Annotated in this window: 52 protein-coding genes, 1 tRNA gene and 1 pseudogene (1 of these 54 running past the window's edge); 25 read left to right on the top strand and 29 right to left on the bottom strand. The window is 61.4% G+C overall.

Annotated elements, in window-relative coordinates; genetic code table 11:
- The 5 genes from HX811_RS14450 to HX811_RS14430 form a co-directional block, all read right to left on the bottom strand.
- A protein-coding gene (locus tag HX811_RS14450; protein WP_177046336.1) for a GNAT family N-acetyltransferase crosses the window boundary here: on the bottom strand, positions 1-756 show its 5' portion. The gene continues 258 nt to the left of window position 1, outside the view; 756 of the gene's 1,014 nt are visible here — the first part of the coding sequence; its start codon is at positions 754-756; the stop codon falls past the left edge of the window.
- 14 nt (positions 757-770) lie between these two features.
- Positions 771-1,604, bottom strand: a complete 834-nt coding sequence (tauD, locus tag HX811_RS14445) for a taurine dioxygenase (protein ID WP_177046333.1) — start codon at positions 1,602-1,604, stop codon at positions 771-773.
- A gap of 2 nt (positions 1,605-1,606) precedes the next feature.
- Positions 1,607-2,593, bottom strand: a complete 987-nt coding sequence (gene tauA / locus HX811_RS14440) for a taurine ABC transporter substrate-binding protein (protein WP_177046331.1) — start codon at positions 2,591-2,593, stop codon at positions 1,607-1,609.
- Positions 2,594-2,758: 165 nt separating this feature from the next.
- Complete coding sequence (locus HX811_RS14435; protein WP_003208921.1) at positions 2,759-3,628, bottom strand: oxaloacetate decarboxylase; 870 nt, start codon at positions 3,626-3,628, stop codon at positions 2,759-2,761.
- 142 nt (positions 3,629-3,770) lie between these two features.
- Complete coding sequence (locus HX811_RS14430) at positions 3,771-4,895, bottom strand: alpha/beta hydrolase (protein ID WP_177046329.1); 1,125 nt, start codon at positions 4,893-4,895, stop codon at positions 3,771-3,773.
- A gap of 163 nt (positions 4,896-5,058) precedes the next feature.
- On the opposite strand from HX811_RS14430, the gene HX811_RS14425 reads away from it, so the two are divergent.
- Both HX811_RS14425 and HX811_RS14420 read left to right on the top strand, forming a co-directional pair.
- A complete protein-coding gene (locus HX811_RS14425) occupies positions 5,059-5,898 on the top strand; it encodes an EcsC family protein (RefSeq protein WP_003208925.1) in 840 nt (279 codons plus the stop codon).
- Positions 5,899-6,114: 216 nt separating this feature from the next.
- Positions 6,115-7,875, top strand: coding sequence for an EAL domain-containing protein (locus HX811_RS14420; protein WP_177046327.1), 1,761 nt, complete (start codon positions 6,115-6,117; stop codon positions 7,873-7,875).
- Between the two features lie 44 nt (positions 7,876-7,919).
- On the opposite strand, the gene katG is transcribed toward HX811_RS14420, so the two are convergent.
- Positions 7,920-10,190 carry a catalase/peroxidase HPI gene (gene katG / locus HX811_RS14415; RefSeq protein ID WP_177046324.1) on the bottom strand — a complete coding sequence of 757 codons (2,271 nt, stop codon included), beginning with the start codon at positions 10,188-10,190 and terminating at the stop codon, positions 7,920-7,922.
- Positions 10,191-10,468: 278 nt separating this feature from the next.
- Here katG and HX811_RS14410 point away from each other — a divergent pair, with 278 nt between their 5' ends.
- Genes HX811_RS14410 through HX811_RS14380 form a run of 7 tightly spaced genes read left to right on the top strand, consistent with a single transcriptional unit; the run spans position 10,469 to position 15,654 of the window.
- Positions 10,469-11,059 (top strand): amino acid synthesis family protein, encoded by a 591-nt coding sequence (locus HX811_RS14410; RefSeq protein WP_087694298.1) that lies wholly within the window; start codon positions 10,469-10,471, stop codon positions 11,057-11,059.
- Between the two features lie 42 nt (positions 11,060-11,101).
- Entirely contained in the window at positions 11,102-11,935 is an 834-nt protein-coding gene (locus HX811_RS14405) for an alpha/beta fold hydrolase (RefSeq protein ID WP_102368700.1), read from the top strand.
- Positions 11,932-13,413 carry an aldehyde dehydrogenase gene (locus HX811_RS14400; RefSeq protein WP_087694300.1) on the top strand — a complete coding sequence of 494 codons (1,482 nt, stop codon included), beginning with the start codon at positions 11,932-11,934 and terminating at the stop codon, positions 13,411-13,413. Before HX811_RS14405 ends, HX811_RS14400 begins: the two co-directional genes overlap by 4 nt.
- Positions 13,414-13,425: 12 nt before the next feature.
- Complete coding sequence (locus HX811_RS14395) at positions 13,426-13,911, top strand: flavin reductase family protein (RefSeq protein ID WP_010567340.1); 486 nt, start codon at positions 13,426-13,428, stop codon at positions 13,909-13,911.
- Between the two features lie 11 nt (positions 13,912-13,922).
- A complete protein-coding gene (locus HX811_RS14390) occupies positions 13,923-14,312 on the top strand; it encodes a carboxymuconolactone decarboxylase family protein (protein WP_177046323.1) in 390 nt (129 codons plus the stop codon).
- Between the two features lie 23 nt (positions 14,313-14,335).
- A complete protein-coding gene (locus HX811_RS14385; protein ID WP_087694302.1) occupies positions 14,336-15,088 on the top strand; it encodes a GntR family transcriptional regulator in 753 nt (250 codons plus the stop codon).
- A 2-nt stretch (positions 15,089-15,090) separates the two neighbouring features.
- The gene (locus HX811_RS14380; RefSeq protein WP_087694303.1) at positions 15,091-15,654 is read left to right on the top strand and encodes an NUDIX hydrolase; all 564 of its coding nucleotides are present in this window, start codon (positions 15,091-15,093) and stop codon (positions 15,652-15,654) included.
- Positions 15,655-15,701: 47 nt separating this feature from the next.
- Here the strand turns inward: HX811_RS14380 and HX811_RS14375 are convergent, their stop codons facing one another.
- A complete protein-coding gene (locus HX811_RS14375; protein WP_087694313.1) occupies positions 15,702-15,995 on the bottom strand; it encodes a DUF1330 domain-containing protein in 294 nt (97 codons plus the stop codon).
- A gap of 68 nt (positions 15,996-16,063) precedes the next feature.
- Here HX811_RS14375 and ribBA point away from each other — a divergent pair, with 68 nt between their 5' ends.
- The 5 genes from ribBA (at position 16,064) to HX811_RS14350 (ending at position 21,329) form a co-directional block, all read left to right on the top strand.
- The gene (gene ribBA, locus HX811_RS14370; protein ID WP_087694304.1) at positions 16,064-17,173 is read left to right on the top strand and encodes a bifunctional 3,4-dihydroxy-2-butanone-4-phosphate synthase/GTP cyclohydrolase II; all 1,110 of its coding nucleotides are present in this window, start codon (positions 16,064-16,066) and stop codon (positions 17,171-17,173) included.
- A 228-nt stretch (positions 17,174-17,401) separates the two neighbouring features.
- Positions 17,402-18,427, top strand: a complete 1,026-nt coding sequence (locus tag HX811_RS14365) for an ABC transporter substrate-binding protein (RefSeq protein WP_087694314.1) — start codon at positions 17,402-17,404, stop codon at positions 18,425-18,427.
- Positions 18,424-19,341, top strand: coding sequence for an ABC transporter permease (locus HX811_RS14360; RefSeq protein ID WP_177046321.1), 918 nt, complete (start codon positions 18,424-18,426; stop codon positions 19,339-19,341). The genes HX811_RS14365 and HX811_RS14360 overlap by 4 nt, the downstream gene beginning before the upstream one ends.
- A gap of 6 nt (positions 19,342-19,347) precedes the next feature.
- Complete coding sequence (locus HX811_RS14355) at positions 19,348-20,157, top strand: ABC transporter permease (RefSeq protein ID WP_087694306.1); 810 nt, start codon at positions 19,348-19,350, stop codon at positions 20,155-20,157.
- Positions 20,158-20,174: 17 nt separating this feature from the next.
- Positions 20,175-21,329, top strand: coding sequence for an ABC transporter ATP-binding protein (locus HX811_RS14350; RefSeq protein ID WP_177046319.1), 1,155 nt, complete (start codon positions 20,175-20,177; stop codon positions 21,327-21,329).
- 184 nt (positions 21,330-21,513) lie between these two features.
- On the opposite strand, the gene HX811_RS14345 is transcribed toward HX811_RS14350, so the two are convergent.
- Positions 21,514-22,920, bottom strand: a complete 1,407-nt coding sequence (locus HX811_RS14345) for a cytosine permease (protein ID WP_177046317.1) — start codon at positions 22,918-22,920, stop codon at positions 21,514-21,516.
- 321 nt (positions 22,921-23,241) lie between these two features.
- Between HX811_RS14345 and HX811_RS14340 the strand changes: the two genes are divergently transcribed.
- A complete protein-coding gene (locus HX811_RS14340; protein WP_087694309.1) occupies positions 23,242-23,727 on the top strand; it encodes a flavin reductase family protein in 486 nt (161 codons plus the stop codon).
- Between the two features lie 42 nt (positions 23,728-23,769).
- Here the strand turns inward: HX811_RS14340 and HX811_RS32245 are convergent, their stop codons facing one another.
- Together HX811_RS32245 and HX811_RS32240 are read right to left on the bottom strand one after the other, a co-directional pair.
- Positions 23,770-24,498 (bottom strand): methyl-accepting chemotaxis protein, encoded by a 729-nt coding sequence (locus HX811_RS32245; protein ID WP_371132431.1) that lies wholly within the window; start codon positions 24,496-24,498, stop codon positions 23,770-23,772.
- Positions 24,499-24,627: 129 nt separating this feature from the next.
- Positions 24,628-25,560 (bottom strand): annotated as a pseudogene (locus tag HX811_RS32240) (cache domain-containing protein); the annotation flags it as partial.
- A gap of 344 nt (positions 25,561-25,904) precedes the next feature.
- Between HX811_RS32240 and HX811_RS14330 the strand changes: the two are divergent.
- Positions 25,905-26,948, top strand: a complete 1,044-nt coding sequence (locus HX811_RS14330; RefSeq protein ID WP_102368697.1) for an LLM class flavin-dependent oxidoreductase — start codon at positions 25,905-25,907, stop codon at positions 26,946-26,948.
- Positions 26,949-27,245: 297 nt separating this feature from the next.
- Here HX811_RS14330 and HX811_RS14325 read toward each other — a convergent pair.
- From HX811_RS14325 to HX811_RS14305, 5 genes are all read right to left on the bottom strand, one after another.
- Positions 27,246-27,321: transfer RNA gene (locus HX811_RS14325), tRNA-Gly, on the bottom strand.
- Between the two features lie 63 nt (positions 27,322-27,384).
- Positions 27,385-27,945, bottom strand: coding sequence for a CDP-diacylglycerol--glycerol-3-phosphate 3-phosphatidyltransferase (gene pgsA, locus HX811_RS14320; RefSeq protein ID WP_003208929.1), 561 nt, complete (start codon positions 27,943-27,945; stop codon positions 27,385-27,387).
- Between the two features lie 32 nt (positions 27,946-27,977).
- The gene (gene uvrC / locus HX811_RS14315) at positions 27,978-29,816 is read right to left on the bottom strand and encodes an excinuclease ABC subunit UvrC (RefSeq protein ID WP_023658726.1); all 1,839 of its coding nucleotides are present in this window, start codon (positions 29,814-29,816) and stop codon (positions 27,978-27,980) included.
- Position 29,817: 1 nt separating this feature from the next.
- Positions 29,818-30,459 carry a UvrY/SirA/GacA family response regulator transcription factor gene (gene uvrY, locus HX811_RS14310; protein WP_008436066.1) on the bottom strand — a complete coding sequence of 214 codons (642 nt, stop codon included), beginning with the start codon at positions 30,457-30,459 and terminating at the stop codon, positions 29,818-29,820.
- A gap of 151 nt (positions 30,460-30,610) precedes the next feature.
- Positions 30,611-30,976 carry a helix-turn-helix domain-containing protein gene (locus tag HX811_RS14305; protein ID WP_177046315.1) on the bottom strand — a complete coding sequence of 122 codons (366 nt, stop codon included), beginning with the start codon at positions 30,974-30,976 and terminating at the stop codon, positions 30,611-30,613.
- 82 nt (positions 30,977-31,058) lie between these two features.
- Between HX811_RS14305 and HX811_RS14300 the strand changes: the two genes are divergently transcribed.
- Complete coding sequence (locus HX811_RS14300; RefSeq protein ID WP_008436063.1) at positions 31,059-31,298, top strand: DNA-binding protein; 240 nt, start codon at positions 31,059-31,061, stop codon at positions 31,296-31,298.
- A gap of 64 nt (positions 31,299-31,362) precedes the next feature.
- Here the strand turns inward: HX811_RS14300 and HX811_RS14295 are convergent, their stop codons facing one another.
- Positions 31,363-31,797, bottom strand: coding sequence for a GNAT family N-acetyltransferase (locus HX811_RS14295; protein WP_177020179.1), 435 nt, complete (start codon positions 31,795-31,797; stop codon positions 31,363-31,365).
- Positions 31,798-31,810: 13 nt separating this feature from the next.
- Positions 31,811-32,563 (bottom strand): carbon-nitrogen hydrolase family protein, encoded by a 753-nt coding sequence (locus tag HX811_RS14290; protein ID WP_177046312.1) that lies wholly within the window; start codon positions 32,561-32,563, stop codon positions 31,811-31,813.
- A gap of 618 nt (positions 32,564-33,181) precedes the next feature.
- Here HX811_RS14290 and HX811_RS14285 point away from each other — a divergent pair.
- The gene (locus HX811_RS14285) at positions 33,182-34,258 is read left to right on the top strand and encodes a 3-deoxy-7-phosphoheptulonate synthase (RefSeq protein ID WP_177046310.1); all 1,077 of its coding nucleotides are present in this window, start codon (positions 33,182-33,184) and stop codon (positions 34,256-34,258) included.
- A 124-nt stretch (positions 34,259-34,382) separates the two neighbouring features.
- On the opposite strand, the gene HX811_RS14280 is transcribed toward HX811_RS14285, so the two are convergent.
- The 11 genes from HX811_RS14280 to HX811_RS14230 form a co-directional block, all read right to left on the bottom strand.
- On the bottom strand, positions 34,383-35,081 hold the full coding sequence (locus tag HX811_RS14280) for an NAD(P)H-dependent oxidoreductase (protein ID WP_177046308.1): 699 nt from the start codon (positions 35,079-35,081) through the stop codon (positions 34,383-34,385).
- A 9-nt stretch (positions 35,082-35,090) separates the two neighbouring features.
- Positions 35,091-36,710 (bottom strand): ABC transporter ATP-binding protein, encoded by a 1,620-nt coding sequence (locus HX811_RS14275; RefSeq protein ID WP_177020176.1) that lies wholly within the window; start codon positions 36,708-36,710, stop codon positions 35,091-35,093.
- A 2-nt stretch (positions 36,711-36,712) separates the two neighbouring features.
- The gene (locus HX811_RS14270; RefSeq protein ID WP_087694880.1) at positions 36,713-37,540 is read right to left on the bottom strand and encodes an ABC transporter permease; all 828 of its coding nucleotides are present in this window, start codon (positions 37,538-37,540) and stop codon (positions 36,713-36,715) included.
- A 3-nt stretch (positions 37,541-37,543) separates the two neighbouring features.
- Entirely contained in the window at positions 37,544-38,503 is a 960-nt protein-coding gene (locus HX811_RS14265) for an ABC transporter permease (protein WP_003208950.1), read from the bottom strand.
- 165 nt (positions 38,504-38,668) lie between these two features.
- Positions 38,669-40,255 carry an ABC transporter substrate-binding protein gene (locus HX811_RS14260; protein ID WP_177046306.1) on the bottom strand — a complete coding sequence of 529 codons (1,587 nt, stop codon included), beginning with the start codon at positions 40,253-40,255 and terminating at the stop codon, positions 38,669-38,671.
- 12 nt (positions 40,256-40,267) lie between these two features.
- Positions 40,268-41,878: a 5-guanidino-2-oxopentanoate decarboxylase gene (locus tag HX811_RS14255; RefSeq protein ID WP_177046304.1), complete on the bottom strand. Its 1,611-nt coding sequence runs from the start codon at positions 41,876-41,878 to the stop codon at positions 40,268-40,270.
- Positions 41,879-41,889: 11 nt separating this feature from the next.
- Positions 41,890-43,989 carry an acetate--CoA ligase family protein gene (locus tag HX811_RS14250; protein ID WP_177046302.1) on the bottom strand — a complete coding sequence of 700 codons (2,100 nt, stop codon included), beginning with the start codon at positions 43,987-43,989 and terminating at the stop codon, positions 41,890-41,892.
- 18 nt (positions 43,990-44,007) lie between these two features.
- Complete coding sequence (locus tag HX811_RS14245; RefSeq protein ID WP_008436052.1) at positions 44,008-45,168, bottom strand: acyl-CoA dehydrogenase family protein; 1,161 nt, start codon at positions 45,166-45,168, stop codon at positions 44,008-44,010.
- Between the two features lie 41 nt (positions 45,169-45,209).
- Positions 45,210-46,001: an enoyl-CoA hydratase/isomerase family protein gene (locus HX811_RS14240; RefSeq protein WP_023658721.1), complete on the bottom strand. Its 792-nt coding sequence runs from the start codon at positions 45,999-46,001 to the stop codon at positions 45,210-45,212.
- 154 nt (positions 46,002-46,155) lie between these two features.
- Complete coding sequence (locus tag HX811_RS14235; RefSeq protein ID WP_003208961.1) at positions 46,156-46,794, bottom strand: TetR family transcriptional regulator C-terminal domain-containing protein; 639 nt, start codon at positions 46,792-46,794, stop codon at positions 46,156-46,158.
- A gap of 41 nt (positions 46,795-46,835) precedes the next feature.
- Positions 46,836-47,594: a class II aldolase/adducin family protein gene (locus tag HX811_RS14230; RefSeq protein WP_134326238.1), complete on the bottom strand. Its 759-nt coding sequence runs from the start codon at positions 47,592-47,594 to the stop codon at positions 46,836-46,838.
- 131 nt (positions 47,595-47,725) lie between these two features.
- On the opposite strand from HX811_RS14230, the gene HX811_RS14225 reads away from it, so the two are divergent.
- The 7 genes from HX811_RS14225 to HX811_RS14195 all read left to right on the top strand — a co-directional run bounded on the left by HX811_RS14225 (position 47,726) and on the right by HX811_RS14195 (position 55,815).
- The gene (locus HX811_RS14225) at positions 47,726-49,681 is read left to right on the top strand and encodes an FAD-dependent oxidoreductase (RefSeq protein ID WP_177046300.1); all 1,956 of its coding nucleotides are present in this window, start codon (positions 47,726-47,728) and stop codon (positions 49,679-49,681) included.
- Positions 49,669-50,247, top strand: coding sequence for a helix-turn-helix domain-containing protein (locus HX811_RS14220; RefSeq protein ID WP_258344897.1), 579 nt, complete (start codon positions 49,669-49,671; stop codon positions 50,245-50,247). The genes HX811_RS14225 and HX811_RS14220 overlap by 13 nt, the downstream gene beginning before the upstream one ends.
- Positions 50,248-50,368: 121 nt before the next feature.
- On the top strand, positions 50,369-50,575 hold the full coding sequence (locus tag HX811_RS14215) for a hypothetical protein (RefSeq protein WP_063028939.1): 207 nt from the start codon (positions 50,369-50,371) through the stop codon (positions 50,573-50,575).
- The gene (locus tag HX811_RS14210) at positions 50,563-51,369 is read left to right on the top strand and encodes a hypothetical protein (protein WP_177020172.1); all 807 of its coding nucleotides are present in this window, start codon (positions 50,563-50,565) and stop codon (positions 51,367-51,369) included. The genes HX811_RS14215 and HX811_RS14210 overlap by 13 nt, the downstream gene beginning before the upstream one ends.
- Positions 51,370-51,530: 161 nt before the next feature.
- Positions 51,531-52,919 carry an amidase gene (locus HX811_RS14205; protein WP_008436038.1) on the top strand — a complete coding sequence of 463 codons (1,389 nt, stop codon included), beginning with the start codon at positions 51,531-51,533 and terminating at the stop codon, positions 52,917-52,919.
- A gap of 95 nt (positions 52,920-53,014) precedes the next feature.
- On the top strand, positions 53,015-54,367 hold the full coding sequence (locus tag HX811_RS14200) for a citrate-proton symporter (protein ID WP_008436037.1): 1,353 nt from the start codon (positions 53,015-53,017) through the stop codon (positions 54,365-54,367).
- A gap of 101 nt (positions 54,368-54,468) precedes the next feature.
- Positions 54,469-55,815: an OprD family outer membrane porin gene (locus HX811_RS14195; RefSeq protein WP_177046299.1), complete on the top strand. Its 1,347-nt coding sequence runs from the start codon at positions 54,469-54,471 to the stop codon at positions 55,813-55,815.
- 9 nt (positions 55,816-55,824) lie between these two features.
- On the opposite strand, the gene HX811_RS14190 is transcribed toward HX811_RS14195, so the two are convergent.
- The gene (locus HX811_RS14190) at positions 55,825-56,727 is read right to left on the bottom strand and encodes a LysR family transcriptional regulator (RefSeq protein ID WP_003208975.1); all 903 of its coding nucleotides are present in this window, start codon (positions 56,725-56,727) and stop codon (positions 55,825-55,827) included.
- Between the last annotated feature and the right edge of the window lie 362 nt (positions 56,728-57,089).

Genomic DNA, 57,089 nt, shown 5'->3' with positions numbered 1-57,089 from the left:
ATCGGCCAGCGGCAGCAGGCCGATACAGCCCACCAATGCCTGGGGATCGTCGCGAGATAACAGGAAATACCGTTTCTCCCCGACAGGCGCATCGAAGTCTTTTGCCGCGCGCTGCAGGCTTTCCTGCGTGTCCTCCCGCGTCCAGTGCGGCTTGCTCCATACGAGAAACCGGCGGTGCAGTGCGTAGCTGGCGTTCAAGGCATCGGCGAGTTTTTCAGCGAGCGCCACGTCGGGCGCAACCAGGGTCATCCGGTCAGTTTGCAGGGTTGTGGGCAGCGGCGCCTGCTGTTCAATGGTTTGCACCCACACGAATCCTTCGTCTTCACTGGGTGGCTCGAGCATGCTGAACACGCTTTTCAGCGCGTCCTCCGGCACCTTTTTGTCGGCATTGCGTTGGGCATTTCGCGACAACGCCAGCTCCAGCGGTGCGCTCACCAGGATGCCGATCACCGGGACTGCATATTCCCTCGCGATGGACAGCAGCTCCTGCCGATGACGCCGCGCCGGCAAAGCAGCATCGAAGACGATTGCGCCGTGCCCCAATCGCTCAAGGTTTTCCGCCACCCAGCGAGACTTGCCCGCCCCCTGCACGCCCATGACCACGTACACGTGAGTGCCCTTTGCCGCCTGTGACAGCTCGTGCCTCAACCGCGCATACGCGAGCTGCCATGCCTGTCGATTTCGTTCAGGCGTGAATTCCCTGCCGAACTCGGTTTCCAGATAGTCGTCAGGGTTGATCACCAAGGGCAAATCCATCGACCGATCCTCCATCAAAAAGGCACGTCGCCCAACATCGTCGCGCGGTGCATCACCCGCCTTTGCGGTCGGTAATCATCAATCGCGTAATGCTGGGTAATGCGGTTATCCCAGAACGCTACATCATTCGCCTTCCATCGCCAACGCACGGTGAATTCCGGACGGCTCACGTGGCTGAACAATAACCGCAACAACGCATCACTTTCCGCCGCCTCAAGCTCATTGATCCGCGTGGTAAAGCCTTCATTCACAAACAACGCCTTGCGCCCGGTGGCAGGATGCGTCCTGACCACCGGGTGTGACAGCGGCGGGTGATCCTTCCGGGCTTTTTCGTAGCGCGCCAATGCTTCGGGCGTGCTGCCGAAGCGCTCGGTGGGAAATGATTTGGTCAATTCGTGGGTGGCGGTCAGGCCGTCGAGCAGTTGCCTGACGGGGGCCGATAACCCTTCAAACGCAGCCACGCCATTGGCCCACAACGTATCCCCGCCGAACGCAGGCACTTGCCTGGCCGCCAACACAGAGCCCATCGCCGGTGCGGCGAGGAAGGTCACATCGGTGTGCCAGATGGCGTTGTCGCGGAGATCGGTCACGGCGGTGTCGATCAGCAGCAGTTCCGGGTGCCGGTCAACGTGCGGGTAAATCGGATGCCGGTGCAAATCACCAAACCGCGCGGCAAATGCCACGTGCTGCCCGGGGGTAATGGCCTGGTTACGGAAGAACAACACCTGGTGCTGCAGCAGTGCTTGCTCCACCCAGTCGTGTTGTTGATCCGTCAGAGGCAGGGCCATATCCAGCCCCTCAACCTCGGCGCCGATGGTAGGGCCAAGGGGATGAAGCGTCAGGCCCATGATTATTCTCCGATGAACTTGTCGCTGACGAAGGCGGAATAGTCAGGCAGGACCTTTTCGATTTTTCCCTGCTCTTTCAGAAATTCGGCGGTCTTGCCGATTTCCCTGGCGGTGCCACCGGCGAGGTATTGCGCGCTTTTTTGTTCGGCGGCCGTCGGGAACGACGAGCCTTCGAGCAGCTCGGGAATGTCCGCAGCGTTGGCGCCTGTGAGCCGGGCGATGCTCTTCACGGAGGCAGAATCAGCGGTCCAGTCTTTTTTATGCGCGGCGTAATCGGCAATCGCCGCCAGGCTGACCCTGGCAAAATCGGCAACGACCTTCGGATTCTTTTCAGCGAAATCCTTGCGCGCTACCCACACCTCAAAGGTCGGGGCGCCCCAGTTGGAAACTTCGGCAGCATCCGTGAGGATCTTGCCGGTCTTGCGGATTTCACCCAGGGCAGGCGACCAGGTAAACGCCCCGTCGATATCGCCGCGGGCCCAGGCGGCGGTGATTTGTGCCGGTGTCAGGTTGACGATGTTGACTTTGCGCGGGTCCAGGTTCCAGTGCTTCAGCGCGCCCAGCAGGCTGTAATGGGAGGTCGACACAAAGGGCACGGCGATGGTTTTGCCGATCAGGTCATCAGGGGTCTTGATCCCGCTGCCGTCGCGAACCACCAGGGCCTCGGAACTGCGAATCTGCGCGCTGACAATGAACGCCACCAGCGGCATGTTTCGCGAAGCCGCCGCGGCCAACGGGCTGGAACCCAGGTTGCCGATCTGCACATCACCGGAAGCCATGGCGGCCAGGACGGCCGGGCCCGCGTCGAATCTGCGCCAATCGATCTTCTGGCCGATACCTTTTTCATATTCGCCATCGGCGATGGCGCGTTTGATCGGGTCGATGCCGTTGATGTAGCCGATGGTGAGGTCAGCGGATTGAGCGCTTAGGGAGAGGACAGCGAGGCCCACGGCCGAGAGGAGGTTGCGGGCCAGTTTCAGCGTGTTCATTTTTATAGATTCCTGAGCGGATAAGACTTGAACAGCGCGGACTCCGGCTCTCCAAGGGTCAACTCAGTTAGATGATATTGATCTATAAAAAATAAAATAAATAATTTTATGGAATTAGCTTAGAGCTTCTGCAGGAGCGATCAAGCTCGCTCCTGCAGGGTCATGTCACTCTTGAACATCCATGAACTCTTTGGCCCAGCTCACGTAGGTGTCGGGGAACGTGTAGGTGTGGGTCAGTTCGCTGGCGGTCAGGTTTGACGTGCTGCGCGTCAGGTTGCGCTGTTCGCGAAGGCTGTCGTAGGTGGCCTTGATCGAGGCGAAGTACGCGCCGTGGCCGGCAACCACAATCCGCACACCCAGTTTGGCCAGGCGTTCGTTGTCATTGAGATGCGGGTTGGCGTAGGTCACCAGCATCAACGGCACCGTCAGGCCTTCGGCGATCTGTTCAAGGTGGTCGAAGTCACGGACACCCACCATGCAGATGCCGTCTGCGCCAGCCTCTTGATACGCCTTGGTGCGATGGATAACGTCTTCCACCGGCAATACGGCGGCGTTGGTCCGGGCGATGATCGAAAGCTGCGGATCGACCCGGGCCTCCAGGGCTGCCTTGACCTTGCCCACGCCCTCTTCGGTGCTGATGAGATCGGTGGATTTGCGCCCGAACTGCGCGGGCAGCAGGGTATCTTCAATGGTCAGCGCCGAGACGCCAGCACGCTCCAGTTCCTGGACGGTGCGCATCACGTTCAGTGCATTTCCGTAGCCGTGGTCGGCGTCGGCGATCACCGGAAGCTGCGCCACCCGGCCGATGCGGGTGGCCTGCTCGACGAACTCACTCAGGGTAATCAGCGCGAAGTCCGGTGCAGCCAGGACCTGTAATGACGCCACCGAGCCTCCCAGGATGCCGACTTCGAAGCCCAGGTCTGCAGCGATCCTGGCGGACATCGGGTCGAACACCGAGGCGGTGTGAAAGCAGTGTTGGGAGGCCAGCAGCTCGCGAAACGAGCGCCGTAGATCCTGGTGGGAAATTTTCGACATGTTCACTCCTCACTGTCGCCGTATACGCGGGAACGACCAGTGCCAATTCAAAAGTAAGGCTAGCGTATCACGCCGGAAAAAGATGGTTGATGACGTTTGAGAAACTAATACATCACGCTTGGCGGGGGGAAGCCCGCCGCCATTATTTCAACCGTCCCGCCTCACCCAGCCAGGTTGACGCGCCCTGTTGCAACCATTCGGTGGCGGCGGGATTGTGTTTGACCCGGCTATCCAGGAACGCCACACCCATGGCCTGAATCGCGGCCACCTGCTTGGGGTCCGGCGCCGGTTCGCCCGCCATCGGGCCGCCGCCAGGTTTGGCGCCGTGCTTGTGCCCTCGACCCTTGGGCGCGTCGCCAGACGAAGCACTGCCGTTGTCGGCCCTTTTCGCCGGCCGGCTGAACAGCTCGCTGCCGGACAAGGTCTTGTGCGTCGCACTGTTCAACTCCAGCTGAACACTGCCCGCCGCTGTCACCGACTCGCCCAACACCTCTCGCTGACGGTAAGAGCTGACCCAGTTGAACGGGTCTTCATCCTGCTGGCCGGTCATCGACAGCACGGGCGCCGTTATCCGGGCAAACACGTCCGGCCGGGCATCGGCGTCCACATAAGGGCTGAGCAGCAACACCGCCTTGGGTTGAATCCCGACGCCCGGGGTGGCCCCGGGCTCCAGCGCCCCGGCGAGTGCCTCAGCGGTCTGCGCGCCAAAATCAAAGCCGGCCACCACCACCTGGTTCCAGTCGATGGCCGCCAGTTGCGCGTCGCCTTTGGCGGCCCGTGCCCGAACTTCGCGCAGGACTTTCTGCAAGGTCGACAGCCTGTCACGCAGGGCGGCGGCGGAGTAATGACTGCTCGCCATCCCGCGAAAGTCACCATATACCGCCTGCTGCGAGGCAAAGATCGACTGATCATGGGCGGGCTCCTGAACCGACAACACCGCATAACCGGCCTGCGCCCAAGCCTTGCGCCACGCCACCCCGCCCGAGGCCGGCTCACCCAACCCCGGCAAGTAGATAATCAGCGGCAGGCGCTCATGGGTCACCGGTGCCAGCCACGCAACGTTCACCGATTGCTTGTCGAGCTGCCAGGTCGCGCCCCAGCCGGACGTTTCATAATGGGACGGTTGATACGCGGTGCTCAGTTCCTTGTTGACCCGCTCGCTGAATTCGGCCCGCGGGTTGGGCGGATCGCCCGCACACCCCGCAATCAATCCCAGGCTGCCCACCAGGGCGCTCACCACCAGCCAGTACCGAGGTTGAAGGTTCATTCGATTCACACCGCCGTTCAGTTCAAGGTAACTGGCAGCCTAACCGACCCGCCGGCGAACGCAGCACCCGCGCAGGTAAAGAATGGGTAAAGCGTGACGGCACGATGGCCCTCTTCGCGGGTCTTTGTTTTATCAAAGCCGGAAAAATTTCAAGGAGACGCCTGTGAGCATCAGAGACAATCCCGAGGACTATCAGGATCTCAAGCGGGCCGTCGGTTTGCTGGAGTCACCCTCCCTGACGGCCAGGCTGTCCGGCATGATCGGCTCCCCGATTGAAAGCGCGGTAAAGGCATTGCCGGGGGTGGTTTCCAAACGGATCAATGGCGCGGTGGCGGCAGCGCTGCATTCATCCGCTGGCGCGGCGCTGAAAAGCCTGGACAACAGTCCGAGAAAACCGGCCTCGACCCGGCTGCACAAGGCTTTTGCGGCCACCTCGGGCGCCATCGGCGGGGCCTTCGGTTTCGCGGCGCTGTTTATCGAGCTGCCGATCTCCACCACCATCATGATGCGCGCGGTCGCCGACGTGGCGCGCAGCGAGGGTTTCGACCTGGGCGACTTTTCGACCAAACAAGCCTGCATCGAGGTGTTTGCCATGGGTGGCACCAGCCAGGCCGACGATGCAACGGAGACCGGTTACTACATGACCCGCAGCTTCACCACCCAGGCCATGCAACAACTGTCCAAGGAACTGGCGGGGATCGCCGCCAAGCAGGGCTCCAAGGCCATCAGCAGCTTGTCCCCGGGCCAAGCCGGGAAATGGCTGGCGATCCTCATCGATAAAGTCGCGACACGTTTTGGCTTTACCATTTCCAGCAAGTTCGCAGCCCAGGCCGTTCCGGTGATGGGCGCCTTTACCGGGGCGACGATCAATACGCTGTTCACCCACTTCTACCAGGACATGGCGCGGGGGCACTTCATCGTGAAACGGCTGGAAGAGAAATATGGTTTTGAGCCCATCAAGGATGCGTACATGGCCATCAAGGCGGCGCCCCGGGTGAACTAGAAGTGCGGAAATGCCGGAAAAATTTTTAATGCCGTGCATCCACTTCGCTGCCCCGCGCGTACATTCATCCGCAGGGCGCAAGAATTAGGGAGATACGCAGGAAGAGATCACCCGGACGCCATACCCTTGAGCTATCTGATGAATAGAAAAACAACATCATAATGATGGCACTGTCTGATACCTTGTTGTACGAACATAACCACTTTGAGGATTGTCATGGGCGAAGGCGCTCCTATTCCGCCGAATGAAATTGAACGGCTAAAAGAGGTCGCGAAATTTTGTCCAACCGACAGCGATAGTGATGATGTATTTGAAAAGATCGTCGAGATGGCGTCTGCCTATTACAACGCCCCCATCGCACTGATTTCAATTGTCGATAAACACCGGCAATGGTTCAGGGCACGCGTGGGAATTACAGAAACGCAGACACCGCGAGAAGTGTCTTTTTGCGCCTACTCTACCCTGGACAACGCCCTGCTGGAGGTGTCGGACGCAACGCTGGATGCCCGCTTCAAAGACAATCCCCTGGTCACGGGGCCGCCGCATATTCGTTATTACGCGGGCGCGCCATTGATCACGGAGGATGGCTTTACCCTGGGAAGTCTCTGCATCATTGATACTGTCCCCCGCCCTCCCATGAGCGAGCGTGACAGTGCAATGCTCAACGACTTTGCCGAGCTGGTCATGATGCGCATACAGGGCATGCGGTCCCGCAACTTCGTAGACCAACCCACGGGGCTATTCAATCGACTCAGGCTTGAGGAAGATATACGTCAAGCGCTTAAGCTTGAAAACGCGTGCCATGTGTACGCAGTTGACATTATCTCGCCAAAGTTTCTCAACGATATTGTAAAGGCCCTGGGCTACAGCTTTGCCGGAGACCTGGTTCTGGCGATCAAATCTCGCCTGCAAAACCTGTTACCCGCGCAGTGCCTGCTTTACAAAATCAGCCCGACGCGGTTTGGCTTCATCCTAGAGGAGAATCAAACCACCGAGCACATCTGCGAAAGTATTCTCAAGGACTTCAAAAAGCCTGTTGAATGCCACGGCATCCCCATCCTCATGCAAGTCGGGATTGGCGTGCTGCCCATTCACCATTCCGGCCCGCAAGACTGGCTACGCCTGCTGGTGAGTGCGGCAGATGAGGCGCGTGACCGCAAGCTGGGCTGGTCTCTTTATGAACCCCAGTTTGATGCGGCTCAGCAACGCGCTTTCATGTTGCTGAGTTCGTTGCCGGAAGCGGTCAGCTGCGACAAACAGTTCAGCCTGGTGTATCAGCCCAAAGTCAAACTGCCCTCGGGAAGCTGTGATTCGGTAGAGGCATTGCTACGCTGGACCCATCCGTTGCTTGGCCCCATCAGCCCTGCCGAGTTCATCCCCCTGGCCGAAAAAACCGCGTTGATACCGTCCGTTGGATTATGGGTGCTCAAGGCAATCATCCGGCAAGCCGCAGCCTGGAAAGCACAAGGCGTGCGCCTGCGAATAGCGATGAACATTACCGTCAGCGATCTGGAAAGCTCCGAGTTCGTGGACGCGATGATTGATGAGCTTCACCGGCATGACCTTGACCCTGCCGACTTTGAACTTGAGTTTACCGAAAGCATGTTGATGACCAACCCTGAGGAAGTCATCCGGCAACTGCAGCGCGTTCGGCAGATTGGCATAGAGGTCGCGGTTGATGATTTCGGCACGGGCTACAGCAACTGGGCGTACCTGAAGGAACTGCCGGCCACTACCGTCAAGCTGGATCAATCATTGATCAGCGGGCTGGGCAGCAATCAAAATGACAAGCAGTTGGTTAAAACCCTGATAGGCCTGGCGAAAGGGCTCGGCTACCGAGTCGTTGCCGAAGGCGTAGAAAACCAGGAAATCCTCGACCTCTTGATACAGTGGGGATGTTCCGAAGCGCAGGGCTACCTGATAGCAAAGCCCATGACCGCAACGGACCTGGAAACCTGGATAAGCCCAGGCCGCTAGCGAACAGGCCCACAGCGTGGGCCTGTAAACGTCAGGCGCCAGTGTCAGGCCAGTTCAAAGCGATCCAGATTCATCACCTTGGTCCAGGCCGCCACGAAGTCCTCGACGAACTTCTCCTCGGCGTCGGCACTGCCATAGACCTCGGACAGCGCCCTCAACTGGGCATGCGAACCGAACACCAGGTCGACCCGGGTGCCCGTCCACTTGACGGCACCGGTCTTGCGGTCATGCGCCTCAAAGGTATCGTGGGTGCCGGTGACTGGCTTCCATTCAACGCCCATGTCCAGCAGGTTCCTGAAGAAGTCATTGGTCAGGGTTCCCGGGCGCTCGGTGAACACCCCGTGCTTGCTTTCCCCGACATTTAGACCCAAGACCCGCAGTCCGCCCAACAGCACCGTCATTTCGGGTGCGGTCAATGTCAGCAGTTGCGCCTTGTCGATCAGCAACGCTTCGGCCGACACCTTGTAGTGCCCCTTCTGGTAGTTGCGAAAGCCGTCGGCGACCGGTTCAAGGAAACCGAACGACTCGACATCCGTCTGCTCCTGGGAAGCATCCGTGCGCCCTGCCGTGAAAGGCACCGTGGTCTGGCGGCCGGCATTTTTGGCCGCCAGCTCAACCCCCACGCTGCCCGCCAGCACGATCAGATCGGCCAGGGAAATCCTTTTGCCTCCCGTCTGTGCGGCATTGAAGTCGCCCTGAATAGCTTCGAGACGCTTCAGTACGCCCGACAGTTGCTCAGGCTGGTTGACCGCCCAGTCCTTCTGCGGAGCCAGGCGCAGGCGCCCGCCATTGGCTCCCCCGCGTTTATCGGAGCCGCGGAAGGTGGACGCCGCTGCCCATGCCGTCGAAACCAGCTGCGAGACCGTCAGCCCGGCGGCGAGAATCTTTTGCTTGAGCGCCGCCACATCCTGCTCATCCACCAGTGGATGATCGACCGCAGGAATCGGGTCCTGCCACAGCAACTCTTCCGCGGGGGTTTCCGGGCCGAGATAACGCGCAAGCGGGCCCATGTCGCGGTGGGTAAGCTTGAACCAGGCACGGGCAAAGGCGTCTGCCAGTTGGTCCGGGTTGGCCAGGAAACGTCGGGAGATCTGTTCGTACGCCGGATCGAAACGCAGCGCCAGGTCCGAGGTCAGCATGCTCGGCGCATGCCGCCTGCCGGCGTCATGCGCATCCGGAACCTTGCCGGCGCCGGCACCGCTCTTCGGTGTCCACTGATGGGCGCCCGCCGGGCTCCTGGTCAGTTCCCATTCAAAGCCGAAGAGGTTTTCGAGGTACTCATTGCTCCATCTTGTCGGCGTCGAAGTCCAGGTCACCTCCAGCCCGCTGGTGATGGTGTCACCGCCCTTGCCGCTGCCGAAGCTGTTTTTCCAGCCCAGCCCCTGCTCTTCCAGGCCAGCCGCTTCCGGCTCCGGGCCGACGTTATCCGCCGGACCTGCGCCGTGGGTCTTGCCGAAGGCGTGACCGCCGGCGATCAGGGCTACGGTCTCTTCGTCATTCATCGCCATGCGACCGAAGGTTTCACGGATATCCTTCGCCGAGGCAACCGGATCCGGAACACCTTCAGGCCCTTCCGGGTTCACGTAGATCAAGCCCATCTGCACAGCGGCGAGGGGATTTTCCAGGTTGCGCTCACCGCCTCCGGTGCGGCTTTCTTCGTTGCCATGGTTCTGCGGTTCAGCCACCAACGGACCATCACCCGGCTGCTGCATTTTCTTTTGCACGCCGTAACGCTCTTCTCCCCCCAGCCACGTGGTCTCGGCGCCCCAGTAAACGTCCTCGTCCGGCTCCCAGACATCCGGGCGACCGCCGGAGAACCCGAAGGTCTTGAACCCCATGGATTCCAGCGCAACGTTACCGGTGAGTACGATCAAATCGGCCCAGGAAATCCGCCGGCCGTACTTTTGCTTGACCGGCCAGATCAGGCGACGGGCCTTATCCAGGCTGACGTTGTCAGGCCAGCTGTTGAGCGGTGCAAAGCGCTGCTGACCGGAACCGGCACCGCCGCGACCGTCGGCGGTACGGTAGGTCCCGGCGCTGTGCCAGGCCATGCGAATGAACAGCGGGCCGTAATGGCCAAAGTCCGCAGGCCACCAGTCCTGGGATTGCGTCATGACATCGCGCAAATCCTGCTTGACCGCTTCGAAGTCAAGGCTCTTGAACGCCTTGGCGTAATCGAAGCCCTCACCCATGGGGTCGCTGAGGGAGGAATGCTGATGCAGGATCTTCAGGTTCAGTTGCTGGGGCCACCAGTCTCGGTTCGTGGTGCCGCCACCCGCAGCGTGGTTGAAAGGGCATTTCGATTCAGTTGACATGCTTGGCACACCTTTTAGTGACGTTTTCAAAGATTAGCCTCGTTCGCAGAAAACTCTAATAGCTGCAACGTTATCCCCTGATAGACCTGTTCTTGGGATTGAAAGCCGTCCTGGGGCCCCGCCCTGCATAAGAGCCACTGGGATCTCAAGACCAGAAAAAGCCATCCGCTCGACCTTTTATCGCGCGAACCCATCTTCAGTTTGCTTGCAGCTCTTGCGCTTGCGGTATTATGGTATACCATCATACACAAACCAATCAGCACTCAGGTGGAGCAGTCATGAGTTTTGAAATCCGCAAGATCGTCAGCTATGTAGAAGAAACCTTTATTGAAGGCGGCAAGGCCTCCGACACGCCAGTGACTATGGTGGGCCTGGCTGTCGTCCTGAAAAACCCGTGGCTGGGTCGCGGTTTTGTCGAAGACCTGAAACCGGAAATCCGTGCCAACTGCTCGGATCTCGGCGCACTGATGGTGGAGCGCCTGATTGGCATTATCGGTGGTGCAGACAACATCGAAGCCTATGGCAAGGCCGCCGTGGTCGGTGCCGACGGTGAAATCGAACACGCCTCGGCAATCATCCATACCCTGCGCTTTGGCAACCACTACCGCGAAGCGGTCAAGGCCAAGAGCTACCTGAGTTTTACCAACAAGCGCGGTGGCCCGGGCACATCGATTCAAATCCCGATGATGCACAAGGATGACGAAGGGCTGCGCTCGCACTACATCACCTTGGAAATGCAGATAGAAGATTCCCCGCGTGCCGACGAGATCGTGGTGGTCCTTGGGTGTGCCGACGGCGGCCGCCTGCACCCACGCATCGGCAACCGTTACATCGACCTGGAAGAGCTGGCAGCCGAGAAAGCCCAGTAAGCAAGACCGGTCACCCAAACAAAAAACATGCAGGAGCGCTCCATGATTCAGCTCACCGCTGATCGCACCCCGGCTGGCACCAGTTATCTGGCGACCGGCCAAGGCCAGCCTGTGGTTTTGATCCACGGCGTGGGCCTGAATAAAGAAATGTGGGGCGGGCAAGTCGTTGGCCTGGCCACGAATTATCGCGTGATCACCTATGACATGCTGGGCCATGGCGCCAGCCCGCGCCCGGCTGCCGGCACCCCGCTGCTGGGGTATGCCGACCAGTTGCTGGAACTGCTCGACCACCTGCAATTGCCTCAGGCAACGGTGATCGGGTTTTCCATGGGCGGCCTGGTTGCGCGGGCGTTTGCCTTGCATTACCCCGAACGCCTGCAAGGCCTGGTGGTGCTCAACAGTGTGTTCAACCGTAGCGCCGAACAGCGTGCCGGGGTGATCGCACGCACTGCCCAGGCCGCCGAGCACGGCCCGGATGCGAATGCCGAAGCCGCGCTGTCACGCTGGTTCAGCCGCGAGTACCAGGCAGCCAACCCGGCGCAGATCGCTGCGCTGCGTGAAACCCTGGCGGGCAACGACCCCCAGGGCTACCTCACCACGTACGAGCTGTTCGCGACCCAGGACATGTACCGCGCCGACGACCTCAAGGGTTTGCGCGCGCCGACCCTGGTCGCCACCGGCGAACTCGACCCGGGCTCGACCCCGGAGATGGCCCGGCAACTGGCCGATCGCATTCCCGGTGCGACGGTTGCAGTGCTGGCCGAGCAACGGCATATGATGCCAGTGGAATCGCCGCGGCTGGTCAACCAACTGCTGCTGGGCTTTCTTGACACGGTGTACACCCAAAAAAATCCAATAAAGGGGATCGTTGCATGACACTCGCACGCTTCCAGATGTGCATCGGCGGTGAATGGGTCGATGCCCTGTCCGGCAAGACTTTCGACAGCCTCAACCCGGCCCTGGCCGAACCCTGGGCGCAACTGCCCGACGCCGACGAGACGGATGTGGAGCGCGCCGTGCAGGCCGCGCAAAGCGCCTTCGACAGCCCGGCCTGGCGTGGCCTCACCGCTACCGCGCGGGGCAAACTGCTGCGCCGCCTGGGAGATTTGATTGCCGAAAACAAGGAACAACTGGCACAGCTCGAAAGCCGCGACAATGGCAAGCTGATCCGCGAGACACGCGGTCAGGTCAGTTACCTGCCGGAGTTCTTCCATTACACGGCAGGCCTGGCCGACAAGCTTGAGGGCGGCACCCTGCCGCTGGACAAGCCGGACCTCTTCGCCTACACCGTGCACGAAGCCATGGGCGTGGTGGCCGCGATCATTCCATGGAACAGCCCGCTGTACTTGACCGCGATCAAACTCGCGCCGGCCCTGGCAGCGGGTAATACCATCGTGATCAAACCGTCGGAGCACGCCTCGGCGACCATCCTCGAACTGGCGCGCCTGGCCCTGGAGGCTGGCATTCCGCCGGGCGTGGTCAATGTGGTGACTGGCTACGGCCCAAGCACCGGCGCCGCCCTCACCCGCCACCCTTTGGTGCGCAAGATCGCCTTTACCGGCGGCGCAGCCACGGCGCGGCACGTAGTACGCAGCAGCGCCGAGAACTTCGCCAAGCTGTCGCTGGAACTGGGCGGCAAGTCACCGAACATCATCTTTGCCGATGCCGACCTCGACAGCGCCATCAATGGTGCGATTGCCGGGATATACGCGGCGTCGGGGCAAAGCTGTGTGTCTGGCTCGCGCCTGCTGGTGCAGGATGAAATCTACGACGAATTCGTCGAGCGCCTGGTAGAGCGCGCCAAACGCATTCGCATCGGCAACCCGCAGGACGACGCCAGTGAAATGGGCCCCATGGCCACCGCACAGCAACTGGCCGTGGTCGAAGGCCTGGTGGCGGATGCCATCGCTGAAGGTGCGCGCCTGCGTACCGGTGGCAAGCGTCCGCAGAACCTGGGCGAAGGCTGGTTCTATGAGCCGACCCTGTTCGAGTGCGACCGCAACTCGATGAAGATCATGCAGGAAGAAGTGTTCGGCCCGGTGGCCTCGGTCATCCGTTTCAAGGACGAAGCCGAAGCCCTGGCCATCGCCAACGACTCTCAGTTCGGCCTCGCCGCCGGCATCTGGACCCGCGACCTCGGTCGTGCCCACCGCCTGGCCCGCGACGTGCGTTCGGGGATTATCTGGGTCAACACCTACCGCGCCGTCTCGGCCATGGCGCCCATTGGCGGCTTCAAGAACAGCGGCTATGGACGTGAAAGTGGCATCGATTCGGTACTGGCTTACACCGAGCTGAAGACGGTGTGGATCAACCTTTCCCAGGCGCCCATGCCTGATCCTTTTGTGATGCGTTAAGAGACCCCGACCATGATCGAACCCGGCATTTACAAAGACGTCATGAGTTCATTCCCGTCCGGGGTGACGGTCGTCACTACCCTCGACCCGGATGGCGGCATCGTCGGCATCACCGCCAGCGCATTCAGTGCGCTGTCGATCGACCCGGCACTGGTCCTGTTCTGCCCCAACTATGCATCGGACACCTATCCGATCCTGCGCGACAGCAAGCGCTTTGCGATTCATTTGCTGTCCGCCGACCAGACCGCCGAAGCCTATGCCTTTGCCAGCAAGGGCAAGGAAAAGGCCAAGGGCATCGAGTGGCACTTGAGCGAACTGGGCAATCCGCTGCTGGCCAAGGCCACGGCGATCATCGAGTGCGAGTTGTGGCGCGAATACGACGGTGGCGATCACGCGATCATCGTCGGAGCGGTGAAAAACCTGATCCTGCCCGAGCAACCGGTCACACCGATGATCTACCACAAGGGCAAGCTGGGCCCGCTGCCCACCCTGGCCTGAGGAGCTGATTGATGAGCGACGACAAGTACCAACAGGGCCTGAAAATCCGTACGCAAGTGCTGGGCGAAGCCTATGTGCAACGTTCGATCGAGAACGCCGACGACTTCACTCGCCCCCTGCAGGAGATGGTCACCGAATACTGCTGGGGCCATGTGTGGGGCCGTGAGGGTTTGTCGCTTAAAGAACGCAGCATGATAAACTTGGCGATGATTTCGGCCCTCAATCGGCCCCATGAACTCAAGCTGCACGTGCGCGGCGCCTTGCGTAACGGGCTGAGTCGTGAACAAATACGCGAAATTCTGCTTCAGGTCGGCATTTATTGCGGGGTTCCCGCCGCCGTGGACAGTTTCCGACTGGCCCGTGAAGCCTTCGCCGAAACCGACGCCGAGGCCTCCAGTTAACCGCAACATTCAGAGCAGCCCCCATGAAACGCCTGCCACTCGACGACAGCTTCAAGGTCAATCACAACCCGGTCACCCTGCGCGAAATCGTGCTGGCAAAACTGCGCAGCGCCATCATGAACTTCCAACTGCTGCCGGGTGACCGCCTGGTGGAACGCGACCTTTGCGACCGCCTCGGCGTCAGCCGCACCTCGGTGCGCGAAGCCTTGCGCCACCTGGAGTCCGAAGGCCTGGTGGAGTTCGCCGATGCCAAGGGCCCGCAAGTGGCGATCATCACCCTGGCCGATGCCGTCGACATCTATGAACTGCGTTGCGTGCTCGAAGGCTTGATCGTGCAGTTGTTCACCCTGCGCGCCAAGGCCAAGGACATCAAGGCACTGGAAAAAGCCCTCGAGGAAAACCGCAAGGCCCTCAAGGACGGTGAGCTGCAACAGGTCATTGATTCGGTACAAGGATTCTACGACGTGTTGCTCGAAGGCTCCGGCAACCACGTGGCGGCCACCCAACTGCGTCAGTTGCAGGCACGTATCAGCTACTTGCGCGCGACCTCGGTATCCCAGGAAAACCGTCGCGGTACCAGCAACCAGGAAATGGAGCGTATGGTCCAGGCGATCAAGAGCGGCGACCCGCTCGCCGCCCACCAGGCCTGTGTCGACCACGTGCGCGCCGCCGCCGCCGTGGCCCTGGATTACCTCAAGCGCAAGCAGGAAGAGACCGGCAAGATCCCCGAGATCACACTGCCCATCGCCCTCAAAGAACCGCGCATAGGTCACTGACCATGCCCAGCCCCAGTTTTTGCCCGACATGTGGCAGCAGTGACCTCGGTCACCAGCTGCCACCGGGTGATACCCATGAGCGCCTGATGTGCCGGGGCTGCGGCTACATCCACTACATCAACCCGAAGATTATCGCCGGCTGCATCATCGAGCAGGACGGCAAATATCTGCTTTGCCAGCGGGCCATCCCGCCGCGTCCTGGCACCTGGACGCTGCCGGCCGGCTTCATGGAAGGTGGCGAAACCACTGAACAGGCCGCACTACGCGAAGTCTGGGAAGAAAGCGGCGTACGCGCGGAGATCCTCTCGCCCTACTCGATTTTCAGCGTGCCGAAGATCAGCGAGGTGTACATCATCTTCCGCGCCATCGCGCTGCAGATCACCGGCCAGTTCGGGCCGGAGACCCTCGACTACAAGTTCTTCGCGCCCGAGGACATTCCCTGGGACAGCATCTACTACCCGGCGATCCGGCAGATCCTCGAGCGTTATATCGAGGAACGCCAGGCTGGGGTGTATGGCATCTACATCGGTAACGACGACAGCGGCAAGATTCACTTCATCCGCTGATCGTCAGACCCGACACGGATCAAAAATGTGGTGTATGCCTGATACCCCTAAGGCACCAGCCCTTCCACGATGATGATCTGCGCCTCGCCCGCCCCTTCACGACGCGCCTTTGCCTCCTGATACTCCGCAGACTCATAACAGGCCAGCGCCTGCTCGTAGCTGTCGAACTCGATCACCACATTACGTTGCCTGGCAGGCCCGCCTTCCATCGCGGCGCTGCGCCCGCCCCTGGCCAGGAAGCGCCCGCCAAACTTCGCGAAGGCCGCAGGCGCGCGCTGGGTGTACTGCGTGTACTGCTCTGCATCGGACACATTTACATGGGCAATCCAGTAAGCCTTCATCGTGACATCCTCTTGCTTGGTTTTGTGGTATACCATAATACATACAACCAATAAATCGAGCAGCCACCATGTCTTTCAACAACATCGCAGACATCATCGAAGACTACCGCCAAGGCAAAATGGTGCTCCTGGTGGACGACGAGGATCGGGAGAACGAAGGCGACCTGTTGCTGCCCGCGGTGTGCTGCACCGCCGAGACTATCAGCTTCATGGCCCGGGAAGCGCGTGGCCTGATTTGCCTGACCCTCACCGACGAACACTGCCAGCGCCTCGGCCTGCAGCAGATGGTGCCGAGCAATGGCAGCGTGTTCAGCACCGCGTTTACCGTGTCCATCGAAGCCGCCACCGGCGTGACCACCGGCATCTCCGCCGCCGACCGGGCGCGCACGGTGGCCGCGGCCGTGAATGCCGATGCGGGGCCGGCCGACATCGTGCAACCGGGGCATATTTTCCCGTTGCGCGCCAAGGATGGCGGCGTGTTGACGCGCGCCGGGCACACCGAAGCCGGTTGTGACCTGGCGCGCCTGGCCGGGCACACACCAGCCTCGGTGATCGTCGAAGTGATGAACGATGACGGCACCATGGCACGTCGCCCTGACCTTGAGGTGTTCGCGCACAAGCATGGGATCAAGATCGGCACCATCGCCGATCTGATCCACTACCGCCTCAGTACCGAGCGCACCGTAGTGCGCATCGGCGAGCGCGACCTGCCCACAGTGCACGGCACGTTCCGCCTGATCACCTTTGAGGACCGCATTGATGGCGGCGTGCACATGGCGATGGTCATGGGGCAGTTACACCGCGACACGCCCGCCCTGGTGCGCGTGCACGTGATCGACCCGCTGCGCGACCTGGTGGGCGCCGAGTATAGCGGCCCCTCCAACTGGACCTTATGGGCCGCCCTGCAACGCGTCGCCGCAGAAGGCAGCGGCGTGGTGGTGGTGCTGGCCAATCATGAATCCTCCCAGGCCCTGCTCGAACGCGTCCCGCAGTTGACCCAGACGCCGCGCCAGTTCAGCCGTTCGCAGTCGCGGATCTATTCGGAAGTCGGCACCGGCGCGCAGATATTGCAGGACCTTGGCGTCTGCAAGCTGCGCCACCTTGGCCCTCCGCTGAAATACGCCGGGCTGACAGGCTACGACCTGGAGGTGGTGGAAAGCATTCCGTTCACCGAATGACGGATAACCGGTAAGGCAAAGTGCTTGCACAAAGCTTGGAATACCATAATATGATATTCCATCGACCGAGTACTTTTGCCAAGTGCGCATGCCAGGGATAGCGCCAGTAACAAACCTTGGTACGGTCGACTTTTGAGGCTTCGCAATAGAGGCTTCGAGAGACCTACTGCTCCCGATAGGCGGGCATTACCAGGCCCGCTCAATAACAAAACAAATGAGGGCGTGAAAATGGTGTTGAACAAACGTGCAACCGCGATGCTGTTCGCGGGTTTGCTGGCCACGGCCACTCACGCGGCCCTGGCGGCCGAAAGCGTCAATTTCGTGAGCTGGGGCGGTAGCACCCAGGATGCGCAAAAGCAGGCGTGGGCCGATCCTTTCAGCAAGGCCAGCGGGATCACTGTGGTGCAGGACGGTCCCACCGACTATGGCAAGCTCAAGGCCATGGTCGAGAGCGGCAACGTGCAGTGGGACGTGGTAGACGTGGAGGCTGACTTCGCCTTGCGCGCCGCCGCTGAAGGGCTGCTCGAACCCCTGGATTTTTCGGTGATCCAGCGCGACAAGATCGACCCGCGGTTTGTCTCCGACCATGGCGTCGGCTCGTTTTTCTTCTCCTTCGTACTCGGCTACAACGAGGGCAAGCTCGGCGCTGGCAAGCCACAGGACTGGGCCGCGCTGTTCGACACCAAAACCTACCCCGGCAAACGTGCCCTCTACAAATGGCCAAGCCCTGGCGTGCTCGAACTGGCGCTGCTGGCTGACGGCGTTCCCGCCGACAAGCTCTACCCCCTGGACCTGGACCGCGCCTTCAAGAAACTCGACACCATCAAGAAAGACATCGTCTGGTGGGGCGGCGGCGCACAGTCCCAGCAACTGCTGGCCTCGGGCGAAGTCAGCATGGGTCAGTTCTGGAACGGCCGCATTCATGCCCTGCAGGAAGATGGCGCACCCGTAGGCGTAAGCTGGAAACAGAATCTGGTGATGGCGGACATCCTGGTCGTGCCTAAAGGCAGCAAAAACAAAGGCGCGGCGATGAAGTTCCTGGCCAGTGCCAGCAGCGCCAAGGGCCAGGCCGACTTCTCTAACCTGACCGCTTATGCACCGGTGAACATCGACAGTGTGCAGCGCCTGGACTCAGTGCTCGCGCCCAACCTGCCGACGGCGTATGCCAAGGACCAGATCACCCTCGATTTCGCCTACTGGGCCAAGAACGGTCCGGCCATTGCGACACGGTGGAATGAATGGCTAGTCAAATGAAAATGACGGCAACCACGCCGACCGGGAGCGCCCTCGGCGTTGCTGGCGCAGTTTCCTGCAAACCAGGTGCGCCATCCCTGGCGCAGCGCTGGCGGGGGTCGAGCAACCTGATCCCGGCGCTGCTGTTCCTCGGCCTGTTCTTCCTCGCGCCGCTGATCGGCCTGTTGCTGCGCGGCGTGCTGGAGCCCGTACCGGGCCTTGGCAACTATGAGCAACTGTTCGCTAACTCGGCATACGCCCGGGTACTGCTCAATACCTTTTCGGTGGCCGGCCTGGTGACCCTGTTCAGCCTGTTGCTGGGCTTCCCGCTGGCCTGGGTGATTACCCTGGTACCACGCGGCTGGGGGCGCTGGATCCTGAACATCGTGCTGCTGTCGATGTGGACCAGCCTGCTCGCCCGCACCTATTCATGGCTGGTATTGCTGCAAGCCTCCGGGGTGATCAACAAGGCACTGATGGCGATGGGCATCATCGACCAGCCGCTGGAGATGGTGCACAACCTGACCGGCGTGGTGATCGGTATGAGCTACATCATGATCCCGTTCATTGTGCTGCCATTGCAGGCAACCATGCAGGCCATCGACCCGATGATCCTGCAGGCCGGCTCCATCTGCGGTGCCAGCCCTGGGACCAACTTCTTCCGGGTGTTCCTGCCGCTGTGCCGACCGGGGTTGTTTTCCGGCGGCTTGATGGTGTTTGTGATGTCCCTCGGTTACTACGTCACCCCGGCGCTGCTCGGCGGCGCGCAGAACATGATGCTGCCTGAGTTCATCATCCAGCAGGTGCAGTCGTTCCTCAACTGGGGCCTGGCGAGTGCCGGCGCCGCATTGCTGATCTTTATCACGCTGGTGCTGTTCTACTTCTACCTGAAGCTTCAGCCGGAATCCCCGGTTGGCGCCAGCAACGCGAGGTAAGCCGTCATGCTCCTGACTTCCAATGCCATGAGCCGCAGGATGCGCCTGGGCCTCTACACCACCACCGGCATGATTGGCCTGTTCTTGCTGTTGCCGATCGTGTTCATCGTGTTGCTGTCGTTCGGCTCGTCCCAATGGCTGGTGTTCCCGCCACCGGGCTGGACGCTGAAATGGTACGGCCAGTTCTTCTCCAATGCCGACTGGATGAACGCGGCGGTAGCGAGCCTCAAGGTTGCGGTACTGACCACCGTGTTCGCCGTGGCGCTGGGCCTGCCCACCGCATTTGCCCTGGTGCGTGGGCGATTTCCTGGCCGCGAGTTGCTCTACGGCCTGTTCACCCTGCCGATGATCGTGCCGTTGGTGATCATCGCGGTGGCGGTGTACGCACTGTTCCTCAAGCTCGGCTATACCGGCACGATGTTCGCCTTTGTAGTGAGCCATGTGATTGTCGCGCTGCCGTTCACCATTATCTCGATCATCAACTCGCTGAAGCTGTTCGACCAATCGATTGAAGATGCGGCGGTGATCTGCGGTGCATCGCGCCTGCAGGCCGTATTCAAGGTGACATTCCCGGCGATTCGCCCGGGAATGGTGGCCGGCGCGTTGTTCGCCTTTCTCGTCTCATGGGACGAAGTGGTGCTCAGCGTGATGATGGCCAGCCCGACCCTGCAAACCCTTCCCGTAAAAATGTGGACCACCCTGCGCCAGGACCTGACGCCTGTGATTGCCGTCGCCTCGACGTTGCTGATCGGCCTCTCGGTGCTCGTCATGGTCATCGCCGCCGCCCTTCGCCGGCGCACAGAAACCCGCGCTTGAGCGCCCAGGAGCAAGACATGAGTGCAGTGATCCAAGATACCGCGCAAAACCATGGCCAACCCCTGGTCAGCTTGCGCAACCTGAACAAGTACTACGGTGAATTTGCCGCCGTGGATAACATCTCGCTGGACATCAAGGACGGCGAATTCCTGACCTTCCTCGGCTCCAGCGGCTCTGGCAAAAGCACCACCCTGTCGATGCTCGCAGGCTTTGAAGCGCCAAGCAGCGGCGAGATCCTGGTGAGCGGCCAATCCCTGGTCAATGTGCCGCCGCACAAACGCGACATCGGCATGGTGTTCCAACGTTACTCGCTGTTCCCGCATTTGTCGGTGCGCGACAACATCGCCTTCCCCCTGGCGATTCGCAAACTGGCCAGCGCCGAGCGCGAGAAGCGCGTCGACGCCATGCTCAAGCTGGTGCAGCTTGAGCAATTTGCCCATCGCCGCCCTTCGCAACTCTCCGGCGGCCAGCAGCAACGCGTCGCCATCGCGCGGGCGCTGGTGTACGAGCCGCGCATCCTGCTGATGGACGAACCCCTCGGCGCCCTCGACAAAAAACTGCGTGAAGACCTGCAGGACGAACTGCGCCAATTACATCGGCGCCTGGGCATCACCATCGTCTACGTCACCCACGACCAGGAAGAAGCCATGCGCCTGTCCCAGCGCATCGCGATTTTCAGCCACGGCAAGATTGTCGGCCTGGGCAGTGGCTTCGACCTGTACCAGAACCCGCCAAATGCGTTTGTAGCCTCGTTCCTCGGCAACTCCAACTTCCTCAAGCTCAAGGCGCAGGGGAATGCGGTGGCATCGTTTGAAGGCCAATCGCTGTCGATCCGCCTGACCAGCGGCTTGCAAACCGAGCAGGAGGTGCTGTTGATGGTACGCCCGGAAAAAGCCTTGGCGCTGAGTGTCGAGCAAGCTACCGAGCAGGCATTGGCGGCGGGTTGGAATGAGGTGTCAGCGATTGTAGGCGAGGTGCTGTTCCTCGGCGAAAGCCAGACCTGCACCGTGAAAACCCTTGGCGGCACCTCGATGACAGTCAAGGCGTTGTCTGCTGCGGGCATGCCACTCAAGGCCGGCGACCCGGTGCGCGTGCGCTGGGCCACGGCGGATGCTTGCGTCTATACCGCATGGGCTGAAAGCGATCTGAACAAGGCCGCCGGCGCCCATTGAGTCACCCTTGGGCCGCCACAACGTCGGGTTGTGGCGGCCTTTTTTTTGCCTGCTAACAATGGACCTGGCCGGATGTCATTGATCATCAAGCCAGCTTGCTACAAGGATACGGCTGCATCGGCAGGCCTTAACCGCAGATAAAAAAATGCCCGGCATTGGCCGGGCATTTCAGTTCATTCGATGATCAGTCGCTATAGCCCAACTTTACCGTCCTCATCTTCCGGCTATGCTCGCGCGTCGCCAGGCAGTAATACAGCGGACACGTCACCACCAACCCCACCAGCCACGACAGGTCTGCGCCCTCTACCAGATTGGCCCATGGCCCCACGTACAGCGACGTATTGGCAAACGGCAGTTGCACGATGATGCCGATGAAATACGCCACGATCGCATGCAGGTTAAAGCGTCCGTAAACCCCGCCGTCCGCCTGAAAGATCGACGCAATGTCATAGGCGCCACGCTTGATGATGTAGAAATCGATCAGGTTGATCGACGCCCACGGCACCAGCACCAATAGCAGCGCAAGGATCAGGCCGATAAATTGCGAGATGAAGTCCGCCGACGCGCCCAATGCCACCACGCAGCATCCGGCCAGCACCACGCTGGACAGCACCACACGCACTTTGATGCCGGGTGTCCACTGGCTGGCGAAGGTCTGGATCGAGGTGATGATCGACAGCACCGCACCATACAGATTCAGGGCGTTGTGGCTGATGATATTGAGCAGAAACAGCACCATCAGGATCGACCCCAGCCAGCCGGTGGCTTGCTTGACCGCGACCATCGCCTCAGTGCCTTCGGGTGTCGCCAGGGCGGCGACCAAGCCAAAGGAGAACGACAAAATGGTGCCGAGAGTGGCCCCCAGGTAGGTGGCGACAAAGGGTCGGGTGATGCCGATATCAGCCGGCAGGTAGCGCGAATAATCGCTGGTATAGGGGGAGAAGCTGATCTGCCAGATCACTCCCAACGACACCGTCGCCAGCCAGCCGGCCGGATTGAAGCCGCCACGGGTGAGGAAGTCTGCCGGCAGGTCGTGGGAAAAAATGTAGAGGAAACCCGCCAGCAATGCGCTGCCCATCACCCAGGTGCCGATGCGGTTCAGGGTATGGATAAAGCGATAGCCGATCACGCCAATGGCCGTGGCGCTGAGCGCGCCGATCAGGATGCTGGCCGGCACCGGTACCGACGGCACGATGCCGACGATGGACTTGCCCGCCAGCACAATGTTGGAGATGAAAAAGCCAATGTAGATCAGGGCCGCGAAGAAAACGATCAGCAGCGCTCCGTAGCGCCCGAACTGACCCCGGCTCTGCACCATCTGCGGGATGCCCATGCGCGGGCCCTGGGCCGACGCGAGGGCAATGACAATACCGCCGAGCATGTGCCCGAGGGCAATCGCCAGCAGCCCCCACACCAGGTTGAGATGGAACACCTGAGTCACCATAGCGCCGGTGACGATGGGCAGCGGTGCAATGTTGGTGCTGAACCATAGGGTGAACAGGTCGCGGGCCTTTCCATGGCGCTCCGCGAGGGGGACGTAATCGACCGTGTGATTCTCGATCAGGGGATCTTGCCGGGACATCTGGGGCATGGAAATGAACTCGCGTTTGTCTGATCTTATAGTTGTTTGACGCCAAACCGGGGGAGCTCTCTGGCCACCCCCATACGAACACCATATTATGGTATTCCAACATTTTCACAAGACTGATCCGTAGTCCTGGCACGCATCTGATCCGCTATTGTGCCACACGGCCCCTCTTCATTCAGCGGGCTAACCCCCGTATTCATTGGCTATAAGACCAAAGGTCAACGTTCATCGGCCGCCTGAAAAAGCCCTTGATTAGATCGTATTACGGTATACCATCAGACCTACAAATCTATAAAATCCGCTTCACCCTACGAGGACCGTCCCATGATCGATGCCGCCATCTACAAACAAGTGATGGGTTCGTTTCCGTCCGGAGTCACCGTGATCACCACGCTCGATGATGACGGGCAGATAGTCGGACTTACCGCCAGTGCGTTCAGCTCGTTGTCCATGGAGCCGGCCCTGGTGCTGTTCTGCCCCAACTACAGTTCCGACTCCTATCCGGTGCTGATCAAGAATCAGCGCTTTGCCATTCATGTGCTGTCCGGTGGGCAGCAAAGCGAAGCCTATGCTTTTGCGCGCAAGGGCAAAGACAAGGCGCAGGGCATCGAATGGACGTTGAGTGAACTGGGCAACCCGATCCTCGCCAATGCCACGGCGGTGATCGAGTGCGAGTTGTGGCGTGAGTATGAAGGCGGTGACCATGCAATCATGGTCGGTGCGGTGAAGAACCTGATCGTGCCCCGGCAGAACGCCGGGCCACTGGTGTATTGCCACGGCAAGATGGGCGCCCTGCCCGCCATTGCCTGATCGTTACCGTTGCAGGCGCCCGGCAGCCCGGGCGCCCACCGGTCAGGTGCGGAAGCGGCTGACCAACTGATTCAACGTCTGAGACAACGTCGTCAATTGCTGCGCATCCTGGCGCGTGGAATCAGCCAGGCTCGCCACCAACTGTGCATCCCCGTGAATCTGGCTGATGTGCCGATTGATGTCTTCAGCCACCTGGTGCTGCTCTTCGGCAGCCGTTGCGATTTGCGTATTCATGTCGCGGATCACGTCCACCGACTCGCGAATCAACCCAAAACTGGCCCGTGCGTCGTTGATCGACACCACCGTTTCCTGGGACACCTCCAGGCTGGCATGCATTTGTTTACCCATCTGATGGGTACGCCGGGCGAGGTTGCCCAGCAGCCCGTCGATCTCGCCGGTGGAGTCCGAAGTACGCTTGGCCAGGGCCCGCACTTCGTCTGCCACCACGGCAAAACCACGCCCCTGTTCACCGGCTCGGGCGGCTTCGATGGCAGCGTTCAGCGCCAGCAGGTTGGTCTGTTCGGCGATGGAGCGGATGGTGCCGAGTATCGACTGGATGTCGTTGCTGTCTTTTTCCAGTTGCTCCATGGACTGGGCGGAGTGGCCGATTTCCTCACTCAGGCGCCCTACGCTGCTCACTGCTGCGTCGATCTGCTGCTGGCCGGTGTGCGCCTGGCGCTGTCCGTTGTCGGCAGAGTCGGCGGCCTGGCTGCAGGAGCGCGCGACTTCATTGGAGGTGGCGACCATCTCATGAAACGCGGTGGACACCATGTCCACGGCCTCCCGTTGGCGTGAGGCGACCTCAGCCATTTCCACCGAGACCTCCATGGCACTCCCCGAACTGCTGTGGATCTGCCCGGCCGCCTGGCCGATGCGCTGGATCAGCGTGCGGATCGCTTCGAGGAACTGGTTGAACCAGCCGGCCAGTTGTGCCGTCTCGTCTCGCCCTTTTACCGGCAGACGCGCCGTCAGGTCTCCTTCGCCCTGGGCGATGCCTTCCAGGCCGCTGGCCACACCACGAATCGGCTTGACGATCAGCCCGGCAAACCAGGCGCCCACCACTGCAAACAACACGGCACACACCAGGGCGATCGCCGCGATCAGCCAGGTCAGGCGCGCCGCGCCGGCCATCACTTCACTTTCCCGCACCACCCCGACAAACCGCCAGCCCAATGCCCTGGACGGCCAGACAAACGCCATGTAGCGCTCGCCTGCCAACTCGACCTGCACCAGGCCCTGCCCAGCCTCGCTCAACTGCCGGTAACCCTCGCCCAACTCACTAAGTTTCTTGAAGTTGTGAGACGGGTCATTCGGGTCCACCAACACGGTGTTATTGGCTTCCATCAACATCAGGTAGCCGCTGTCACCCAGCTTGATCTGTTTGACCAGGTCGGTCAGTTGCTTGAGGGAAACATCGATGTTCACCACCCCGCTCGCGTTGCCCTGGCGGTCATTGAAGCTTCGCACCGTACTGACCAGCACCACGTCATCGGCGGCCCAGTAATACGCCTCGGTGCGCAGGGTCTTGCCCGGTTGCGCCATGGCCGTCTTGTACCAGGGCCGGGTGCGCGGGTCGTAGCTCGCCAGCTTCGGGTCACCCGGCCAGAATACATAGCCGCCATCTTCAGTACCCAGTGACAGGTAGGTGTAGGCCGAATGACTCTTGGCCAGGCCCTCGAACAGCTTGAACAACTGCTGATCGCGCTCGCCGAGTGCGACTTGGGCGGCGTCGCTGGCCAGATAGCGTTTCACATCGCCGTTGATACTTTGCAACTGCGGATGCGCCGCCAGGTAGGCGACGTTCTGACTGATACCTTCAAAAAACAATTGCATGGCATTGTCGACCTGGCGAATCTCGCGTTCGCTGCCGTCGATAAAGCCGTCCCGTGCCTCATGGCGCACGTTGAGGATGATCATCACTGCCACCAGAATGACTGGCAGGCTGGCGATCACCGCAAAGGCCAGGATCAATTTTTGTTTTATGTTCATCTAGCTCGCCTTCCTTGTGAAGTGAATGTGCGACCGCTGGAGAGAAAAGTTTTGCAGATATTCCGTATTATGGTATACCAACAATCAATCCGCCGAATAGCCTTCATCACTGGCAAGCTTCACATTGGCGAGAGCACCTAAGGGCCCGCAGTCGACAGGCCGATCACAATAGATCCGAGGTAAGCGTCATGAAATTTTCCCTGTTCGTGCACATGGAACGCTGGGATGAAAGTGTCAGCCATCGCCAGTTGTTCGAAGACTTGACCGAACTGACCCTGATGGCGGAAGCCGGTGGTTTCAGCACCGTCTGGATTGGCGAACACCACGCCATGGAATACACCATCTCGCCCAGCCCGATGCCGCTGCTGGCTTACCTCGCGGCCAAAACCACCACCATTCACCTGGGCGCCGGTACCATCATCGCGCCGTTCTGGCACCCACTGCGGGTGGCAGGCGAATGCGCGCTGCTCGACGTGATCAGTAACGGACGCATGGAAGTCGGCCTGGCCCGTGGTGCCTACCAGGTGGAGTTCGACCGCATGGCCGGCGGCATGCCCGCCTCATCCGGCGGCCAGGCGCTGCGCGAGATGGTGCCGGTGGTACGTGCGTTGTGGAAAGGCGACTATGCCCATGACGGCGACATCTGGAAGTTCCCCACCTCCACCAGCGTGCCCAAGCCGATCCAGCAGCCCAACCCGCCGATGTGGATTGCCGCACGCGACCCGGACTCGCATAACTTTGCGGTAGCTAATGGCTGCAACGTGATGGTCACGCCGTTGATGAAGGGCGACGAAGAAGTCCTCGACCTGAAAAATAAATTCCAGGCTGCCCTGGACAACAACCCGGATGTGCCACGCCCACAACTGATGGTGTTGCGTCACACCCACGTGCACGCGGTAGACGACCCTGACGGCTGGAAAGTCGGGGCCAAGGCAATCGCCCGATTCTATCGCACCTTTGATGCCTGGTTCGGCAACAAGACCGTGCCGGTCAACGGCTTCCTTGACCCGAGCCCGGAAGAAAAATTCGCCGGGCGTCCGGAGTTTGAACTGGAAAGCCTGCACAAGACCGCAATGATTGGCACGCCTGAAGAAATCATCCCGCGCATCCAGTACTACCAGGAGCTGGGTGTGGACGAGTTCAGCTTCTGGTGTGATAACAGCTTGCCCCACGCGGAGAAGAAAAAATCCCTTGAGCTGTTTATCAAGCACGTGGTGCCAGCATTTCGCTGAGGGTAATGCCTGAACCGCACACAGCGCCGGCACTTGCCGGCGTTGTTGTTTCGGGTGGCGGGAATGCGGCATGTGCTTCGGGTCGAGGAGATGTATACGATGCCGGACCGGGGTGCTCCGCCCAAAAACCGCTGTGCCCACTGCCCGTATTCCATGTACTCAAAAAAGTACTTAAAAAAGTGGCTGGAGACGGATTTCAGTAGTTTTGCGTAGAAACGAAAAAAGACGCCGAAGCGTCTATTCCTTAAATCCCAGGCAAAAAAAAGCCACTCTATTGAGTGGCTTTTTCTTTGTGTTTGGAGCGGGAAACGAGACTCGAACTCGCGACCCCGACCTTGGCAAGGTCGTGCTCTACCAACTGAGCTATTCCCGCGTCTTGGTGATGCGCATTCTATAGAATCCTCATCACCCGTCAACCCCTTGATTCAAAAAAGTTTTATTTCTTTTCAACCTCGGTGCGCAGATGCGGCCAGGCGGCGCGCAAATATTGCAGCATGGACCACAAGGTCAGGCCCGCGGCGATCAGCAGCAAGGCGTAGCCCAGCAATACCCAGAAGGAGAAATCCGACGGGTTGGCCAGCAGGATCACCAGGGCAAGCATCTGCGCCGCGGTTTTCCATTTGCCCATGTTGGACACGGCCACGTGGGCTCGGGCGCCGATTTCGGCCATCCACTCCCGCAGGGCGGAGACGACGATCTCGCGACCGATGATCACGGCCGCCGGCAACGTCAGCCACAGGTTGCCGTGTTCCTGCACCAGCAGCACCAGGGCGACCGCTACCATCAGTTTGTCGGCCACCGGGTCCAGGAACGCGCCAAACGGCGTGCTCTGTTCCAGGCGACGGGCCAGGTAACCGTCCAGCCAGTCGGTGGCGGCTGCGAAGGCAAACACCGAACTGGATGCCATGTAGCTCCATTCGTACGGCAGGTAAAACAGCAATATGAAAATCGGTATGAGCAGGACGCGTAGTACGGTGATCAGATTAGGGATATTCATCGGCACAACTGGCTACGAGGTGAGAAGGCATTCTACTCGCTGTGCAGATTTGCATAAATCAACTCTGCGAGCTTTTTACTGATACCGGGAGCTTTGGCTATTTCTTCGATGCTGGCACGGGACAGCTCCTGCAAGCCACCAAAATGTTTTAACAAGTCCCGCCGCCGTGTCGGCCCGACCCCTGCCACCCCTTCCAGGGTTGAGGTACGCCGGGTTTTGCCACGTCGGGCACGGTGGCCGGTGATGGCGAAACGGTGGGCTTCGTCGCGGATCTGCTGGATAAGGTGCAGCGCCGGGGAATCGCCCTTCAAGGTGAACTCATGGGCTGCATCATTCAAGTACAAGGTTTCAAAACCGGCCTTGCGGGTGGCACCCTTGGCCACGCCGAGCAGGATCAGGTCGGGTACCGCCAGTTCGTTGAGTACGTCGCGGGCCATGGACAGCTGGCCCTTGCCACCATCCACCAACAGGATGTCCGGCAGCTTGCCCTCGCCGTCCTTCAGTTTGCTGAAGCGGCGGGTCAGGGCCTGGTGCATGGCGGCATAGTCATCGCCCGGGGTGACGCCTTCGATGTTGTAGCGCCGGTAATCGGACTTGATCGGCCCTTCCGGCCCGAACACCACGCAGGAAGCCACGGTGGCCTCGCCGCTGGAGTGGCTGATGTCGTAGCACTCCAGGCGCTGGGGCGGCTCGTCGAGCTTGAGCACTTCGGCCAGGGCGTCAAACCGCGCGGCGACGTGCTGGCGGTTGGCCAGGCGTGCGCCCAGCGCCTGTTCGGCGTTGGTCACGGCCAACTGCTGCCAGCGCGCACGGGTGCCGCGCACGCGGTGGCTGATGTCCAGCTCGCGGCCACGCAGTTCGTGAATCGCTTCGATCAGCGCCGGGAAGTCCTCGTGCACCACGTTGACGATCAGTTCGCTCGGCAGGTCGCGCTCGGGGCTGCTGACGTAGTACTGGCCGAGGAACGCCGCCATGACTTCGGCGACCTCCTCTTCTATACCGGTCTGGGGGAAGAAGTTCTTGCTGCCCAGCACCCGGCCGCCGCGCACGCTGATCAGGTGCACACAGGCGCCGCCCGGGTTGACGAAGGCGGCGATGACGTCGACGTCACCGGTGCCGCCTTCCATGCTCTGCTGGTCCTGCACGCGACGCAGCAGGGAGATCTGGTCGCGTAGCTCTGCGGCGCGCTCGAAATCCAGGGTGCTGGCCGCTTGCTCCATGGCGCCGGACAGCTCATCGGCCAGGGCATTGCTGCGGCCTTCGAGGAACATCACCGAGTGACGCACGTCCTCGGCATATTCCGCAGGCTCAACCAGGCCCACGCACGGTGCCTTGCAGCGCTTGATCTGGTACTGCAGGCACGGGCGGTTGCGGTTCTTGTAGAAACTGTCTTCGCACTGGCGCACGAAAAACGCCTTTTGCAGCAGGCTCAGGCTTTCGCGGATGGCGCCGGCGCTGGGGTAAGGCCCGAAGTACTTGCCCTTCTGCTTCTTGGCGCCGCGATGGATGCTCAGACGCGGAAAGTCGCCGTCCGAGAGAAACACGTACGGGTAGGACTTATCGTCACGCAGCAGGATGTTGTAGGGCGGCCGCCATTCCTTGATCAGCGTCTGCTCAAGCAGCAGCGCCTCGGTTTCATTGGCGGTGATGGTGGTTTCCACCTGGGCGATACGCGCCACCAGCGCCGCGGTCTTCGGCGCCAGGCCCGTCTTGCGGAAGTAACTCGCCAGGCGGCTTTTCAGGTTCTTGGCTTTACCGACGTAGAGCAGGCGCGCTTCGCTGTCGAACATGCGATACACGCCAGGACGGCCACTGCAGGTTGCAAGGAACGCACTCGGATCGAACAGCACTTTAATTTCAGAGGCTGTCATTTCAGGCGCTGGCGTCTACCATGCCGTGGCGTACCGCCAGCAGGGTCAATTCAACATCACTGCTGATGGAAAGCTTTTCGAAAATCCGATAACGGTAGGTGTTCACGGTTTTCGGCGACAGGCACAGCTTGTCGGAAATCGACTGGACTTTCTGACAGCCGACAATCATCAGGGCGATCTGGATTTCCCGCTCCGACAGCGCATCGAACGGCGAGTCGCTGGTGGGCTGGAACGACTTGATCGCCAACTGCTGGGCAATCTGCGGGCTGATGTAGCGTTGGCCGGCAAACACCAGGCGAATGGCCTGGACCATTTCCGCCAGGCCCGCGCCCTTGGTCAGATAGCCGGCAGCGCCCGCTTGTAGCAACCGTGTAGGAAAAGGATCTTCCTCACACACGGTCACTACCACGACTTTGATATCCGGATGGCTGCGCAACAACTTCGTAGTGGCGCCAAGACCGCCGATCCCGGGCATCTTGACGTCCATCAAAACCACATCGGGCTTCAACTCCCGGGCCTTGATCAGGGATTCCTCCCCTGACTCGGCCTGGCCGACTACTTGCAGGCCATCGATGTCAGCCAGCATTCGTGTAATGCCTGTACGAACGAGATCATGGTCATCGACTACTAGCACCCTAATCAAGCAGACACCTCGCGATATGGTCTTATAGGTTGCTGAACACCTTAGCAAAAAACCACGGCGCAGACCTAGCCGCAAGCGTCATATATATAGAGTTTCAATGAACAATGGCCGTCTACCGGGCGGTAGGCGGCCGAATTTCCTGAGAAAAAGGTCAGGATTCCTGGAGGGGGAGCTTTGTTTTTCCATTCATTGAAGCTGAATGCTCGGCCAGCGTAGTGGTCAACCGCCGGATTGCATCCTGATCTTCCTTTAACATTGCCCGGTAATTGCCCAGGACTTTTTCCTCCAGCTGGCTAAGGTTATCCAATTGAATAGGAGTAGACGTGCCCGTCAGCACGTACAGGATATCGACACCTCTTTCCGCTACACGTGAAAGATAGTCCGCCTTGGGCGCCCGACCACCACTTTCATATTTGCCTTGCGCGTTGGCTTCCACGCCTCCTATTTCACCAAAAGTTTTCTGCGACAGACCAAGTCGCTCTCGTTCTTGCCGTAACCGCGAACCGATTCCACTCATTTGGATGTATGATCCTATTTGGCACACCCCAAGAGGTGACACTCTCATCTCTTTGTTAAACAAACTTGAACGGTTTTGAACTATGCCCGGAATTCGCACGGCTGCACAAGCCAAGGCTTGGCTTGAACACCAAGGAAAATCTGTTCAAGCATTCGCCCGGGAACATGGCGTGGACCCGGCAACCACCTATCAAGTGCTCGCTGGGCGCAAAAAGGGACGGCGTGGAGAAGCCCACAAGGTGGCGGTCCTGTTGGGCATGAAGGACGGAATCATCCCGGTTGAGGGCGAAACCGTGAGACAAGAGCAGGAAGTCATTTCTTGAAGTGAGTATGCGCTTATTAAAACCAAGTGCCTGTTTTCCTCGAACTGGCAGTACTCGCACCCGGTCACGGCCGGCAATTGCGCTCCATGCGCCAGAAGCAATCCTCCGCTCCAACGATTTCCAGGCCCTTGCGCTGATAGAGCCTTCGCGCCGGGTTGGTCTTGAAAACGGTCAACCGTAAAAGACCCAGCCCTTCCGCGCGCGCCTTGTACACCATCTGCTCGATAACCCAGCCGCCAGCCCCTTGATGACGAAACGCCTCAAGGATGTGCAGCTCGCGGATATACAGTGCCTTGGGGTCACGACTGATACTGATGAAACCCAGCACCTCGTTATCGCGACAGATCAGCCAGTTTTCTCGTCCGGCCCAGGCGGTATCGAAACCGGCATCGGACCACGACAAGTCGTATTGGCGATAATAATTACCCATGGCCTGGTGGGTCAGGGTCCGGGCGAAGGCCAGGTGTTGGCTGGTCGCGGCCTGCAGTTGAAACGCCATGTGCCTGAACTCCCTAGATTGCCACCTGTTCTCCCTGCCACTGGCCGCCGGTGTCGCGTCGTGCAATCACCAGCGTATCGCCTACACCCGGGCTAGCCGCGATCAAACCACCGTCGGCGCCCCAGATTGCGCTGCGCCCGGCGCAGGCCCAGCCACCGGATGGGCCGCCGTGGTTGGCCATCAGCACCAGCATCCGGTGCTCGGCGGCATAGCCCTGTAGCAAGGCGGTGTCCGGCGCGTAGCCGCCTTCGCTGATCAGCACACCCGCAGCGTAGATATTCGCCCCGTCCTCGGCAGCCTGTCGAGGGTGGCTGGCGTGGGAAAAATCCGCGCATACCGCCAGGGCGATCCGGTCGTCCCCCCATTCAAGGGCCGCCCCGCCCTGCCCCGCAGCAAACGCCACGCCTTCACCGGGATGCAGATGCTGCTTGGTATAGACCGCCACCGAGCCATCCGGCCCCAGCACCAGCGCGCCGATCAACACCTCACTGGCGCCCCCCAGGCGAATCGGCATGCCCACCACTGCGGTGATGCGCAACTCACGGGCAATCTCCCGCAGCGGCGCCAGCGCTTCATCGCCGGGCGCGATCGCCAGCCCGGCGGCCAGTGACGGTTCATAGCCGGTCAGGGACAGTTCCGGAAACACCAGCAACTGCACGCCGTGCTCCGCCGCCACGCGCATGAAAGCCAAGTGACGAGCGATATTGCCGGGCACATCGCCTGCAACGGAAATGGATTGGGCAGCAGCAATCGTCAAGGCAGTCATGGTCGCATCCAGGCAATCATCGTGAGGTGAGTGCAGCATATCGACACTGGGGTCATAGCCGTAAGTACCCAACCCCAATAGAAATTACTGATTGAATCCACCCGCTCGCCTCAGTTAAGCTCCCCCCATCATTTGGAGACACACCATGTTGCAACTCACCCACACTCAGGTTTGCCCTGCTGCCAGCGCCCAGCGTTCGGTCGTGGCTGCCCGTGTGAGCGGTTTGAGCGCACTGGTCAGCTTTTATTTTGGGTATTGGTTTAGCCACTGGCGCGCCTGATACCTGAAATCGGCGCCCACTACTCAAGGGGTCGCCTACCAGAGAAATCTAACCCCCGGTCGGCTCCCCGACCGGGGGTTTTGTTTTTTCAGCCCTTATTATTTTTGCCACACACCGAACACTTAAAGGACTCACGCCATGAACTACGCCACCTATTACCGCTACGACACCTCCACCGCCTGGCGATTTAGCAAGCTCCGTTCGGGACAGCCTGCCGCCTCCGATCGGTCACCTATTGGTGGCAAGCCAACACACGTAGCCAATACGGCCAATTGTCGAACACCCCAGTAGGGCAGAGCGTGCGGGAACAGCCCGCCGCTTGCCCAGGAAGCCCGAATATGAACTCCTCGATCGCCGCTCTGCCTGTTTCCACCCTGTCCTGCGCCAATGAAGCGCTGACCCAGCGTTTGCCCAGTGCCCTTGAGCTCAAGCACCAACTGCCCCTGAGCCCATTCCTCAACGAACAGATCCACGCCCATCGCCAAGCCGTGCGCGCCATTCTCAAGGGTGAAGACTCACGCCTGCTGGTGATTGTCGGCCCGTGCTCGATCCACGACCCGGAATCGGCCATGGAATACGCGCGCAACCTGAAAAAACTGGCCCATGAAGTCAGTGACCAGATGCTGCTGGTGATCCGCGCCTACGTCGAAAAACCCCGCACCACGATCGGCTGGAAAGGCCTGGCCTACGACCCGCGCCTGGATGGCAGCGACGACATGGCCGCCGGCCTGACCCTGTCTCGGGAACTGATGCGTGAAATGCTGCGCCTGGGCCTGCCGGTGGCCACCGAGCTACTGCAACCGATGGCTGCCGGCTACTTCGATGACCTGCTGAGCTGGGTCGCCATTGGCGCGCGCACCACCGAATCGCAGATCCACCGCGAAATGGCCAGCGGCCTCGGCATGCCCGTCGGCTTCAAGAACGGCACCGACGGCGGCGTGGCCATCGCCTGTGACGCCATGCGCTCCGCCGCTCACCCGCACCGTCACTTCGGTGTCGACAGCCAGGGCCATCCGGCGATCATCCAGACCCCGGGCAACCCCGACACTCACCTCGTGTTGCGCGGCGGCCATCGTGGGCCGAACTACGATCGCCAGAGCGTGGCCCAGGTTCACGCCGACCTGGCCAAGAGCAAAGTCGCGCCGCGGATCATGGTCGACTGCAGCCACGCCAACAGCGGCAAAGACCCGCTGCGCCAACCGGCAGTGTTCAACGACGTGCTGGAGCAGCGCTTGCAGGGCGACACCTCGCTGATCGGCATGATGATCGAGAGCCATCTGTTCGAAGGCTGCCAGCCGTTGAGCCCGTCGATGAAATACGGCGTGTCGATCACCGATGGCTGCCTGGGCTGGGACGGCACTGAACAGCTGCTGCGCAGCGCTGCCGAGCGGTTGCGGGTACACAATCGCGCCTGACAATGAAGATCAAATGTGGGAGCGGGCTTGCTCGCGAATGCGGTGGTCCAGCCAGCACATGCATCAACTGGCACACCGCTTTCGCGAGCAAGCCCGCTCCCACACTGGATCTTCATTCACTTGACTAAAGTGGATAAAGAGCCTCATCAAACTGCGCCAACTTCGGAAACACCAACGGCTGGTCATCCGCCAGCCCTTCCAGCCGCTGTTGGTAATTGCGCAGAAAATCCTGCCGGGCCTCGGCGCTGATATACGGCACATGCCACGCCACAAACGGCTCCAGCACCTCAAACCCGACATACGCCAGCGTGCCACGCAGGATCGGCCGCAGCATGTCCTCCAATGGCCCGTGAATCGCACCCTCGCCAAACATATGCTCGCGCCCGCCAAGGGTGACCGTGACCAGCGCTTTCTTGCCGGCGAGCCCGCCCTGATCATAAAACCGCTTGCCGCCGTAGCACACGCCCGACACCAGCACCCGGTCAATCCAGCCCTTGAGCATCGCGGGCGCCGAGAACCAGAAGATCGGGAAATTGAGGATCAGCAGATCGGCCCACAGCAGCTTGTCCAACTCCTGCTGGATATCCGCCGCGATGGATTGGCTTTTCACCCCCAGGCGCTGCTCCAGGGCATACACCAGGTAGTCGGGGTTCTCCCGCGAGGTGAAGTCCGAGGCGCTGGCTACGGGATTCCAGTTCATCGCGTACAAATCACTGACCTGCACCTCATGCCCCTGCGCTTGCAGGGTAGCCGTGGCCTGGTCACGCAAGGCCGCGGTAAACGACTGCGGCTCGGGATGGGCGTGGACAATCAACACCTTCATAAAAACTCCTCAAGAAGTAAGCGCGGCCCGTTTGGCCAGCAAATGGTCGAGCCAGTCGGGGTCCATTTCCGGCTCCGATGAAAACAGCAAGCCGGTGTAGTCCTGATACGGCGGGGTGAAGATCGCGCTGCGGCTGCCCTGGTCCACCACCCTGCCCCGCTGCATCACCACCACTTCGTCGGCGATGGCGCGCACCGTGGCCACGTCATGGGTGATAAACAGATAGGCCACGCCCAACTGCTGCTGGATACGGTTGAGCAGCTTCAGCACGCCTTCGGCCACCAATTGATCAAGGGCCGAGGTCACTTCATCGCAGATGATCAATTGCGGATCGGCCGCCAAAGCGCGGGCGATGCAAATCCGCTGCTTCTGGCCGCCGGACAATTCACGGGGCTGACGCTCCATGAAGGTGGCCGGATCCAGCTCGATCATCTCCAGCAACTCGGCGACCCGGGCACGCATGGCCTTGCCCTTGAGGCCGAGGTAGAAGGTCAGCGGCCGGCCGATGATGTCGACGATGCGCTGGCGCGGGTTCAGCGCGGTATCGGGGATCTGGTAGATCATCTGGATCCGCCGCAACTGCTCCTTGCTGCGCCGGCGAAAGTCCGCCGGCAACGCTTCACCGTCATACAACACCTGCCCCGCCGTAGCCGGCAGCAACCCGGTAATCAAGCGTGCGGTGGAGCTTTTGCCGCTGCCGGACTCACCGATCACCGCCAACGTCTGGCCGCGATGCAAGCTCATCGACACGTCATGCAGCACCGGCTGATGCCCGTAGCTGGCGCACACCTGGCGCACTTCCAGCAACGGCACCTGCTGCTGCGGGCAAGCCTTGGGCTCGGTGCGAAAGCTGCGCACCGCCCACAGGGATTTGGTGTAGTCCTGCTGCGGGGCGCTGAGCATGGTGCGGGTCTCGGCCTCCTCCACCAGTTTGCCGTGACGCAGCACCATGATGCGGTCGGCCATCTGCGCGACCACCGCCAGGTCATGGCTGATATACAGCGCGGCGCTGCCGAAGGTTTTTACTGCATCGCGAATCGCCGCCAGCACTTCGATCTGGGTGGTGACGTCGAGGGCAGTGGTGGGTTCGTCGAAGATGATCAGGTCCGGGTGACAGGCCATCGCCATGGCGGTCATCACCCGTTGCAGTTGCCCGCCGGAGACCTGATGCGGATAACGCTGGCCGATGGTTTCCGGATTGGGCAGGCGCAGCACGCGGTACAACTCCACCGCCTCGCGTTCAGCCTGGGCGCGGCTGATGCCACCGTTGATCACGGCGGTTTCCACATGCTGGTCAATCAGCCGGTGGGCCGGGTTAAACGACGCGGCAGCGGATTGCGCTACGTAGGCAATCCGCAGTCCTCGCAGCTTGCGCAAGGCTTCGGGTTTGGCCTGCAACAGTTGAATGCCGTCAAAGCACACCGAGCCACCGGTGATGCGACAACCATCGCGGGCAAAGCCCATGGCCGCCAGGCCCAGGGTTGATTTACCCGCGCCAGACTCACCAATCAGCCCCAGTACCTCACCCCGTTGCAACGTCAGGTCGATACCCTTGATCAACGGATGCCAGGCGTCTTCGTAATGCCCTTCAATCTGCAGGTTGCGGATTTCCAGCAATGGCTTGTCCATCCTCAACACTCCTTCAGGCCGCTGGATTTATGCAGCATCCAGTCGACGACAAAATTCACGCTGACGGTGATCAACGCCACCGCCAGGGCCGGCAGCAACGGGCTGATGTCGCCGAAGGTAATCAGCACCGCATTGTCGCGGACCATGCTGCCCCAATCGGCGGTGGGTGGTTGAATGCCCAGGCCAAGGAACGACAACGCGCTGATAAACAGGAACACGAAACAGAACCGCAGGCCGAACTCGGCAATCAATGGCGCGGCGGCATTGGGCAGCACTTCGCGGGTGACCAGCCACCACAGCCCTTCCCCACGCAGCCGGGCGGCTTCGACGAAGTCCTGCACCACCACGGTCATCGCCACGGCCCGGGACAGGCGAAACACCCGGGTCGAATCCAGCAGTGCAATCACCAGCACCAGCGAGGTGGCATTGGTGCCCACCACGCTGAGGATCAGCAAGGCGAAGATCAGTTGCGGGATCGCCATCAGGATATCCACCACCCGCGACAATCCCTGGTCGACCCAGCCGCCCTTGATCGCGGCTATCAAGCCGCTCAAACCGCCCAGCAAAAACGCCAGCACCGTGGTCAAAAAAGCGATGCCCAGGGTGTTGCGCGCGCCATACACCAGGCGGCTGAACATGTCCCGCCCGAGGTTATCGGTGCCCAGCAGGAATTGGCCGCTCCAGGGCGCAAACCCGTCGCCCACCACCTGGGTTTCGCCATAGGGCGCGAGCAGCGGTGCAAACAACGCCACCAGCACGTACAGCACGATGACCAGCAGGCCGAACTTCGCGCTCAATGGCGCCCGGGCCAGTTGTGTGAGAAGGCTCATGGTCTACCCCTTGGGATGCATCAGGCGTGGGTTGGTGGCGATGGACAGCACATCGGCGCCGGTATTGAGCAGGATGTAGGTGGCGGCAAAGATCAGGCTGCACGCCTGCACCACCGGGATATCGCGCTTGGACACCGAGTCCACCAGCAACTGGCCGAGGCCCGGGTAGACAAACACCACCTCCACCACCACTACGCCCACCACCAGGTACGCGAGGTTGAGCGCGATCACGTTGACGATGGGCGCCAGGGCATTGGGCAGTGCGTGGCGCCAGATAATCCGCGACTGGCTGATGCCCTTGAGCCGGGCCATTTCGATATACGGGCTGGCCAGCAGGTTGATCAGCGAGGCGCGGGTCATGCGCATCATCTGCGCGATCACCACCAGGCTCAGGGTGGCCACCGGCAGCACCGAACGTTCGAGAATGGTGGCGAATGAGGCATCCGGCGCCAGGTTGGACAGGCTGGGAAACCAGCCCAGCTTGACCGAAAACACCAGGATCAGCAGGTAGGCGACGAAGAACTCCGGGAACGACACCGCACTCAGGGCCGAGGTGTTGAGCAGGCGGTCGAACCAGCTGTTGCGGTACAGCGCGGCGAGCATCCCCAGCACCAGCGCCAGGGGCACCGAAACCAGCGCGGCCAATGCCGCCAGGCGCAAGGTGTTGCCCAGGCGTGCGCCGATCAGTTCGGCGATGGGCCGCTGGTTGGCCAGGGAAGCGCCGAGGTCGCCGTGCAGAAGGCGCAGCAGCCATTGCACGAACCGGCTCAGGGGCGGCAGGTCCAGGCCCAGTTGGGCGCGAAAGGCGGCGACGGTTTCCGGCGTGGCGGACTGGCCGAGCATGGCCTGGGCGATATCACCGGGGAGCATGCCGACCGCCAGGAAGATGATCACCGAGACGGCGAACAACGACAGCAGGCCAAGGGCGAGGCGTTGGAGTACCAGTTTGAATAGGCTATTCATGTTCGGTTCTCATGAGTGGGGCATGTGCTCGAAGGCGACAAATGTTCAATGTGGGAGCGGGCTTGCTCGCGAAAGCGGTGTGTCAGCCAATACAGATAGAGACTGACCCACCGCATTCGCGAGCAAGCCCGCTCCCACATTTGATTTGTGGCGTTTCTGAAATTTTCACGCCTGCCACCACCGCTCGATCAACCGCAACCCATCCAGTTCCCCATACGGCGCCGTCAGCGGTCCATGGCTGACGCGGTTCGAGCGGGCCGCCACGGAGCTGGCGAACAACGGCACAATCGCCCCGCCATCGTCCCGGCACAGGCTCTGCATTTCGTTGTACATCTCCTGGCGCAGCGGCGCGTTCATCTCGCCTCGCGCTGCGTTGAGCAACTGGTTGAAGCGGTCGTTATCCCAATGGGTTTCGTTCCACGCGGCGCCCTTGGCGTAGCCGATGCTGAACATGCGGTCGGCAGTCAGGCTGCTGTACCAGAACGAGGTGGTGAACGGCTGCTTCATCCAGATATTGGAGAAATAGCCATCCGCCGGCTCGCGCACCACGTCGATATCAATCCCGGCCTGGCGCGCCTGCTCCTTGAACAGCACCGAAGCATCCACCGCGCCGGTGTAGGCGGCATCGGAAGCTTGCAGGCGCACCTTCAGCGACTCCACACCGGCCTTGCGCAGGTAGAATCGCGACTTGTCCGGGTCGTAGGTGCGCTGCTCCAGGGCGGCGTTGATGAAGCGGCTGCCGGGCTGGATCGGATGGTCGTTGCCCACCAGGCCATAGCCATGCAGCACCGAGGCCAGCAGGGTTTCGCGGTTGATCGCATGCTTCATCGCCATGCGGATGTCGTTGTTCTTGAACTCGTTGCTGTCGCACAACATCGGGAAGGTGTAGTGCTGGGCGCCCTTGGTTTCTTCGATGACCAGCGTGGGATTGCGCTTGAGCAAGGCCACGGTTTTCAGGTCGACCTTGTTGATCACGTCGACTTGCCCGGTGACCAGCGCATTGACTCGCGCTGCGCCGTCGGCAATCGCCAACAGCTCGGCGCTGGCGAAGTGTGCCCTGCCCGGCTTCCAGTAATCAGGGTTGCGCTCCAGGTCCATGCGTACGCCCGGCTCGAAGCTTTTCAGGCGATAACCGCTGGTGCCGATCCCGGCCTGCCAGTCGGCGGCGCCGTCCTTGGCGGGCATGATCACCAGGTGGTAATCGGCGACCACATAGGCGAAATCGGCATTGCCCGAGTGCAATTCGAACACCACTGCATCGCTGCCCTTGGCGCTGACACTGGCCACATCGCCGATCACCGTCTTGGCCGCCGAGGTGGAGTTGGCTGCCAGGTGATGGTTGATCGAGGCCACCACGTCGTCAGCGGTCAGGCTTTTGCCGTTATGGAAGGTCACGCCCTGGCGCAGCTTGAAGGTCCAGGTGCGCGCGTCGGGCGTCGACTCGAAGCTTTCAGCCAATTCGGGGATGGCGCTGCCGTCCACCGCGATTTCCGTGAGGGTGTTGTACACCGCCGAAAAGCCGACGAAGGTGAAGGTGTCGACCCAGGATCCCGGGTCGCGGGAGTCGGTGGTGCTGCCGCCGGCCAATCCCATGCGCAGCACGCCGCCGGGCTTGGGCGTGGCCTCTTCGGCGAAGGCCGGCAGCGGCAGGCCCATGGAAAACGCGGCGGCCACGGCACCGGCTACGGCGCTGTGCTTGAGGAAGTCCCGCCGGTGCATCGCTTGAGTCATTTTGTTGTTGTTTTCGCTCATGGTGTTGCTCCTCTAAAGGTTCACACAGGCATGCTTCAACTCGATCAAGGTCACGCCGTTGCGCTTGAAACCGTTACGCAAATCCGTCTGCAGCTCATCCAGGTCCTGTGGCTCGCTGACCGTGCAGCCGAACGCCCGCGCCAGGGCGGCGAAGTCCGGGTTGCGCGGCAGTACGCCGATGGGTTCGATGTCCAGGTTCAGCATGTCGTCGCGAATCTGCCCCAGGGCGTCGTTGTTCCAGAGCAACACCACCAGCGGGCTGTCCAGTTCTTCCACGGCCGTGGCCAGTTCCTGGGCGGTGTAGAGAAAGCCGCCGTCGCCCACCAGCACCAGGCCGGGCCGTTGCGGTGCGCCGAACTTGGCGCCGATACCGGCCGGCAGGCCATAGCCCAGGGTGCCGTAGCCGGTGGGATGCAGCCAACTGCGGGTGGTGTTGCTGGGAAAGGCGTAGTTACCGGTGTAGGCCAGTTGGGTCATGTCACTGCTGATGAAGGCATTGGCGGGCAACTCGGCGGCCACGCGGTCGAGAATCGCCTGGTGAATCCGTTGCAACGGACCATGGCCGCTGCTGACTGCCTGGCGTAACGTCGCGACCGCAGCGGTGGCGGCATCCGCGTTGCGCGGCGTGGCTGGCAAGCGTTCCAGCAAAGCCAGCGTCGTTTGCCGGGCATCACCGTGCAACGCGACGGCGCAAGGATAGAAATCGTTGAACTTGCGCGGGTCGATATCCACCCGCAGCAGCTCGCCATTAATCGGCAGGCGTTCACGCCAGAAGTCGGTATCGGCCATTTCGGTGCCGATGGCCAACACCACATCCGCCTCGGCGATGAGCTGCCAGCCGGGCTCGACACACAGGGTCGAACCGGCATTCAGCGGATGCTCCACCGGCAACAATCCCTTGCCGGCGACACTGCTGAAAAACGGCGCCGCCAACTGCGTACTCAAGCGCTGCAAGGCATCGGCCGCCAACAGCGCACCGCCACCGGCAATGATCATCGGGCGCTTGGCCGCGGCCAGTTTTGCCACTGCCTGATCAAGGCTTTCAGCCGATGGCAAACCGCGTCCGGGACGGCGCACCACCTCATTGCTCCAGTCCCGTTTGATCGGCGCCGACAGTACATCCAGCGGCACCGAAATATGCACCGGGCGCGGTCGCTCACTGTCGAACACCGCGTAGGCCCGCGCGATCAACTCCGGTAAATCCTCGGCACTCAACGCTACTGCCGAAAACGCAGTGATGGGCGCGGTCATCGCCCGCTGGTCCTGGGTTTCATGCAGGCAGCCCCAGCCTTTGCCGAGGCTGGCGGTGTGGTTGACGCTGGAAATCACCAGCAGCGGAATCGAGTCGGCATACGCCTGGCCGATCGCCGTCGCGGCGTTGGTCACCCCCGGCCCGGTGATGATGAAACACACCCCCGGCTTACCGCTGACCCGCGCATAACCGTCGGCCATAAAGCCGGCGCCCTGCTCGTGGCGGGTCAGCACATGCCGAATACCGCTGCCCGGCAAGCCTCGATACAGCTCCAGCGTGTGCACGCCGGGAATCCCGAACACCGTGTCGACACCATAGTTGGCCAGCAATCGCACCAGGGCCTGGCCGCCCGTCAAGGTTTTGCTTTGCATTGTCATCTCCTTCACGCCTGGGCGAGACGGATCAATGCATCGACCGCCGTGGCGCCCCGGGCATTGACCAGCAATGGGTTTACATCGAGTTCCAGCAATTGCCCGGCGTTGGCGCAGGCGTAGTCGGCCACCGCACGAATCGCCGCCACCAGGGCTTCCATGTCGGCCACTTCCCGTCCGCGAAAGCCTTGCAGCAATGCGGCGCTGCGCAGGCCGAGCAAGGCGTTGCGGATTGCGTCGTCGGTGGTGGGCAGCAGCAGGCTGCGGCTGTCCTTGAGCAACTCCACGAGGATTCCACCAGCGCCGATCACCAGCGCCAGGCCGAAGTCGTTTTCGCGCTTGATGCCCACAATCAGCTCGGCCAGCGGCGGCGTAGCCATGGACTCCAGCAGCAGCTGATCGAACGGCACATCCGGCGCATAAGCGGCGATTTGCTCGCGCATATGAGCCAGGGCAGCAGTCAAGGCGAAACCGTCCTGCAGGTTGAGCGCCACGGCGCCAGCTTCGGTTTTATGCGGCAAGTCGGCACTGACGGCCTTGAGTACCAGCGGGTAACCCAGCACTTTGGCATCGGCTATGGCCCGCTCGGGAGTGCTCAAGACACCGGCTGGCGTGGTCAGGCCGAAAGCCCGTAAAGCCTGCTTGGAATCCCATTCATCCAGCGACTGTCCGTGTTGTTCAAGCGCTTGCGGGCACAGCGGCACCAGTATCGACTCACCCCGCGCCAACAACGCCCGGCGATTGTCTTGATAGTCGGCAATCCGGCCCCAGGCCGCCAGCGCATCTTCCACGCCTTGCAACGCGGCAACGCCCTGGGCATGCAGACGCTCGCGAGCGTGGGCCGGGAGCAATTCGGGAAATGCAGAGGTGACAAAGCCAGTCTTGCCGTGGCGAGTCAGCGCACTGCAAAACAGCTCCAGCAGCAGGTCGCACTCCTTGCGCTCACCGGTAAATTCCGCCGGGTAGTCGAGCACCAGCATTGCCGCATCCGCTTCAGTGCGCAGTGCCGTGTCGAGCATCGTATTAAGCGCGTCGCTGTTGCCCCAGATGGCCGTGGTGAAATCCAGCGGGTTGACCAGGTTGGCGTAGCTGGGCAGCACCTGCGCCAACTCTTCACGCTGGCCTTCGTCGAGCTTCGGCAGGCTCAAATCGTTGCGCTCGGCGTAGTCGGCAATCAACCCGGCATCACCACCGGAACAGGCCAGGGCGATCAGGCTGTTGCCCGCCGGCAGATTACCGCAGGCCGCCGCCTTCAGGGTCTCGACAAAACTCACCGGCCCGCTGACCCGGATCACACCCAGGCGCGCGAACAGACTGTCGTACAGCGCATCGGAACCCGACAACGAACTGGTATGACTCAAAGCCAACTCGGCGCCGATCTGTGACACCCCGGTTTTCAGGGCGATGATCGGAATGCCTTTCTCCAGGGCCTTGTGGGCCGCACGGGCGAACCCCGGCACATTCTTCAAGCCTTCCAGGTGCAAGCCAATCGCTGTAACGCGCGGCTCGTCGAGCAGCACGTCCATCAACTCGGCAACCCCCAACTGCGCCTGGTTGCCCACCGACGCCATATAGGCCACCGGCAGCGAACGGTCGCTCATGGACAGGTTGTAGGCAAAGTTGCCGCTCTGGGTCAGCACCGCAACGCCCTTCTCGACCGGCTTGCCTCCATGGGCCACCGGCCACAACGCCGAGCTGTGCAGGTAATCGAGCAGGCCATAGCAATTGGGGCCCAGCAGTGCCATCTCGCCAGCGGCCTTGAGCAGTTGTTGCTGCAAGGCTTGGCCCTCGGCGCCGGTTTCGGCAAACCCGGAGGCGTAGCAGATGGCGCCACCGGTGCCAATGGCCGCCAGTTCGGCGACACAGGTCAGGGTCAGCTCGCGATTGGTAGCGATAAACACCGCATCCGGACCGCACGGCAAATCGGCCACGCGACGTACGCAGGGAACGCCATCGAGGCTGTCATGTTGCGGGTTGACCAGCCACATCTGGCCGGCAAAACCACCCTCGGCGCAGCGCTTGAGGGCACGGGCCATGCTGCGCCCACCGACGAATGCCAGGTGACGGGGCGCCAGCAGGCGCTTGAGATTGTCGCGAATAGCCTGGGACATAAGCGTTCTCCGACCCGATCAACGCAACAGTGGCCGCAACAGTTCGCGGGCAATAATGTGGCGCTGGATTTCCGAAGTGCCTTCCCAGATCCGCTCGATCCGCGCGTTGCGCCAGATGCGCTCCACCGGGCCTTCGTCCATCAAACCCATGCCGCCATAGATCTGCACTGCTTCATCGGCAACCTTGCCCAGTACTTCGCTGGCAAACAACTTGGCCATGCCGGCCTCGCCGTCGGTCATGGTGCCCTGGTCCATTTTCCAGGCGGTGTTCAGGGTCAGCAGTTCGGCCGCACGGATTTGCGTGGCCATGTCGGCGAGCTTGAACGAGATGCCTTGGTAGGTGCCGATGGGCTGGCCGAACTGCTTGCGGTCGGCCGCCCATTGCAGGGAAACGTCCAGCGCACGCTGGGCCTGGCCGACGCAGTTGGCAGCCACCATCACCCGGCCTGCGGTCAGCCAGGCATTGGCGACTTCCCAACCTTTGCCGACTTCGCCGAGGACTTTGGAGGCTGGTACGCGGCAGTCGTCGAAGAACATTTCATAAGTGTGGTAGCCGCGGTTGCTGACGCATTTTGGCCCCCGGCGAATGGTCATGCCCGGCGTGCCACGGTCCACCAGGAACGAGGTCACGGCATTGCGTTGGCGACCGTTGTGTTCGTAGGTGTCGGTAACGGCAAACACGATGGCGAAATCCGCGTGGCCGGCGTGGCTGATGAAGTGCTTGCTGCCATTGAGCACAAAGTCATCACCGCTGCGCACGGCGCGGGTCTTGATCGCATTGGCGTCGGAACCGGCACCCGGTTCGGTCAGGGCAAAGCAGTCGATCTTCTTGCCCTGCACGCACGGCAACAGGTACTCGCCAATCTGCGCGCCGGTGCAGGCCATGAGGATTTTCGACGGCCGGGCGACAAACACATGCAGCGCCCAGGAGACTTTCGACAACTCACGCTCGATCAACGCCTGTGACAGGTAATCCAGGCCGCCACCGCCGACGTCTTCCGGCATGTTGAAGGCATAGAAACCGGCAGCGATGGCCTTGTCACGAATCTGCGCGGCAAGCTCCGGCGAAACTTCATCGGCGCGGTCCACCGCCTCCTCGTGGGGCAACAACTCCTTGGCAACAAAACTGCGTACCGCGTCCACCAACATGTCTTGTTCTTGGCTGGGCTGGAAATTCATGGCGCTACCTGTCGATCGTTCGAGGGTGTTTTGAAGGGGAATCAGTTGCCGGAGAAGTTCGGTGGGCGCTTTTCCATCGAGGCGCGCAGGGCTTCAGCACCGTCGGCGCTGCGTCCACACAGCAGGCCGGCGGCGAGTTCCGCCTGGAGCTGCTCGGGCAGGCTGCGCCCGGCGCCTTCGCGGATGAGGGTTTTGGTCTGGGCAAACGCAAAGGTCGGGCCGTTGGCCAGGCGCGTGGCCAGCTCGGCGACGTGGGTATGCAGTTGCTCGTCGGCAACGACTTCGCCCACCAGCCCGGCGGCCAGGGCACGGTCGGCGCTCCACAATTCATCGAGGAACAGCAGGCGCTTGGCTTGCTCGCTGCCGATCAGGCGCGGCAGATGCCAGCTGGCGCCGGCGTCCGGCGAGTAGGCCATGCTGGTGTAGCCGGCCTTGAAGCGTGCCGATTGCGCGGCGACGCGCAGGTCGCAGCACAGGGTGAGGTCCATGCCGGCACCGACCGCCGTGCCATTGATGGCGGCGAGGGTAGGTTTGTCGAGGGTGTGCAGGCGGGTCATCAGGGCGTGGGCGGTTTCGGTCCAGCCGTAGGTTTCGAGGGCGCCACGGGCTTCGGCATCGGCCCATTCGGCAAGGTCGGCACCGGCGCAGAAGCTGCGACCACTGCCGGTCAGTACCACCACGCGCACAGCCGGGTCGCGGTTGAAACCGTCCAGCAAGGCATGCAGGTGCTTGAGTGTCGGGATGTCCAGGGCATTGCGCTGGGGGCCGCGATTGAGGGTGATCCAGGCAACGCCTGCCTGCACCTGAGTGAGCACGGACGGATCTGTAGTCATGGAATCCTCGAATTATTTTAATTGGCTTGAGGGGTGCGATATGGGGCGATACTAAACGAGTGTTCAGTAAGGAGGCAATCGGGTAACTGCAAATATTTTTCGAGGGGAAAATGCCGGCCCGGACATTGCGTCCAGGCGGCGCGGAATCGTCAGTTCAGGGTTTGATCTGGAAGCGCTTGCGCCCGCCCGACTGCAAGCCATCGACCCAGGCTTCGCAGATCTGGATGCCCTGCTCCGGGGTGAAGGTGCCGGGATTGAGCCCCGATTCCAGCCACAAGCCGTCGAGCAAGGCGCTCAAGGCGATGGCCGCCAAATCGGCATCGAACTGCTTCCAGCCCTCCTCCCCGGCCATGTCCACCAAGGCCGAACGCATGATGGTGCGGTACTCGCCATAGGAGTGTTCGTGGGCCTGGTTGATCGCCGGGGCCGTCTTGACCGCCCCCCAGAACACCAGCCAGGCATCCAGCAGTTGCGGGTCGAGCAATTCGGGGGAGAACGAGCCGCGGAAGAACGCCGACAGCCGCTCCCGCGGACTGGGCGGCGCCTTGGCCATCGCATCCCGCAGCAGGTCCATGACCTGCCGGGTGATTGACCGATAGGCCTCGGCCACCAGCTCATCCTTGCCCGAATAGTGGTGACTGATCAGCCCCACCGACACCCCGGCCTCGGCGCTGATCTTGCGGATCGACGCGCCCTGGAAGCCGTCGCGCTTGAGGCAGGCCAACGTCGCCTGCACCAGATTGGCCTTGCGCAACTCCGGTTCCATGCGGGAGAAACGGGATTCCTGGGTCATGAGGCGGTGTCCTTGGGTTGAGTCGGCTGGACGACTCTACCTCACTCCCGGAACCCCGGCGACACCCGATCCAGTAACCGCAGCAATGCCGCCCATGCCAGTTGCATGGCGTCCGGGTCTGCCAGTTCGCCCTCTTCCAGTGGCCGGCCTGGCTCATTGAACTGCCGCTCGGTGTACTCACACACGTGCGCAGGCGGCAGGATCAGCTTGCCGCACGCCTGGGCGGCGATCTGGATATCGCAGGCCTTCTCCAGGTAATACATGCGCAGGAACGCCTGGCTGACCGTCTCCCCTACCGTCAACAAACCATGGTTGCGCAGCATCAACACCGGCTTGTCGCCGAGGTCGCGTACCAGTCGCTGTTGCTCGTCCATGTCCAGCGCCACGCCTTCGTAGTCGTGGTAGGCGACCTTGCCGTAGAACTCCATGGAAATCTGGTTCACCGGCAACAGCCCGCATTCCAGGGCCGCCACCGCACAGCCGGCGCGGGTGTGGGTGTGCAGCACGCACTGCGCATCTTCGCGGGCGCCGTGAATCGCGCTGTGAATCACAAACCCCGCCGGGTTGACGCCATGGACCGAAGCCTCGACCGCACGTCCGTCCAGGCCGATCTTCACCAGGCTGGAGGCGGTGATCTCCTCGAACATCAGCCCATAGGGGTTGATCAAAAAGTGATGCTCGGGCCCCGGGATACGCACCGAGATATGGGTGAAAATCAAATCGCTCATGCGAAAGTGCGCGATCAGCCGGTAGCAGGCGGCAAGCTCTTCGCGCAGCTGTTGTTCGGTGGCCCCAGGCATTTTTATTCTCCAGGCGGGTGGGTGATGTGGTTGACGCTAATCCAGTCGCCAGTAAAAAAACAAGTTGATTTTTTACTGAGGCTGACCTCCTATAGAAAAATAATAACAACAGCGCCTGGAGTATCCGCACCATGTCGCCCCATGCCTTTCCGCATCTTTTTGAACCGCTGGTACTGCGCGGCAAACGCCTGAAAAATCGCATCATGTCCAGCGGGCACGACACCTCGATGCCCACCGACAACCAGGTCAACGAGCAGTTGATCGCCTACCACCGGGCACGCGCCGAAGGCGGCGTGGGGTTGATTGTGTTGCAGGTGGCCGGGGTGCACGACAGCGCCCGCTACACCTCCCATGTGCTGATGGCCACCGATGACAGCTGCATCGACGGCTATCGCCGACTGGCCGAAACCTGCCACGCCCACGGCACCGTGGTGCTGTCGCAGATTTTCCATCCGGGGCGGGAAATCATGGAGTCGGCCGACGGTTTGCTGGCGGTGGCTTACTCGGCTTCCGGGGTGCCCAACGAACGCTTCCGGGTGATGCCGCGCGCCCTTGACCAGACAATGATCGACGAGATCGTCGCCGGCTACGGCGCTGCGGCAAGGCGCCTGTATCAGGCCGGGATTGACGGTGTGGAAGTGGTCGCCAGCCATGGTTACCTGCCCGCGCAATTTCTCAACCCGCGGGTGAATCGCCGCACCGACGGCTACAACGGCGAGCTGGAACAACGCCTGCGTTTCCTGCGGGAAATCATCGCCACGGTGCGTGCCGAAACCGACGAGCACTTCATCATCGGCCTGCGCATTTCTGCCGATGAACGCGACCCCGAAGGCCTGACCGAAGAGGATGCCCTGGCCGCCGTGGAACAGCTGCAAACACACCTGGATTACGTGCACATCGTCGCCGGCACCTCGGCCTCCCTCGGCGGCGCGATCCATATCGTGCCGCCCATGGCGATTGCCCCGGCTTACCTGGCGGCAGAAGCGGCGACGTTCAAGACGCACCTGTCGATTCCGCTGTTCGTTACCGGGCGCATCAACCAGCCCCAGGAGGCCGAATTGATGCTGCAACGCGGCCAGGCCGATGTGTGCGGCATGACCCGCGCACTGATCTGCGACCCGCGCATGCCGGCCAAGACCTCAAGCGGCCATGCCGAGGATGTACGGGCGTGCATCGCCTGCAATCAGGCGTGCATCGGCCACTTCCACAAAGGCCTGCCGATCTCCTGCATCCAGCATCCCGAGACCGGCCGCGAATTGCAGTTTGGCCAACTGCAACCGGCACTGCGACGCCAGCGGATCATGGTCGCCGGTGGCGGCCCGGCAGGGATGAAAGCGGCAGCGGTGGCGGCGCAGCGCGGACATGAGGTGACCTTGTATGAAGCCAGTGCCCAATTGGGCGGCCAGGTGCTTCTGGCGCAGTTACTGCCCCGACGCAGCGAGTTCGGCGGCGCCAGTACCAACCTGCAGCGCGAGATGGAACTGGCCGGGGTCCGCGTGGTGCGCAACACCCGCGTCGACCGCCCATTGGTGGAACGCGAACAACCTGACAGGGTGATCATCGCCACCGGCGCCGAGCCCTACTGGCGGGCCTTCGAACGCGGCGGCGAGCTACAGGTGGTGGATGCCTGGCAAGTGCTGCGCGATGAGGTGCAACTGGGCCGTTCGGTGGTCGTGGTGGACTGGCGTTGCGACTGGATCGGCCCGGGCATTGCCGAGCGCCTCACCCGTGCCGGCCATCAGGTGCAACTGGCGGTGAACGGCACCCATTGCGGGGAAAACCTGCCGTTGTACGTGCGTGACCAACTGGCCGGCGAACTGCATCGGCTGGGCATTCCGATCATCCCTTACGCCCGTTTGTACGGCTGCGACGACACTACCGTCTACCTGCAACACACCGCCAGCGGCGAGCCGATGCTGCTGGAAAATATCGACACCCTGGTGTTGTGCCAGGGCCACCAGCCGGTGGACACTCTGGGCGCAGAACTGGAAGGCCTGGTGGCGTTCACGCGGATCGGCGATTGCCTGGCGCCGCGTACCGCCGAAGAGGCGATTTATGAAGGATTGAAAGTAGCGTGGGACATTTGAACGACCAACCGCCACAGCTGTTTCTCGGCACCCGCATCCGCGGCTTGCGCAAGGCCCGGGGCATGACGCTTACCGAATTGGCGCAGATGAGCGAATTGACGGCCGGTTATATCAGCCAACTGGAACGCAACCTCGCCTACCCGTCGATCCCGGCCTTGTTCAACATCGCCCGCAGCCTGGGGGTGACGATCCAGTGGTTTTTTGCCAGTGAGACCACGCCGGCAGCGGAGGATGAAGGTTTTGTGGTGCGCAGGAACAATCGCCAGAGCATTCACTATGAGGACGGGATCGTCGACCAGTTGCTGACGCCCCTGCCCAATCATCAATTGGAGATGCTGCACTCGCGCTTTCCACCGGGCACCTATAGCCAGCAGAGCTATAGCCATGAGGGTGAAGAGGCGGGTTATGTGTTGAGCGGAACGTTTGAGTTATGGGTGGGCGAGCGGCATTTTCAGCTGGCTGAAGGGGACAGTTTCAGCTTCTCCAGCAGTGAGCCCCATCGGTATGGCAACCCCGGGAAGGTGGATGCGGTGGTGATTTGGGTGATTACGCCGCCGACGTTTTAGACCGTTGGAGTGAATGGAGACGTTTCCTACGGGAACTGGCGACGCTGGCACGCCGGCCATCAATGGCGGGGGTCAAGGCCGCTTGCTATAAAAACGACTACATCTTTTCGAGGTCGTCGCCATGTTTGGATTGTATTCGTTGTTTGCCGGTAAGCCGACTCAGGATGACTTGGATACGGTAGAAGCCATCAAGTCAAAAAGAACCATGAGGATTGAGGGAGAATGGGGTATTTCAGTCTCCGCCGAAGAAGTCATGGAATCCGAGGCCTACAAAGAAGCAATTCGCCAAGTCCGCAAAATGGAGGCCAATGATTCATGGGCCTGCTGATCATTTTCCCGTTACTGGTCAGCGGTTATCTGGTGTGTATCAAGCATCCCTATTACTACTGCCGGCTGCATCGTTTTGAAGGGCAGTTACTCTATCTACAGGTTGCGCGACTGGGGCTGGTTTGCCTAGTCGTCGCTAGCCTGGCAAGTGCCTTGACTCTGGCATTTGCAGGTCGTGAGGTTGCAACAGACTACGGCAGCTATCTTGGCGCCCTGTTGGTAGAGCTCGATATTGCCAACAAAAAGAATGCCGCACTTTGGGTTTTTTGGCTGCAGACCGGTTTGACCACCCTGGTCATTCCTTCCCTCTGGGCGAGACTGTATGTCAACGCGAAGAAAAAACAGCTGAAGTTGAAATCCGATGAACAACTCAACTGCCGGCTCGCCTTGAACATCCTTGAAGGCACGCCTTTCAAATACCTGCTCAAAGAATCCATCCAGAAGTACACGCCTTGCATGTTCAGCTTGAACGATCGAAAGGTGTATGTCGGCATTGTCGTATTCGTGGGCATGCCCACCGAGTCAGAAGGAATGGACCACACCTTCACTCTTCTGCCCCTGCTCAGCGGCTACCGTGACAAGGACACACTGGAAGTCAACCTGGGCACGCGTTATTCAGACAACAGCCACCCTGCCCCCATCATGCTCATCCAGGAAAACGTAGTCTCCGTCACTCGCTTCGACTTCACCACCTGGAACACTTCACACGCTCGAACGAACCGCCCACCTCGACAGGAGCCGTTCTTCAATCACCGCTCCATCCGTACGACAAAAGCCTCAAGCGCCTGCGCCTGAGGTTTTGAAATAATCCAGGGGCTGCGCCTCGGGGTTCAGTGCACACAAAAACGCAACACTGAACTGCACCGATTGTGATGGCCGCTTCACACCGGGGTTTATATAGTCGTTCCTACTGCAACCCGCCATGAGCCAGCCGGCCCATCACAAGGAAGCGTTCGATGACTGACCTGCATACCCTTACGGCCGCCGAACTGCTGGCGCAATTTGCCAGCCGGCAACTCGCGCCCATCGACTACTACGACCAACTCCTGGCCCACATCGACCGCTGGGAGCCGCAGATCAACGCGCTCTATGCCTTCGACCCGCAACAGGTGCGTCAGCAGGCCCAGGCCTCCACCGAACGCTGGAACAAGGGCCAACCCAACGGCGCCCTTGATGGCGTACCGGTGACTCTCAAGGAATTGATCGCCACCGAAGGCGTGCCCATTCCCCTCGGCAGCGCGGCTACCCGCCTGACCCCGGCCCTCAGGGACGCACCGCCCGCAGCCCGCATGCGTGAAGCGGGCGCGATAATCCTGGCCAAGACCACCAACCCGGACTTCGGCATGCTGTCTTCCGGCCTGTCGAGCTTCCACGGCATCACCCGCAACCCGTGGAACACCGCCAACAACACCGGCGGTTCCAGCTCCGGTGCCGCCGCAGCGGCCGCCGCCGGTTACGGCCCGCTGCACGTGGGCACCGACATCGGTGGCTCGGTGCGCCTGCCCGCCGCCTGGTGCGGCTTGGTGGGATTCAAGCCGACCCTGGGGCGCATCCCCATCGACCCGTACTACACCGGCCGCGCCGCCGGGCCCATGACCCGCACCGTCGATGATTGCGTGCTGTTGATGCAACACCTGGCCCGCCCCGATGCCCGCGATGCCACCAGCCTTCCGCCGCTCACCACCCAGTGGAGTAACCAGCCGCTGTCGGTCAGGGGCCTGCGCGTCGGCCTGATGCTTGAACCCGGCGCAGGCATGCAGCCTGAAGGCTTCGTCTGTGAAGCCGTGGAGCAAGCCGCGCGGCTGTTCGAAGCCCACGGCGCCAAGGTCACGCTGATCCCGCCAATCATGGACCGCGCACAACTCGATGGCCTCGACCATTTCTGGCGCGCCCGCCAGTGGGGCGATTTGTCGGCCCTGAGCAGCGAGCAGTTCGACAAGGTCTTGCCGTACATCCGCGACTGGGCCGCGCCGGGCGCCGAGATCAGCGGCGTACAAGCCGTAAAGGGTTTCAACCAGACCTTTGAAATGCGCCGCCGCGCCGCGCAGGTGTTCACCGAACTCGACCTGGTGCTGTCCCCCACCAACCAGGTCAATGCGTTCCCGGCCGAGTGGCCATCACCGAGCAACAACCCGCAACTGCCGTTCGAACACATCGTGTTCACGGTGCCGTGGAACATGGGCGAGCAACCGGCATTGTCGATCAACTGCGGTTTCGCCGCCGATGGCATGCCCATCGGCCTGCAGATGATTGCCCCGCGTTTTGCCGATCAATGGCTGCTGCAAATCGCTAAAACCTACGAGAGCTGGCGTGGCGCAATCCACCACTGGCCGAATCCTTCCTGACTTTTGACGCTGTAAGAACTGCCCACCCACACGCCAGCTCCGGGCCCTCTTGGCCTGGAGCTCGGACGACCTATAACTAAAATCGAGGGGCTGGTATGCACACTGAGCAATTGACACGATCCGATCCTGATCACGCACCCGAAACACCGTCCCCGGACGCCGGCAAAAAGAGCATCTTCGCCGTGGTCCTGGGCAACGCCGTGGAGTTTTTCGACTTTGGTGTGTACGCAACCTTTGCGGTGATGATCGGCCACACGTTCTTCCCGTCCGACAGCGCCTTCGTCAGCCTGATGCTGTCGGTCACGGCGTTCGGTATCGGCTTTATCGTCCGGCCCCTGGGCGCAGTACTGATCGGCGCCTACGCCGACCGCGTCGGGCGCAAACCGGCGATGCTGTTGACCCTGGTAATGATGGCCGTGGGCACCGGCAGCATCGCGATATTGCCCGGTTACGAGACCATCGGTATCGCGGCGCCGATCCTGCTGGTGCTCACCCGCATGATCCAGGGCCTGGCCTGGGGCGGTGAAGCCGGCCCCGCCACCACCTACATCCTCGAAGCGGCGCCACCCCACAAACGCGGGACCTACGCCTGCTGGCAAGTAGTCGCCCAGGGCGTCGCAGCCATGGTGGCCGGGCTGGTAGGGTTCACCCTGACCAAGGTCATGTCCCCGGAAGACCTCAACAGCTGGGGCTGGCGCGTGCCGTTCGTGTTCGGCCTGCTGGTGTTGCCGATCGGCATCTACATCCGCCGCAACCTCGCCGAAACCTTCCACGGCCACGGCGAGCAGACCAGCACCGGCGACCTGGTACGGGAAGTCTGCGGCAAGCACCGGCGCGCACTGGTGCTGGGGTTGCTGATCCTTTCCGGCAGCACCATCACCCAGTACTTCCTCAACTACATGACCACCTTCGCCCTCACCGAACTGAAGCTGCCCACCAGCATCTCGATGCTCTCGACTCTGGTGGCCGGCGCAGCGATGGCCGTGTGCGCGGTGGCTGGCGGCATGCTCTGCGACCGCTTCGGACGCCGTACGATCCTGATGACACCGCGGGTGGTGTTGCTGTTAATTTTGTTCCCGGCCCTGCAACTGATGACCGAGCACCCAAGCCCGGCGACCTTCCTGTTGACCCTGGCGGTACTCTCGGGCCTGCACGGCATGAGTGGCGCGGCGCTGATCGTGTTGCTGGTGGAAAGCTTCCCGAAATCCGTGCGCTCCACCGGTTTCTCCATCGTCTACGCCTTCGGTGTGGCGGCGTTTGGCGGCACTGCGCAGATCATCATCACCTGGCTGATCGGCACCACAGGCGACCCGATGTCGCCGGTCTGGTACCTGCTGATCGCCAACCTGGTGTGCCTCACCGCCGCCTGGTTCGCCAAGGAAACCCGTCCGCCGCTGCCCGGCAGCCCGGCCCGCGAAACCCGGCTCACAGAAGCTTCGGTTCGCTGAATACCTTTTCCCACTGTCCCGCGTCTTTTCGCCACCGACCGGCAGCACCTGAAGGCCTGCCGGGACGGTCGCCTTACGTCTGATTTGTATGGGGATTTACCATGTATCCACGTCTTTTGCTGGCCGTCACCCTGGCGTCCAGCACCCAGGCTTTCGCCCAGGAAAACGCCCAGGCCAGCGCACCGGGCTTCCTCGAAGGCAGCACCCTGGACCTGAACCTGCGCCACTACTATTCCAACCAGCACACCCAACGCACCACCCACTTGAGCATCAAGAAAGCCGGCGGCGTCGAGCCCACGCGTGTACGGGAAACCTGGGTGCAGACCAGCATGCTCAAGTACAGCTCCGGCTACACCCAGGGCCTGATTGGCATGGGTGTGGACGCGGGGATCTTCAGCGCGGTCAACCTGGAACGCGGCCACGGCAAGGTGGCCAATGGCGGCGACCGGGTGCTGGTGGACGGCGACGGCGATGCGATTCCCACCTGGAGCCGACTGGGGGTGGGCGACGTGCGTTTTCGCCTGTCCAGCACCGAGATCAAGGCTGGCCGGCTGATGACCGACAATCCGATCCTGCGTTACAAGGACAACCGCGCCCTGCCCTCCAGCTTCCAGGGCGTGGGCCTGTTCAGCAACGAATTCGACTGGCTGTCGGTGCAGGGCGGCAGCTTCGAGCGGGCGATTCCGCGCACCGGCACCGGTGCCGAAAAGCTCACCACCACCTTCGGCAACCGCGCCTACAGCGGCGCACGCATCAGCTACCTGGGAGCCACGGTAAAACCGGGTTACGGGCTGGAAGCCAGCGTCTACGCGTCGCGTTTCGAAGACATGTGGGACCAGACCTACGTCGGCCTGACCCACCGCATCGGTGACAAAAGCGACATCGCCTTGAAGACCGCCTTCAACTACTACCACACCAGTGACTCGGGCGACAAAAACCTCGGCTACATCGACAACAACGCCGCCAGCCTGGCCTTCACCGCCACGCACCTGGCCCACAGCCTGACCCTGGCCTGGCAGCAGGTATTCGGCAACGAATACTTCGACTACGTGTGGGAGTCCACCGGCAACTACATGGCCAACTCGCTGTACTCGGACTACAACGGCCCCAACGAAAAGTCCTGGCAGTTGCGCTACGACCTGGACTTCGCCGCCTACGGCGTGCCCGGCCTCACCGCCAGCCTGTGGCACGCCAAGGGTTGGGACATCGACGGCACCCATTACGATGGCGACCGCAACGGCCACAACACCGGCTACAACGTGCGCAGCCTGGATGGCGCCAAGCACAACGAAAACGGCTTGATGCTGGCCTATGTGATTCAGTCCGGAACACTCAAGAACACCGTACTGCGCACCATCGTCTACAACCATCGCGCCAGCGGCGGGCAGATTGACGGCAGCTACGATGAGTTCCGCCTCGTCGCCAATGTGCCGATCAACATCTTCTGAGGCTCAGGCTCAGTTCAGCGAACAACGCTGCATCGCCCCCGCCAGCATTTCCTGGCACTTGAGCACCGCCACCGAGCGGGGGCGGTTGCGGTACACGCAGAGGTCGATGCGGATGCGGCCGAGGTCTTCATCGGCGATCGGCACGGCGACCAGGCCGTCGCCCAGGTCCCGCACGTCTGCCTCGACCTGGGGCAAAATCAGCACCGCTGCCCGTTGCCGGGCCAGGCTCTTCTGCACTTCCAGGGAGCTGGTGGTGAACACCGGTTCGAGGGTGACGCCGCGTTTTTTTGCCGCCACTTCCAGGGCCTGGCGCACGCCGTAGGCCGAGTCGGGAATCGCCAGGGGCTGGCCTTGCAGTTCGCTCAATTCGATGCTGTCGCGCTGGGCGAAGGGGTGTTCGGCGCTGACCAGCACCCGGTGCCATAACTGGCAGTGGGCGGTGACTTCGACGTCGGCGCGCTCTTGCAGGTAGAACGCCAGGCCCAGGTCCGCCTCGCCGCTGCACAGGGCGTCGAGGGTGGCCGAGGCGCTGGCGATCACGATGTTGAAGGTGACCTTGGGGTGGGCGCGGTAGAAGGTGGCGAGCACCGGGGCGAGCACGGTGGAAACGATACTTTCTGACACATGGATGCTGATGTTACCGGCCACCTGGCTTTGGCGGCTGGCGATGACTTCGCGTACCTGGTCGAGGCCGCGCAGGGTTGAGGTGACTTGTTCGGCCAGGCACTCGCCCTCGGCGGTGAGGCGGATGCCGCGGGGGCCGCGCTCAATCAGGGCGGCGCCGAAGAAGTGTTCCAGGTGTTCGATCTGGCGGCTGACGGCGGTGGGGGTGACGTAAAGACGTTCGGCGGCCTTACGCAGGGAGGCGCAGCGGGCGACCTCGTGGAAATATCGCAAGGCGCGTAGTTGCATGGGGGGTGCTCCTTTTTTGGGGGGTTGGATTGGGGGGGACGCAATTACTGCGCCATGCGGGTGTACATATCCGTTTCTTCGGTCACGGCGTCCTGCCGGTTTACCCGCTCTGCACTACCCGCGTTCGCTCAGATCAAGATCAAAAGCAGATCTGCTTTTCTGTGGGAGCTGGCTTGCCTGCGATGCAGACACCTCGGTGCATCAGGTACACCCAGTTGATGCCATCGCAGGCAAGCCAGCTCCCACATTTGACCGTGCCCGCTTTAGCTTTTGATTTTGCTCTTCAACACTCAAGCCGGCCGGTAGGCCGCTGTGCTCTTGATCTGCTTTTGATCTTGATCTTGGGCGCCCCGTTAAACCAC

The organism is Pseudomonas sp. F8002 (genome assembly GCF_013385495.1).
Classification (GTDB): domain Bacteria; phylum Pseudomonadota; class Gammaproteobacteria; order Pseudomonadales; family Pseudomonadaceae; genus Aquipseudomonas.
This window is presented reverse-complemented; position numbering and strand designations above follow the sequence as displayed.

Coding starts and splice junctions, on each gene's coding strand:
- HX811_RS14380 (WP_087694303.1), top strand. CDS start 15,091: ATGCCCAGCCCCAGTTTTTGCCCGACATGTGGCAGCAGTGACCTCGGT.
- HX811_RS14290 (WP_177046312.1), bottom strand. CDS start 32,563: ATGACTGCCTTGACGATTGCTGCTGCCCAATCCATTTCCGTTGCAGGC.
- HX811_RS14260 (WP_177046306.1), bottom strand. CDS start 40,255: ATGAGCGAAAACAACAACAAAATGACTCAAGCGATGCACCGGCGGGAC.
- HX811_RS14270 (WP_087694880.1), bottom strand. CDS start 37,540: ATGAGCCTTCTCACACAACTGGCCCGGGCGCCATTGAGCGCGAAGTTC.
- HX811_RS14365 (WP_087694314.1), top strand. CDS start 17,402: ATGGTGTTGAACAAACGTGCAACCGCGATGCTGTTCGCGGGTTTGCTG.
- HX811_RS14375 (WP_087694313.1), bottom strand. CDS start 15,995: ATGAAGGCTTACTGGATTGCCCATGTAAATGTGTCCGATGCAGAGCAG.
- HX811_RS14395 (WP_010567340.1), top strand. CDS start 13,426: ATGATCGAACCCGGCATTTACAAAGACGTCATGAGTTCATTCCCGTCC.
- HX811_RS14390 (WP_177046323.1), top strand. CDS start 13,923: ATGAGCGACGACAAGTACCAACAGGGCCTGAAAATCCGTACGCAAGTG.
- HX811_RS14250 (WP_177046302.1), bottom strand. CDS start 43,989: ATGTCCCAGGCTATTCGCGACAATCTCAAGCGCCTGCTGGCGCCCCGT.
- HX811_RS14245 (WP_008436052.1), bottom strand. CDS start 45,168: ATGAATTTCCAGCCCAGCCAAGAACAAGACATGTTGGTGGACGCGGTA.
- tauA (WP_177046331.1), bottom strand. CDS start 2,593: ATGAACACGCTGAAACTGGCCCGCAACCTCCTCTCGGCCGTGGGCCTC.
- tauD (WP_177046333.1), bottom strand. CDS start 1,604: ATGGGCCTGACGCTTCATCCCCTTGGCCCTACCATCGGCGCCGAGGTT.
- pgsA (WP_003208929.1), bottom strand. CDS start 27,945: ATGAATATCCCTAATCTGATCACCGTACTACGCGTCCTGCTCATACCG.
- HX811_RS14360 (WP_177046321.1), top strand. CDS start 18,424: ATGAAAATGACGGCAACCACGCCGACCGGGAGCGCCCTCGGCGTTGCT.
- HX811_RS14420 (WP_177046327.1), top strand. CDS start 6,115: ATGGGCGAAGGCGCTCCTATTCCGCCGAATGAAATTGAACGGCTAAAA.
- ribBA (WP_087694304.1), top strand. CDS start 16,064: ATGTCTTTCAACAACATCGCAGACATCATCGAAGACTACCGCCAAGGC.
- HX811_RS14195 (WP_177046299.1), top strand. CDS start 54,469: ATGTATCCACGTCTTTTGCTGGCCGTCACCCTGGCGTCCAGCACCCAG.
- HX811_RS14230 (WP_134326238.1), bottom strand. CDS start 47,594: ATGCCTGGGGCCACCGAACAACAGCTGCGCGAAGAGCTTGCCGCCTGC.
- HX811_RS14190 (WP_003208975.1), bottom strand. CDS start 56,727: ATGCAACTACGCGCCTTGCGATATTTCCACGAGGTCGCCCGCTGCGCC.
- HX811_RS14350 (WP_177046319.1), top strand. CDS start 20,175: ATGAGTGCAGTGATCCAAGATACCGCGCAAAACCATGGCCAACCCCTG.
- HX811_RS14280 (WP_177046308.1), bottom strand. CDS start 35,081: ATGAAGGTGTTGATTGTCCACGCCCATCCCGAGCCGCAGTCGTTTACC.
- HX811_RS14285 (WP_177046310.1), top strand. CDS start 33,182: ATGAACTCCTCGATCGCCGCTCTGCCTGTTTCCACCCTGTCCTGCGCC.
- HX811_RS14305 (WP_177046315.1), bottom strand. CDS start 30,976: ATGAGTGGAATCGGTTCGCGGTTACGGCAAGAACGAGAGCGACTTGGT.
- uvrC (WP_023658726.1), bottom strand. CDS start 29,816: ATGACAGCCTCTGAAATTAAAGTGCTGTTCGATCCGAGTGCGTTCCTT.
- katG (WP_177046324.1), bottom strand. CDS start 10,190: ATGTCAACTGAATCGAAATGCCCTTTCAACCACGCTGCGGGTGGCGGC.
- HX811_RS14345 (WP_177046317.1), bottom strand. CDS start 22,920: ATGCCCCAGATGTCCCGGCAAGATCCCCTGATCGAGAATCACACGGTC.
- HX811_RS14225 (WP_177046300.1), top strand. CDS start 47,726: ATGTCGCCCCATGCCTTTCCGCATCTTTTTGAACCGCTGGTACTGCGC.
- HX811_RS14265 (WP_003208950.1), bottom strand. CDS start 38,503: ATGAATAGCCTATTCAAACTGGTACTCCAACGCCTCGCCCTTGGCCTG.
- HX811_RS14330 (WP_102368697.1), top strand. CDS start 25,905: ATGAAATTTTCCCTGTTCGTGCACATGGAACGCTGGGATGAAAGTGTC.
- HX811_RS14275 (WP_177020176.1), bottom strand. CDS start 36,710: ATGGACAAGCCATTGCTGGAAATCCGCAACCTGCAGATTGAAGGGCAT.
- HX811_RS32245 (WP_371132431.1), bottom strand. CDS start 24,498: ATGGTGTCCACCGCGTTTCATGAGATGGTCGCCACCTCCAATGAAGTC.
- HX811_RS14405 (WP_102368700.1), top strand. CDS start 11,102: ATGATTCAGCTCACCGCTGATCGCACCCCGGCTGGCACCAGTTATCTG.
- HX811_RS14295 (WP_177020179.1), bottom strand. CDS start 31,797: ATGGCGTTTCAACTGCAGGCCGCGACCAGCCAACACCTGGCCTTCGCC.
- HX811_RS14400 (WP_087694300.1), top strand. CDS start 11,932: ATGACACTCGCACGCTTCCAGATGTGCATCGGCGGTGAATGGGTCGAT.
- HX811_RS14410 (WP_087694298.1), top strand. CDS start 10,469: ATGAGTTTTGAAATCCGCAAGATCGTCAGCTATGTAGAAGAAACCTTT.
- HX811_RS14215 (WP_063028939.1), top strand. CDS start 50,369: ATGTTTGGATTGTATTCGTTGTTTGCCGGTAAGCCGACTCAGGATGAC.
- HX811_RS14430 (WP_177046329.1), bottom strand. CDS start 4,895: ATGAACCTTCAACCTCGGTACTGGCTGGTGGTGAGCGCCCTGGTGGGC.
- HX811_RS14385 (WP_087694302.1), top strand. CDS start 14,336: ATGAAACGCCTGCCACTCGACGACAGCTTCAAGGTCAATCACAACCCG.
- HX811_RS14355 (WP_087694306.1), top strand. CDS start 19,348: ATGCTCCTGACTTCCAATGCCATGAGCCGCAGGATGCGCCTGGGCCTC.
- HX811_RS14255 (WP_177046304.1), bottom strand. CDS start 41,878: ATGCAAAGCAAAACCTTGACGGGCGGCCAGGCCCTGGTGCGATTGCTG.
- HX811_RS14240 (WP_023658721.1), bottom strand. CDS start 46,001: ATGACTACAGATCCGTCCGTGCTCACTCAGGTGCAGGCAGGCGTTGCC.
- HX811_RS14435 (WP_003208921.1), bottom strand. CDS start 3,628: ATGTCGAAAATTTCCCACCAGGATCTACGGCGCTCGTTTCGCGAGCTG.
- HX811_RS14205 (WP_008436038.1), top strand. CDS start 51,531: ATGACTGACCTGCATACCCTTACGGCCGCCGAACTGCTGGCGCAATTT.
- HX811_RS14200 (WP_008436037.1), top strand. CDS start 53,015: ATGCACACTGAGCAATTGACACGATCCGATCCTGATCACGCACCCGAA.
- HX811_RS14210 (WP_177020172.1), top strand. CDS start 50,563: ATGGGCCTGCTGATCATTTTCCCGTTACTGGTCAGCGGTTATCTGGTG.
- HX811_RS14300 (WP_008436063.1), top strand. CDS start 31,059: ATGCCCGGAATTCGCACGGCTGCACAAGCCAAGGCTTGGCTTGAACAC.
- HX811_RS14340 (WP_087694309.1), top strand. CDS start 23,242: ATGATCGATGCCGCCATCTACAAACAAGTGATGGGTTCGTTTCCGTCC.
- HX811_RS14235 (WP_003208961.1), bottom strand. CDS start 46,794: ATGACCCAGGAATCCCGTTTCTCCCGCATGGAACCGGAGTTGCGCAAG.